Genomic DNA, 57,671 nt, shown 5'->3' with positions numbered 1-57,671 from the left:
GTTTGCTTGGACCGTTATTCGCAATGATGTTCATGTAATAGAAGAAAAGCGAGAGCGATTCTATAGCTCTCGCTTTTCTATAGGATTTATGCTACATTTAAAATAACTGAATCTTTGTAGGAGGTACGCCAAGTGCATACGTTATTATCAGTTTTACTTATTATTGTATCGATTTTAATGATTGTTATGGTACTTATGCAGTCTAGTAATAGCTCAGGCCTTTCAGGCGCTATTTCAGGTGGTGCAGAGCAATTGTTTGGTAAGCAAAAAGCACGTGGAATTGAAGCGGTATTAAACCGTGTTACAGTTGTCTTAGCTGTACTATTCTTCGTACTAACAATTGGTGTTACGTACTTAAATTTATAAAATTAAAAGAAGAAGCGTTAGCGGATTATGCTAATGGTTCTTCTTTTTTTGATTTGTTATTCAAAAAAAGTTTCTAATTAGATTATAGAATTATAAATATGGTACACTAAGAATAGAAAGAATACGACTAGATTACAGAAGAGAAAGAGGAGAAGTACATGATGAAATTAGCATCTCCGAAACCATTTACATTTGAAGGTGGAGACCGCGCTGTTTTATTATTACATGGATTCACAGGGAACTCAGCTGACGTACGCATGCTAGGGCGTTTCTTAGAGAAGAAAGGCTATACTTGTCATGCGCCAATTTATAAAGGACACGGTGTACCACCAGAAGAGCTTGTTCATACAGGCCCTGAAGACTGGTGGAAAGATGTAATGAATGCCTACCAGCATTTAAAAGATCAAGGTTACGAGAAAATAGCTGCGGTTGGATTATCATTAGGCGGAGTATTCTCATTAAAACTTGCTTATACATTACCGATTTTAGGTGTTGTACCAATGTGTGCACCGATGTACATTAAAAGTGAAGAAATTATGTACCAAGGTATATTGGCATATGCCCGCGAATATAAAAAGCGTGAGCAAAAATCACCAGAACGAATTGAGCAGGAAATGTTTGAATTTAAACAGACACCAATGAATACATTAAAAGCATTACAGGAGTTGATTCGTGACGTACGCAATAATGTTGATATGATTTATGCTCCAACATTCGTTGTACAAGCACGTCATGATGAGATGATTAATACAGATAGTGCTAACATTATTTATAACGGTGTGGAATCTACGTTAAAAGACATTAAATGGTATGAAGACTCTACGCATGTCATTACACTTGATAAAGAACGTGATGTGCTACATGAGGATGTATATAACTTCTTGGAGCAACTAGATTGGTAAGGTCTAGTTGCCTCTTTTTTTCATAAGGGAATTTTTATCCCGCTATTTGTGGGCTAATAATCAGTGGGAACGGACAAAAAACCACTGGTTAAAGTTACACTTTATGAAAGCTGTAAAAAATCATTGGGAGATGATTAAAGTTACACTTTATCCCGCATTAACGGGCGGTAAGCCCCCCACCTTAAAATTCAGCGAAAGCAAAGAAGTTAGGTGGGGGAACCAACTGCCCGTAAAAGCCCGATTGGTTCAACTAATAATCAGTGGGGATGAACAAAACCCCCACTGATGAAAGTTTCACTTTATACATCCCCCATCTTTCGGATACACTAAATAATATAAGGGTTTAAAGGAGGTATTTCTGCTTGGAAGAAATCATGCAAGAACATATTGATAAGTTGTTATTATTTATGAGGGAAGAAGCGTATAAACCGTTAACGATACAAGAATTAGAATCGGCATTTGGAATCGAAGGCTCTGAGGGCTTTAAAGATTTCGTAAAGGCACTTGTAATGATGGAAGAGAAGGGGCTTGTTATCCGCACACGTAGTAACCGCTACGGTCTTCCAGAAAAAATGAATTTAGTACGCGGTAAATTAATTGGGCACGCACGTGGTTTTGCGTTCGTCGTTCCAGAAGAGAAGAAAACAGGAGATGATGATCTTTTCATCCCGCCGACAGAATTAAATGGTGCACTTCATGGTGATACAGTATTAGCACGTGTTAGCGCACAATCAAGTGGATCACGCCAAGAAGGCGCGATTGTTCGTATTTTAGAGCGTGGAACGAAGGAACTAGTTGGTACATATACAGAGTCAAAGAACTTTGGATTTGTTATACCTGATAATAAACGCTGGACAAGTGACATTTTTATCTTGAAAAGTGCATCTATGGGCGCTGTAGAAGGCCATAAAGTAGTTGTGAAAATTACGAGCTACCCAGAGAACCGTTTAAGCGCAGAAGGTGAAGTTATTCAAATTCTAGGTCATAAAAATGACCCAGGAGTAGATATTTTATCTGTCATTCATAAACATCATTTACCTTTAGCATTCCCTGAAGAAGTGATGGAGCATGCAAACAGTGTACCAGAAACGATTTCAGAAGAAGATATAAAAGATCGTCGTGATTTACGTGATCAAATGATTGTTACAATTGATGGTGCGGATGCGAAAGACTTAGATGACGCTGTTACAGTAACGAAGCTTGAGAACGGTAACTATAAGCTTGGTGTTCATATTGCGGATGTAAGTCATTACGTTCAAGAAGGTTCTCCAATTGATGTTGAAGCAGCAGAGAGAGCAACGAGTGTATATCTTGTAGACCGTGTAATTCCGATGATTCCGCATCGTTTATCAAACGGTATTTGTTCATTAAATCCGAAAGTAGACCGTCTGACACTATCTTGTGAAATGGAAATCAACAATCTAGGTGATGTTGTAAAACACGAGATTTTCCAAAGTGTAATTAAAACGACAGAGCGTATGACGTATGCTGACGTAAGAAGCATTTTAGAAGATGAAGACGAAGCACTAATTGAGCGTTACGAGCCGCTAGTGCCAATGTTTAAAGAAATGGGGCAGTTAGCACAAATTTTACGTGAAAAACGTATGCGCCGTGGTGCGATTGACTTTGACTTTAAAGAAGCGAAAGTACTAGTAGATGAAGAAGGAAAACCGACTGATGTTGTAATGCGTGATCGTTCTGTATCAGAGAAGTTAATTGAAGAGTTTATGCTTGTTGCGAACGAAACAGTAGCGGAGCATTTCCACTGGATGAACGTACCGTTTATGTACCGTGTCCATGAAGATCCGAAAGAAGATAAGCTTGAGCGTTTCTTCGAGTTTGTAACAAACTTCGGATATGCAGTAAAGGGACGTGCGAATGAAATACACCCTCGTGCATTGCAGCAAATTCTTGAAATGGTTCAAGGTCAGCCGGAAGAAATAGTCATTTCAACAGTTATGCTTCGTTCTATGAAGCAAGCACGTTACGATTCGAACAGCTTAGGACATTTTGGTTTATCAACTGAGTTCTACACGCATTTCACATCGCCAATTCGTCGTTACCCAGATACGATTGTTCATAGATTGATTCGTGAATACATCATTAATGGTAAAGTAGACAACGAAACGCAAGCGAAATGGCGTGAAAACTTACCTGAGATTGCAGAGCACTCTTCTAATATGGAACGCCGTGCTGTTGAAGCAGAGCGTGAAACAGACGAAATGAAAAAAGCAGAGTATATGGTCGATAAGATCGGTGAAGAGTATGACGGTATGATTAGCTCTGTAACAAACTTCGGTTTATTCGTAGAGCTTCCAAATACAATTGAAGGTCTTGTACACGTTAGCTATTTAACAGATGATTACTACCGTTATGATGAAAAACATTTTGCTATGATTGGAGAACGTACAGGTAACGTATTCCGCATCGGTGACGAAATTACAATTCGTGTTATTAACGTAAATAAAGACGAGCGCGCAATCGACTTTGAAATCGTTGGCATGAAAGGCACACCTCGTCGTAAGTTCAAAGATCGTCCAGTTGTGATTGAACAGCCAAGAACAGGCAGAAAGAAACGCGGTGGACGTAGCGAACGTAGTAATGAGCGCGGTGGTGAACGCGGTACAGGAAGAAAGTTTGATCGTGGTGGACAAGGAAAAGCATCTGCATCCACATCCGCTAGTCAGCCAGGGAAAAAAGATGGTAATAGTAATAGTAATGGTAATGGTAAGAAGAAAAAAGGATTCTTTGAAAATGTACCAGGATTCAAGAAGAAAAAGAAAAAGCGCAAGTAAGAAAAGAGTGGCTTCGCCTTACATTCTCAGCGAGCCACTTTCGCTTTTTGTTGAATCTAGCTACAGTGGCTAGAATGTTTGGCGGCTTCGCTTCTTCCCAGGAGGCAAAGAGCGCCTCAAGGTCAGAGGCTCCATCCACCTCACATTCTGAGCGAGCCACTTTCGCTTTTTGTTGAATCTAGCTACAGTGGCTAGAATGTTTGGCGGCTTCGCTTCTTCCCAGGAGGCAAAGAGCGCCTCAAGGTCAGAGGCTCCATCCACCTCACATTCTGAGCGAGCCACTTTCGCTTTTTGTTGAATCTAGCTACAGTGGCTAGAATGTTTGGTGGCTTCGCTTCTTCCCAGGAGGCAAAGAGCGCCTCAAGGTCAGAGGCTCCATCCACCTCACATTCTGAGCGAGCCACTTTCGCTTTTTGTTGAATCTAGCTACAGTGGCTAGAATGTTTGGTGGCTTCGCTTCTTCCCAGGAGGCAAAGAGCGCCTCAAGGTCAGAGGCTCCATCCACCTCACATTCTGAGCGAGCCACTTTCGCTTTTTGTTGAATCTAGCTACAGTGGCTAGAATGTTTGGTGGCTTCGCTTCTTCCCAGGAGGCAAAGAGCGCCTCAAGGTCAGAGGCTCTATCCACCTCACATTCTGAGCGAGCCACTTTCGCTTTTTGTTTACATTTGTTACAATGGTAAAAATAGAGGAGGGACGTTATATGCCAAAGGGTACAGGTAAGGTTATTGCGCAAAATAAAAAAGCATTTCATGATTATTTCATCGAAGAAACATACGAAGTAGGGCTTGTCCTTCAAGGAACGGAAATTAAGTCGATTCGCGCTGGACGCGTGAACTTGAAAGATGCGTTTGCACGTATACATAACGGTGAAGTATGGGTTCATAATATGCATATTAATACATATGAACAAGGGAATCGTTTCAATCACGATCCGCTACGTACAAGGAAGTTACTTCTTCATAAAAAAGAAATTGATAAGCTAGCAGGTTACGCAAAAGAAACAGGATATGCATTAGTTCCAGTTAGAATCTATTTGAAAAATGGATTTGCGAAAATGGCACTTGGTTTAGCAAAAGGTAAGAAGCAATATGATAAGCGTCACGATTTAAAAGAGAAAGAAGCTAAACGTGAAATTGCACGCGTGTTCCGTGATCGTCAAAAGATGTAATACAGATATTTACATTTGTAAAACGGCGCGCGTATGATATAATAACTTATGTAAGATTGTTGCACATTGAAAAACAGCTCTTAGTAGCTATCACGATATTTCTTCGTATGCTCCATTTTTATCATGGGGACGTTACGGATTCGACAGGGATAGTTCGAGCTTAGGTCGCGAGTCGAGGGGATCGGCCTCGTTAAAACGTCAAAGCCTATAATTGGCAAACAAAACAATCTTTCTTTAGCTGCTTAATTGCACTAAAGGTTCCTCCCTCCATCGTCCATGTGGTAGGGTAAGGGACTCAAACTAAGTGGACTACGCCGGAGTTCGCCGTCTGAGGGCGAAGGAAGAGAACAATCAGACTAGCAACTTGGAAGCCTGTCGATAGGCCGAAGAGTTCGCGAAATACTAATATATCGACTACACTCGTAGAAGCTTAAGTGCCGATATTTTTGGACGTGGGTTCGACTCCCACCGTCTCCACCAATACATAACTGTTTGGTGGTTTTTTATTTTGTATGATATGAACCATAACTTTGCCAGAGTGGCGGGGGGATGGTTCTTTTTGTTTTGTGGTTTTATAAAATGCTTAAGTTGAGGACGGTACCCTTGAAACAGAAACTGAGGGAATCGTTATTGATAATAAGCAGCTAGATAATATAGTTGCTCTTAATGATTAAATAATATGTATTTAAATCTTCATATATTTTGTGTTTTTATCCATATCTATTGTAAGATTATATAGAGTTCTCCTAATAAGCTGTTATAATGGCTTTTTTTAGGGATTTAATATTTATAAATCCTAAATTATTTTTTTGGGATAACTTTTTATCCAACTAAGTTATATTGAAGTAGAGGTGAACCATCGGTGAAGCAGGTGTTAGTAATTAAGAATGAACGGTCTTTTGCAAAGAAAATCGTAAGCGGTCTAACGCAAGAGGGCTATTTCATTTTAAAACTTCACAATGAAAACCAAGGTTTAAATATAGTATATGAACAAGATTGGGATATTATCATATTGGATTGGGATTCATTAAGTATATCGGGGCCAGAAATTTGTAGACAAATACGACTTGTTAAAACAACACCGATAATTATTGTGACCGACAATATTTCTAGCAAGGATTGCATAGCGGGGCTACAAGCAGGGGCAGATGATTATATTAGAAAACCATTTGTGAAAGAAGAATTAGTAGCAAGGGTTCAAGCTATTTTAAGGAGAACTGACTGTATCCAGCAAAATGAGATAAATTTTTTTCAGTTTAAAGATCTCTTTGTTGATGCATCTAGCGATATTGTGAAAAAAGGTGGTAAAAATCTCTCGCTTACGAAGCGCGAGTACGATTTACTTGTATTTTTAATCAAGAATAAAAATACAATATTGAGCCGTGAAATGCTTTTGAATCAGGTTTGGGGATATAACGTAGTAGTAAATCCAAATGTAGTAGACTTATATATTGGGTATGTAAGAAAAAAGTTAAAGTGCGAGAAGAAAGACAGATATATTCAAACGATACATGGCAGAGGCTATTCAATGGTTGAATGATAAAAATAAGATAATAGGTAAAGTACAGTTTGTCATAATAGAAAAAACGAGTAAAACTATTTCATACAGTTTTACTCGTTTTTTCTATTAAACCTGATAATCAAATAGTTTCTGTGAAATATTAAAAGACGGAACCTATAAAAAGAAGATTGCTATCAGGCAATGGATTATGAAAAAATTAGCTATTAATGGGCATTTTTTTTGCAATAGAAATCATGGTTTATAAGGTACCCAATCTATTGATTAGTACGTGTGGGGGATGACTCTGGTGCGCATTAGATGAGACTGTATCTAATTTATGTTTAATTTTATTAACTCACACCATTCACAAGATTTTCACATAATTAATGACTATACTTATTAACAGGATATTCAAATGAAAATGATTATCAATAGCAATTTAGATGCAGAAAAGTTACTATCTAATTTAATCTATGGACGTTATCATTTTCGAACTAAATTACATTATAAGGAGTATACGTATGAAAAAAACTATGCTTTTAAAATTAGTAAGTATTCTAGCAATTTTCACTTTAATGTTAGTAGCTTGCTCAGATTCAAGTAAGGAAACTTCGAAAGCTAATAAAGGTGATAGTAGTGATAAGCCAAAAACGGTTGAAATCACTGATGCTCATGGAACTGTTAAAGTCCCTGTAAACCCAAAGAATGTAGTTGCTTTGGATAACAGAACTTTTGAAACTTTATCTGATTGGGGAATTAAATTAGCGGCTGCTCCAAAGGATGTAATGCCTGCAGATTCAGCATATGTAAAGGATGAAAAAGTTCAAAATATCGGAAATCACCGTGAACCAAATCTTGAAATTATTGCAGCTGCAAATCCTGAACTTGTAATCGTTGGTCAAAGATTTGCTGGTCATTACGAAGAAATCAAAAAATTAGTACCAAAGGCAGCTGTTATTGATCTTAATGTTGATGTTTCTGAGAAAGCTACTAAGCCTGGCGAAAACTTAGTAAAAGGACTTAAAGATTCTACAATTACTTTAGGAAAAATCTTCGATAAAGATAAAGAAGCTAAACAAGTAGTAGCTGATTTTGATAAATCTATTGAAAAAGCAAAATCTGCTTATAATGGAAAAGATAAAGTTATGAGTGTTATCGTTACTGGTGGAAATATTGGTTTTGCTGCTCCACATTCTGGTCGCGTTTGGGGACCGATGTATGAAATTTTCGGTTGGACTCCAGCACTAGAAGTTGCTAATTCTACTGCAGGTCATAAAGGTGATGATGTTTCTGTTGAAGCTATTGCACAAACAAATCCTGATTGGATTTTCGTATTAGATCGTGATGCTGCAACATCTGATGCAGCTACTTCAGCTCCAGCTAAGGATGTTATTTCTAAATCACCTGCTCTTCAAAACACAACTGCTGTTTCTAAAAACCAGGTTATTTATGCACCAGAAGATACTTACACAAATGAATCAATTCAAACTTATACAGAGTTATTTGGAAATATTGCAAAAACTTTAGCTAAGTAGTGTAAAGGAGTACGAAGCAGTGTCAAAAAATATAATTTCTAGGGTTGAGAATATTTCTCAACCCCAGTTTTATAATCACAATAAATTATGGACAAAACCTTTTATAATAGCGATTATAGTTGTTATAATTTTAGGGATTATATCACTGTTTACTGGAGTTTATGATATACGTGGACAAGAGGACGGAATGGAGATGTTTTTCATCACTCGTGTTCCGAGAACAGTTGCATTAATGCTTACTGGAGCTGCAATGGCGATGGCAGGGCTCGTAATGCAACTCATTACACAGAATCGCTTTGTTGAACCTACTACAACGGGGACTATTGAATGGTCAGGCTTAGGCCTGCTTTTTGTATATTTACTGTTTCCTGCCCCGACTTTACTTCAAAGAATGACTGGTGCAATCATTTTTTCTTTTATAGGAACTATGATTTTCTTTTTATTTTTAAGAAGAGTTAAACTTCGTTCGTCTTTAATTGTCCCGATTATTGGATTGATGCTTGGAGCAGTTATTTCTGCAGTGTCTACTTTTTTGGGACTCCTTTTTCAAAAGACGCAAAGTATTGAAACTTGGTTTGTAGGTTCATTTGCTAACGTTCAGGTGGGAAGATATGAATATTTATGGCTGATTGTTATCATTACTTTTCTTATTTTTATGTATGCTAATAGATTGACTTTAGCTGGACTAGGAGAAGATGTCGCAACAAGCCTTGGAGTTAATTACAATAGAATTGTTCTTTTTGGGACTGCTCTTATCTCTGTTGCAGTTGGAATTGTTGCAGCTGTTATTGGACACTTACCTTTCTTGGGATTAATTGTGCCAAATATCGTTTCAATGTTTAGAGGTGATGATCTTAGGAGTAATTTACCTTGGGTATGTGTGATTGGAATGGGGACAATAACTACCTGTGACATCATTTCTCGAACAATTATACAGCCTTTTGAAGTACCTGTTTCTTTAATACTTGCAACAGTGGGAGCAGTCGTGTTTATTACTATTTTATTGAGACAAAGAAAACCAAGGAGGCTACGATGATCACATTAGAATATAGAAAAAAAGAAAATGTCGAAATCGATTCTAGCCTTCATAATGAAAGTAGATCAGCTAGTGCTTTTCGGTCTAAGAAGGAAGCAAGACGTTATTGGATTTTACTCATAACATTGATTGCTTTAGGTCTCCTTTCTTCATATGGACTTTTAGTTTATAACAATCCAGTTCCGATAGATTCACCTTCTTTTATCCCAGTTGTTAAGAGAAGGATAGTAGCTATTGTTGCAATGATTATTGCTGCAGTTTGCCATAGCTTGTCGACAGTTGCTTTCCAATCTATTACGAATAATAAGATTATTACTCCTTCGCTTTTAGGTTTCGAATCACTTTATTCAGCAATTCAAACGAGTACAATATTCTTCTTTGGTGCTAGTGCATTAATAAATTTTAATGGAATTGGATCATTTTTATTCCAAGTTGTTGTTATGGTTTTCATGAGTTTGATACTTTATGGATGGTTACTTTCCGGTAAATACGGGAATTTACAACTTATGCTTTTAGTTGGAATTATTATTGGTACCGGGCTAAATTCTGTATCAACTTTTATGAGAAAACTACTTGCGCCTTCAGAATTTGATATTTTACAAGCAAGATTATTTGGTTCTGTTAATCATGCAGATCCTGCATATTTTCCTATTGTAATTCCTATGATCATAATTGTAGCAGTATTAATTTTTGCTCATTCTAAGAATTTGAATGTTTTGTCACTAGGAAAGGATGTTGCTACTTCTTTTGGAGTTAAATATCAACCTAGTGTAATTTATACGCTTGTATTAGTTGCAATTTTGATGTCCATCTCAACAGCTCTAATTGGACCACTTACGTTCTACGGCTTTTTAGTAGCAACTTTGAGTTATCAGGCGGCGTCAACTTATGATCATAGATACATTTTTCCGATGGCTTTTGCTATAGGATTTTTGATAATGACGAGCGCATACTTTTTAATGTATCATGTATTCCATGCTCAAGGTGTAGTTTCAGTTATTATTGAATTATTTGGTGGAATCATATTCTTAACTATAGTTTTAAGGAAGAGGGCTTTATGATAAAAATTGATAATGTTAAAAAGTTCTATACGGATAAGGTAAAAATAGGACCTTTGGATATTGAAATACCAAAAGCGGGCTTTACTTCTTTAATTGGACCAAATGGCGCTGGAAAATCCACGACACTTTTGATGATTGGAAGACTCTTAGATATGGATGAAGGTCAAATTCAGGTAGCAAATATGGATGTTTCTGAATCCAAATCAAAAGACTTAGCAAAAGTTTTGACTATATTGCGACAAGAAAATCATTTTGTAACTAGGCTTACTGTTAGACAATTAGTTGGATTTGGGCGCTTTCCTTATTCAAAGGGAAGATTAACTAAAGAGGATGAAGCTATCATTTCTAAATATATCGATTTTCTAGATTTAACTAATTTAGAGAATAGATATTTAGATGAGCTTTCTGGTGGTCAAAGACAAAGGGCATATGTAGCGATGGTATTGTGTCAAGAGACTGAATATGTACTTTTGGACGAGCCTCTAAATAACCTTGATGTTGCTCGTTCTGTTCAAATGATGGAGCATTTGAGACGTGCAGCTAATGAATTTGGAAGAACAATTTTGACTGTTATGCATGACATAAATTTTGCAGCCAAATATTCGGATAAAATTTGTGCTATGAAGGATGGACAAATTGCTGCTTTTGGAACAGTAGAAGAGGTTATGGACCCGGAAATTTTGACAGATATTTTTGAAACAAAAATAGAAATTATCAATGGTCCTTATGGGCCAATTGCTGTTTATTAGTTACAAAGTGTAAAAAATGAGTATGTCAAAAAATACTGTAGCTTGCGTAAATCATGCCAGCTACTCTAGTTGAAGTTGCTGTCTGTATTTTATAGGCAGCAGCTTTTTTTAATGCGGTTGCCCATGATAACTCTTAATATTTCTGGCTGCTCGTAACAGTCCTGCATGTATTTTATTACTTCTGGTCTTGCGATGCTTCCAACAATAAACTTGTAAATTACTCATGAAATGCAAAGGAATGCTTCGTGTTTTCAAGTATTTACCAAATGAAAAATTTATCTCTGTATAACTTTTTATAAGAATTCAGCTTGTTTTTTTTGTATGTAATATTGCATATAAGAGTGTATTGATAAAAGTGTAAGGGGTCACTATAATGAGGGCATAAAGATAAATCACATTTTCGTAGCAATAAAAAAGGAGGAAATAATATGGAAATCGCAATGGCAGTTTTGAAATTTGTAGGTGGCGTAATCCCGTTAATTCAAGAACTTTTGAAAGCATTTATGTAGGTTTATTAGTTAGCTATCATTTATCAATCATTATCATATCTTACTAAAAAAAGAACGGGGTTATTTTTCTGAATATTAAGAAAAACACTAAAAGAAGAAAGTTCCTTGCGTGTTTATTAGTTAGTCTATGCACTATTAATTATTCATCTATTTCCTTCGCAGAAACACAAGTAGGTAATGCAACTGATGTAACCAAAAATGCTAGTGGCATTGATACTGGTATAGCAAATCTTAAATATAATAATCAAGAGGTTTTAGCTGTAAATGGTGATAAGGTAGAGAGTTTTGTTCCGAAAGAAAGTATCAATTCAAATGGTAAATTTGTAGTAGTGGAACGCGAGAAAAAATCACTTACAACTTCACCAGTCGATATTTCGATTATTGATTCTGTGGTGAATCGTACGTATCCAGGAGCGGTACAACTTGCAAATAAAGCTTTTGCAGACAATCAACCGAGTTTATTAGTGGCTAAGAGAAAGCCTTTGAATATTAGTATAGACTTACCTGGCATGAGAAAAGAAAATACAATTACTGTCCAAAATCCGACATATGGTAATGTGGCTGGAGCAGTAGATGATTTAGTATCTACTTGGAATGAAAAGTATTCTAAAACACATACGTTACCTGCAAGAATGCAGTATACAGAATCTATGGTTTATAGTAAATCACAAATCGCAAGTGCCCTTAACGTTAACGCTAAATATCTTGATAACAGTCTAAACATTGATTTTAATGCGGTTGCAAATGGAGAGAAAAAAGTGATGGTAGCGGCATATAAGCAAATATTTTATACCGTAAGTGCTGAACTACCTAACAATCCATCCGATCTTTTTGATAATAGTGTTACTTTTGGTGAGTTAACTCGTAAAGGTGTAAGTAATTCGGCTCCACCTGTTATGGTCTCAAATGTAGCTTATGGTAGAACTGTTTATGTAAAATTAGAAACAACATCTAAGAGCAAAGATGTACAAGCTGCTTTTAAAGCCTTACTTAAGAATAACAGCGTCGAAACGAATGGACAGTACAAAGATATTTTTGAAGAAAGTACCTTTACTGCTGTAGTATTAGGCGGAGATGCGAAAGAGCATAACAAGGTTGTTACTAAAGATTTCAATGAAATCCGAAATATCATTAAAGATAATGCTGAATTAAGTCTTAAAAATCCAGCATACCCAATTTCATATACAAGTACTTTTTTAAAAGATAATGCAACTGCTGCTGTTCATAACAATACAGATTATATCGAGACGACAACTACAGAATATTCAAGTGCTAAAATGACACTGGATCATTACGGTGCTTACGTTGCGCAATTTGATGTATCTTGGGATGAATTCACATTTGATCAAAATGGTAAAGAAGTACTAACACATAAAACATGGGATGGTAGCGGCAAAGACAAAACGGCTCATTACTCTACAGTTATCCCTCTTCCACCAAATTCAAAAAATATAAAAATCGTAGCAAGAGAATGTACTGGTCTTGCATGGGAATGGTGGAGAACAATTATTAATGAACAAAATGTTCCATTAACAAATGAAATAAAAGTTTCAATTGGAGGAACAACATTATACCCAACTGCTAGTATTAGTCATTAGGTATAAAAAGGCGCCCTGTAAGCAGGGCGCTTTTTTACTTAGTCACAAATTTTACTCTTTCCAAAACTGTTCCAATAGAATGACAAGCATGGTACCCACAAGTAATCCATTACTTAAAACATATTGTAAGGAAGAAGGAATTCCGCTAAATGCACTTTCTGGAAGAAACATTATTCCCAAACTGATTAATAATGAAATGCCTAATATTGTTAATCGGCGTTGATTTAATTCTTCACGTAAAATGGATTGAAATGAAATGCCTATTACTTGGACAAATGTTGCTAAAAGTGCGGCATTAGCAATAGGACCTGGTAGTAAGGATATAAAGTTTACAATTGAAGGAATAAAAGAAATTCCTGCTAATATAAGACTTGCTATAAGGAACGACTTCACTTTTCTTTGTCCTGTTAGTTGAATAAATCCTGCTGATGCAGGTAATGGTACAATTCCAATTGTAGAAAACAACGACGAGATAATATGCGATATACCTCCGGCCCACACGCCGCGGTTCAGTATTTGCTTTTCATTTTCTTTAGATAACGGAGCCACTTGTTTTACAGCCGAAATAGCAGCGATTTTATTTGCAACTAAAAGAAATGTAAATAAAGTTGCAGTTAGAGCCATTCCAATATCGAACCTAGGCATGCCCCAAGCGAATATCTCTGGTAACTTAACTAACGGTGTGTGTGAAGGCAGATGAGATGATTTTCCTAATACAGCATACAAAAGCCAACCACATGAAATTCCAAGTAACACAGCGTAACTTTTCATCCATCCTTTCCCTTTAATTGATAAGAAAGTAATAAGCGCAAAAACAAAGAGCGCAATAGTAGCCGTTGTATAATCAGGATGAGTTACAGCTCCTTGTAATCCCATCATTCCTTTTAGTAACACACCACTAAGCTGAAGAGATAATATTAAAAGAAAAGTTCCTGTAACTAAAGGGGTAAATAAACGCAAGGTTCGATGTACAAGCCCTGTTATACCAAGCGTGAAGAGTAATATACCTGCAATAATTAATCCGCCTTCTAGAAGTTGTAATACATCCTTTGCACTTTGTCCCTGATGCATAGCGACTTGTCCCAATATGACAAATATACTTACCCATGAACCGGCTGGCCCATCCGCTATGGGATATCGATGCCCAAACCATGCTTGTATAAATGAACTTACTCCTACAACTAAAAAAGTTCGTTGCATTAATGTTGAGATATCTTCTATTGATAAATGGAAGATGCCACCAATAATGATAGGCAATGCAATTGCATTTGCTAATAAAAACACAAACCACTGTAGAATACTAAAGCTCGTATCGACGTATTTTTTATTCATATTATTCTCCCTTGTATAAAAAGAATCTTATAGTAAAAATCCATCCTTTCTATACAGCTAGATTAAAAAGGATGGATTTTATAAATCTATAAAATCACTTTAATTATATAGATAGATTTTTAATTAATTACCATGTACGGAACGGTAAGAATTTCCCGTTAAGTGTAATTACGATACGAGGGTCGCCACCTTTTGGATCTTCTTGTGTGTCCACACCTAGATTGAAGTTAATTGCACTCATTACACCTTCGCCAGCTTTTTCTAGGATTAATTCTCTAAGAGTCGGTGCGTATTGTAACATCATTTCATATAATCGATATAAGATTGGGTCAGTAGGAGGCATTTGCATTACTTGACCTCTAAGTGGAACTACTGTTAATGCTTGAACTACTTCTTCATCTAATTCTAATAGTTTACCGATTTTTTCTGCTTCTGGACGTGTCATTGTAGCTTGTCCTAATAACGCTGTTACAACCCAAGTCTCAGAGTTTTCACTTACTTTTGAAATTTCTTCCCATGTTAAACCTTTTGCAATTTTTGCTTCCATAATTTTTTGTGTAGCTTCTTGTCTATTCATATCTAATAACTTCCCTTCATTTAAGTAATAATTAATTTTTCATACCATTTAATGCTTTATATCCATCAACTATTAAGTCTAATTTACCTGTGTGAGGATCAATAACTAAACCATGTACAGGAACATCTTTTGGAATAAGTGGATGATTTCTTACTAAATCAACATTAGCCTGAGTTGAACCGTTGACATCATCGAATCCAAATAACCATTTTTCAAGGTCAACACCAGCATATTCAATCGCTGATAAAATTTCTGGTGAAGCTACTCCACGATCTAATATTTTTTGAAGTGTTCCTTTTGGATTAGTTTGGCTCGCACCACATCTTTGGTGTCCGATAAGGAAGATTTCATCTGCATTTAGATCATATACTGATGCGACAACACTTTGCATAACACTATCGAAAGCAGAAGCAATTTTACCACCTGCATTTCTGATAACTTTTGCATCACCATCGTGTATATCTAAAGCTTTTGGAAGTAGCTCAATTAAACGAGCGTCCATGCAAGAAACAACAACCATACGTTTTTTAGGCAGTTTTGTCGCTTCACGAGGAGCGTATTCTTTATTTTCTACAAATTGTTCATTGAACGATAAAATCTCTTGTAATAACATATTTGTAACCTCCTTTAAATCTAGATGTATTTTTTTGTTGCGTCCTCTGTGTTATAAGTAAATATAACTGATAAACAATGTGATGTAAGAGGATAAACTAAGTATAGTGAATTGTATCGACAAGCAGAATAAGTTGGCGAAACACTTTCTGGCTTTCTACTTTCACGATGAAAGGATTGGTTTATATCATTGATCAAACAGATTTCGAGATACTGAAATTATTAGGAGAAAACTCAAGAATACAATGGAAAGAACTTGGTCAAAAAATACATATGACGGGGCAGGCTGTAGGAAATCGAATTCGAAGATTAGAGGATTTAGGGATTATTGAACAATATACAATCGCAATAAACCGAATCAAATTAGGACAAGTAGTGACTGCATTTGTTACTTTATTCGTAACAACAGCTAATCATCAAGAGTTTATGAATTTCTTTCAAAAAGAAGAAGGGATTTCTGAAGTAGACCGTATAAGTGGTGAGGGATGTTATTTATTAAAAACACATTTTGCTTCTAATGAAGAATTGGATAACTTTCTGGGGCGACTATTAAAGTATGGGAATTATCGTGTTAACTTATCAATAGGAAAGTTAAAATAAGATTTTTTTTTTTGAGGTTATAGTAACATTATTTGCTAAACCTTATTTGTATAGAGATAATAAAATTTTCATCTTAAATAGTCGGAGCCTTACTACAATTTATGTGTAGTAAGGCTTTTTAAAGCTGTTAAAAAAATGAGAGATATTATATTCAACAATCGTGCTGAATTGTTGAGGGGGATATAAGACAATTTTTTTCAAGGGAATCATAAATGATTTTTCTTTAAAAAAATCCTGCAGCTCAGTACAGGATTTGTAATCAAACGTTTTTAAAAGCTAAATTGTGGTTTTATATCACCTTTATAAGGCTCATGTTCAACGAATATAGTTATGTCTTTACCCGCTTGGTCTTTACCAGTTCTTTTATACGTAAATTTCTTATTATTCAGTTCAGTAAGTTCAAGAGCTGCACCATATTTATTATTTCCAATTGAAACATGAGCTCTTATTTTATTTTCATGTACAACATCGAAGTAGCCATAATCACCGCGGCTTTGACCTGTTTCGCTATTGAAGAACTCGTATTTATTAGACTTGTCATCAAATTTTGCTAGACTTATAAAATTCGAATTAAACTGCGTTACATCATTACCGGCTTCATCTAATACCTTTGTTCCATGCCAAAGGGTTCCGCCTAAAATTTTATCTCCATCCACGTTTTTAACGATATCACCTGTAGTAGAGTTTAGCTGCTTATCCGGATCCGTGAAAGAAAGCTCTTTTTCTTTATATGGAACATGTTCAACGAAAACTTCTACATCTTTACCGTTAGCATCTTTCCCCATTCTTTTATAGGTAAATACATTTTTATTTAGCTTTGTCATGTCAACAACAGCTTGATACTTCATTGATTCTGAAATTAATATTCTTTTCTTCCCATCATTTGTGACAAAGAAAGTTCCTTTATCGCCACGGCTTGCACCAGTCTTAGCATCAAAAAATTCATATCTTCCTGACTTCGCATCATATTTTGCAAGACCAATGAAGTTTGCATTTTCTTTCGTTAAGTCATTTTTATCTTTGTCATACACTCTTGTACCTTGCCAATTTGTCTCGCTAAGAATATTAGCCATTTTTTTCCCTTTAGTTAACTTATTTTCCTTTTTAGTATCTTTCGCAGCTTGTTCTTGTTTTTGTTTACTATGATTTTCTTCAGCTTTCGTGCCAGCGCAACCTGTTAATGCTAATGTGAATCCTAGCAGTATGGATGATAGTACTTTTGTTTTTTTATTCATTTTTATCGTCTCCTTATTGTATGATTTTAGTTAGTACGGTTTGCGATTATAGTAGCAGTTCGTCCTTTTAAATTTTTGTTATATGAAAAGATTCAGGTGGGAGCAACGAACTTAGTTACTACGTTTATCATGTTAATCCCCGAGTATAAACTCCCTCTAAATAAATCATTAAAAAAAGATAAACTAATTCCTAAAAAATTTTCATATTTATAAAAAACAATCGCTGGCTTACTGGATGGCCCTTTCGAACGCTTATCAATTTTTTTCTGATACCTACGAGTAATCGAAAAATACATAGTAAAGGAAGAAGGAAAGCTGTTAACAGTAATGTAATTCTTAATAGAGTTAATCGAGTGTATTGTAAAAGTTTTTAAGATGAATTGTAGGGGAAATGATGATCTTATAGAAGGTGATTCCTATAGGAAGGGGATGTCCATGTTTGATTCAACAGATTTTAAAATTATAAAGTTACTACAAGAAAACGCTAGAATGAACTGGAAGGAAATTGGAGAGATAGTACATTTGACTGGCCAGGCTGTTGGGAAACGAATTAATAAATTAGAAGAGGCGGGTGTCATTCAAAAATATACGATAGATATCGACAGGGCTAAGTTAGAAGGGTCTATTATGACGTTTGTTACACTATTTCTGCATGCACCACATTATCATAATCAAATTCAAACTTTTTTTGAAAAAACGGACTTAATTACTGAAATGTATCGTATAAGTGGCGATGGGTGTTATATCATGATTCTTCACACATCTTCGCACCAGCAATTAGAAGAGACTCTTGCAGATGTTTTACATTATGGTGATTATCGTATAAATACTGTCATTAAGACAATCGAAAAAAAGAAAGAATAAGAGATTTATTCTTTCTTTTTTTATATGGAACTGTAATTCTTTATTTGCTCTTGTTTATAAAACAGTTTGCCGACATGATTTTCGCATAAATATCACCAAACTCTAACGAACTCATGAACGATTGATGAGCGTGTACTGCGGGGATCAGATTTCCTTGAAATTCTAAATCTCTTGTTGTACAAGCATCTTCAATTACAACACATTGAAATCCTAAATCACTGGCAGCACGTACTGTTGCATCAATACATACATGAGTCATCATACCGCAAATGACTAGTTGATCTATTTTTTCTTTCTTTAATGTTTCAAATAAATTGGTTCTTAAAAAACTGTTAGGGTGATGTTTTTGTATGACTCTTTCGTTAGCAATTGGCTGTACATCATCATGAATTTGAGCACCTACTGTTTCAGGTAAGAAGAAAGTAGCTCCTTCATTGTTCGCAATATGTTGTACGTGAATAACTGTTTTATGTTTTTCACGAAATACTTTCAAGACTTCTTTCGCTTTTTGTGCGGCTTTTTCAGGTTGATGTAATTCCATATTGCCGCCTTCAAAGTAATCATTTTGTATGTCGACTAATAGTAACGCTTCGTTCATCATTAATCCCCCCACAATTATTTATCCCGCATTAACGGGCAGTAAGACCACCACTTCAAAATTCAGCGAAAGCAAAGAAGTTAGATGGGGGATCAACTGCCCGTAAAAGCCCGATTGGTTCAACTAATAATCAGTGGGTGATGAAGAAAACCACTACTGATTAAAGTTTCACTTTATACAGCAAGTTATTTGTACTGTACCGTTATTATATAAATTGCAACTATGTGGAAGTAATAACGTCATGAAAAGGTTTTGACGTATATGGTTTCATTGTGAAAAAGCTAAAGGATGCAAAGAAAAGATGGGGACAATTTGTTTGTGGTTTTTTGATTTAGAAACAGAAAGTGGATGGGGAAGTAGATATTAACTTAATGATGCATCTAAGCAAACGTACTATTAGATGAATCATTAAGTAACAAAGGAGCTGGGTATTTTCATGCGTTGTTATCTGTGTTTAGTGATAGCTTTTGTTGCTCTTTTAATTTTTCAGGAGTCACGTCATTTCCTAAAGGATCTAATATTTTTAATCCTGTAACAGTGGTGTTGATTTGACCGCGAATAATTTGAAGATACTCCTCGCGTAATTCTGTGCGCTCATTTAATTCTGTTTTTGTTAAACTTTCTTCTTTTTGTTTTTTAGCTAATTCATTAATTCGATTTAAAACTTCAAGCATTGTTTTCTCCGCCTTTCTTTTTTGTATTATTCGATTAGATTGTAGTTTTGCATTATGATTATGGTTGCTACCATCATAGTTTCGTTAATAGTGTTTATCGTACTTTTATTCCTAAAGTACGATAAACACTGTGATTAAAACTCGCCATTCCAAGACGTTACTTCATCTACAGTTAATCGAACTGATGGGAATCCTGGCTCTTTTGCTTTGCCTAATGCAATCATTAAGACGTCAGTTAAGTTTTCTGGAACGTTAAATGCTTTGCGGAATTCTTCAACGTTATAGCCAAGCATTGGGACTGTATCGTATCCTCTCGCTTTTGCAGCAAGCATAAATATCCGAATGGTGAAGTAATCGTGAAAGAGGACGATCATATATGATTTAACAGTTCTGTAAGTATAATTTTGCTATAATGAATAAGTACTTACACGAAGGGGAGCTAAAAGAGAAAATGAAGTCATTTAATATCGATCATTATATAGCTAGCGTTTTACAGTGGATATTAAATATAGCATTAATCATATTATCCATTGTTTTATCGATTTTTTTAATTAACGAAACAATTACTTTTATTCAATACATATTTTCTGCGAAGAAGTATACATCTTATAAATTAGTTGAGAGTATCATCGTCTATTTCCTATACTTCGAGTTCATCGCATTAATTATTAAGTATTTTAAGTCGAATTATCATTTTCCGTTACGTTATTTTATTTATATCGGAATTACGGCGTTAATTCGTTTAATTATTGTGTCTCATGAGGAACCAATGGAGACGTTATTATATGCGGGATCCATTCTTGTTTTAGTTATTGCTTTATACATATCGAATATGAGAGATTTGAGAAAAGAGTAGTGCAGACATAAGTTTGCACTACTTTTTGTACCTTGACCTTCAAGTTACTTGAAGGTTTACAATGTAATTAGGGCGTTTGAAATCGAAAAAAATTGAGAAATTAAGTGAAGAGGTTATTTTACTTGGAGGTCATAGAAATGAGTCAGGAATTGAAATTACGTCCTTTAGAACGGGAAGACTTAAAGTTTGTACACGAACTTAATAATAACGCGCATATTATGTCGTATTGGTTTGAAGAGCCTTATGAAGCATTTGTGGAGCTGCAGGATTTATACGATAAACATATACATGATCAAAGTGAGCGCCGATTTATCGTTGAGAAAGATAATGAGATGGTGGGATTAGTCGAATTAGTAGAAATCGATTATATTCACCGTAGAACTGAATTCCAAATTATTATTGATCCGAGTTACCAAGGTTACGGTTATGCAGCTGATGCAACGCGTTTAGCGATGGATTACGCTTTTTCCGTATTAAATATGCATAAAATATATTTAGTTGTCGATAAAGAGAATGAAAAAGCTGTACACGTTTATAAAAAGGTCGGATTTATAGTAGAAGGTGAGTTGCAAGATGAGTTTTTCGTTGATGGCAACTACCATAATGCGATAAGAATGTGTATGTTCCAAAAAGAATATTTTAGAGTGAAGAGGCTATAGACAATGATTGTCTATAGTTTTTTTATTATTCAAGTCAACAATTATTTATCGTAAAACGATAAATAATTGTTGACTTGAAATTCGTCGGGACTTATTATGAGGTTAGCAAAAGTAATTGTGAAATTAAAGGAGAATATATTATGAAAAATAAATTTTTATTAGCTATCGTACTAATATCGTTAGGAGTTACCTGTTTATTAATGCACGGTACAACTAGTAAAGTGGCGGATAATGGGCTTCTTGTAGAACCTTTCTTTTTCCTAGTACCAGTAAGCTACCTATTGTTCTTTAGTGGTATTGGTGTGTTGCTAGTTGGATTTATCACTTCAAAGTTGAAAAAACAGCAATAGATAAATGCTGTTAGTTTAGGAGTGGATTTTTGTGAAACAAAACGAATTGTCATTATGGTTAAAGTTAATTATCATTCTTTGCGGATGTTTTGGTTTATTGTTCTGCATATATATTGGGCCAGAAACGGGAAGAGCGGTATTGTTAGTTTCAGAAAATTTGAAGGGACTATATAAGCCTTTAGTACTGTTCATTTGGATCACAGGAATTCCATTTTTTAGCGCTTTATTTTTGCACTGGAAGACAAGTAGGAGCAGCGATTACAGTGGCCGGGGCACAGATGACAATTCAGGCAGTGCATCAGGCCATTCAAATGCAACAACAAGCACAAGTAGCACAAATGATGCAGAGCCAGTATATGTCGTATTCACAGCTTCCTGTGCAAAGTATACATTATGATGTATATCCAGCTGGTTTATCCCGCTATTTGCCGGGCAGTAAAACTCCCACCTCAAAATTCGGCAGGAGCAAAGAAGTTAGGTGGGAGATCAACTGCCCGTAAACGCCCGATTGGTGAAGGCTAATAATCAGTGGGTAAGAACAAAACCCCCACTGATTAAAGTTTCACTTTATTTTCCATTCCATATGGCGGGACATACTTTTTATGAAAGAAAGCGACTCTTATCAGTCGCTTTCTTTTTTATATTCCGCCTATCTTCATTCCAAGGAATGCAAAGGCGATACCGATTATATAAGTGGTACTTATATATATAAATAGTACGCCAAAGTTTTTACGGTTGAAGAGCTGAACGGATTCTAGTTTAAATGTTGAAAATGTAGTGAATGCACCCATGAAACCAGTACCTAATAATAATTGCCATCCTGTAGAGACTCCGTTGCCAATTATATACCCGAGTAAAAATGCTCCTGTTATATTAATAAGGAATGTAGCAATTGGAAAGGGTGTTTTATTTCTTTTTTTAAACCAATTGCTAATTGCAAATCGTGTAATCGCACCGAAAAACCCTCCAGTTGCCACTAATAAAGCTTCCATCATAAGTGATCACCTTCCGTAAGTGATTTCTTAATTAAGAAATCACCTAGTGTATAGCCAAGTCCAGACATAATGAGACCGCCAAGTATGCTACATGATACATATAAGAAAGCCGTGCTCCATTCAGAATGATTGATTAATTGCACAGTTTCTACACTAAATGTTGAAAACGTCGTAAAGGAACCGATGAATCCAGTCCCGATGCCTGTGATAACCTCTGAAGGTAAGATGTTTAGCCGGGCGATATACGTAGTTAGCCATGCTAATAAGAAGCAGCCGGCTAAGTTAATGAGTAATGTAGCTAATGGAAAAGAATGATGCCAAAATGTATGAATAGTAAGACCTAAATAATAACGAGAAAGGGCTCCTAATATACCGGCTATACCGACGATAATATAAATCAAATTCCTCACCTCTTTAAATAGCTTGCTCAAAAAAATAGACTCCTACCAGTAGTTATACTGGTAGGAGTCATTAGCTAAGCAGCGGTTATGGCGAACTCCATCGCCTATGATTATTACATATAGTGTACTAAACATTGCGTTTAATTTCCAGTGGAGAAGTTGGTGCATTTTGTATTTCTATAATAGTTTAAGATAGGGAATCATTACTTATAAACTAAATATAGTGATATAAGGTTTTCAGTGTGATAAAATATTTCGTGTGTCTGTCATTTTTTTATTTAACTGAAAATAAAGAAAAGTAAAATCGTATGTTTTAGAAAAGGGGTCGTTTGTTTGAAAAAGTTATTAAAAATAGTACTTATATGTATTTTAGTAGGTGTGGGAGTTGTAGGTGGGTTTTTAGCTTATATGACACTTACAAAAGAACAGCCGGCTGATGTTATAAGCTTGAAGGTGGAAAACAATAAGGAGCGCGTAATTGCGCATGGAAATGAATTTAAAGTTACAACATTTAATATTGGATATGCTGGACTAGATAAGGATCAAGACTTCTTTATGGATGGGGGAAAAGGGTCTGGTTCAAGTAGTAAAGAACAAACGGAAACTAACTTAAAGAATATGCTTTCGTTTTTACAGAATGAGAATAGTGATTTTGCGCTATTACAAGAAATAGATATAAAATCAATGCGATCATTTGATGTAAATGGACATGAATTTTTGAAAAAAGGACTACCTGATTATGCTTCTTCGTTCGGAAAGAACTATGATACAAAATGGGTTCCTGTACCAATCACAAGTCCAATGGGATATGCTGAAGCTGGATTAAGTACATTTTCTAAATATACGGTTCAAACAGCGAAGAGATTTCAGCTTCCTGGAATGGAGCCGTGGCCAAAGCGTTTATTTGATTTAGACCGAGCGATTGTTGAACATAAAATACCTGTTAATAATGAGAAATTTGTTAGACTCGTAAATCTACATTTATCTGCTTATGATGAAGGCGGGAAAATTAGAAAACAGCAAGTAGAATATTTAAAAAAATATATGAACAAGCATTATAAAAATGGTGATTATGTAATAATGGGCGGAGACTGGAATCAATTAATTTCTAACGCTCAGTTAAGTGATCCGAAGTTCGTGAAAGAGCGTCCTGAGTGGTTAGTAGAGTTACCAAAGGACTTTACTGATGGTGGCTTTAAGTGGGCTGTAGATCCGTCTGTTATGACTGTGAGAGATGATGTGAAGAAATATGTGGAAGGTGAAAATTTCGTCACGATTATTGATGGCTTTATCGCTTCACCGAATGTTGAAATTGTAAATGTACAAGGGAAAGATTTGAAGTTTGAAAATAGCGATCATAACCCAGTGAGTGCGGTATTCAAGCTGAAGTAATCGATACGTATGAGTAGAAGGTGGGGCTTCATATATGGAGTGGTTAAAGAGAACTTGTTTTTCTAACCTTGAGAAAGAATCGCAGAAAAATCATTTATTGTTGTTTATCACGATTTGTAGTTTCTTCCTTGGGATAATCGCGATTGGGTATTACGGATATATTTTTACAGAGAGAGCAATAGCATTTTGGATGTGTGGTATTTCTATCGTAGTATTTGGAACGCTGCTTACTTTTATAGAAAGTATGGAAGCAATGTATAAATACATCATGACATGTATGCTACTTATTATGTCCTTCATTATGGTACAAGCATTTAATGAAAGCCCAGCTGTATTTCAAATGGTCTATTTTACATTAGCGGTTTCACTTATTTATTTGAGTGAACGTCTTATTTTAATTCTTGGCGGGGTAGCAGTTGTTGTTACATTTATACTTTGTAGTTATTGGCCAAATCAATTTTTTGCGTATACAGCGTCATCTGAAGCTGCAAATTTCGCAAGCTTGTTAGCGATTGTAACGATCGCAATGTGGGGTGTCACAAAGATTGGTTCTAATCTATTGGCTCGTTTAAGGGATGAGAAGCAAGCGGTGATGAAGAAAGCTCAGGAGTTAGAAGAAACGCAAAGGCTTATTGAGGAAACTGTTGTGAAGTTAGATAGTAATTTCAATCATTTAAGACAAAATATGAATACATCGATGGAGTCAATGAGTGAAATTAACTTTGCTTTTGAAGAAGTAGCAGTGGGAACTCAATCGCAATCAGAGATGATGTCACGTTCAGTAGAAGTATTGAATGATATGGAGGGAAATATTGACCAAATCATCTCTCAAGTAAGAAATGCGTCGATGCGTGTTGATAAAAGTTTGGAAATCTCAAAGGGTAGTGTAAATACTTTAAGAAATTTTGAAGCTAACATGAGAAGTTTAAATGATGTTGTTTCACAATCAGGAACGATATTTAGAGAATTAATGACACAATCGAAACAAATTAATGAAATTGTAGATGTAATAACGAATATTTCAAGTCAGACGAGTTTGCTAGCTTTAAATGCAAATATTGAAGCTGCAAGGGCAGGCGAGCATGGAAAAGGTTTTGCTATTGTAGCGAATGAAGTATTAAAGCTTGCTGAAGAATCGAATCGTTCTGCGGGGAGAATTCAAGGGATTTTGAAGGAGTTTAGTAATCAAGCAAGTAAAGTAGAAGTGCAGGTAGAGAAGTCAGAAAGAGTACAAGAAGAATGTAACGAAATGTTAGCAAGTGTTTTGACGAATGTAACGGATTTAGGGAAGTTTATTGATGCGATTAATGATGTAATGAGGGAGATTGTTGGTCATCAAGAAAGTTTCCAAGCTAAAACGACGAATATCGTAAAGGACGTTACACATGCTTCTAACGTAATTCAACAAACTTCTGCAGCTACGGAAGAAGTGTTAGCGAGTGTTGAAGAAGAAAAGCATCGAAATGATACATCGGTGAAGACGTTACATACTGTTAGCGAGCAAGTGAAGTTGCTAGAAGATATTTTAGAAAAGTAATATCTCTTAAAAAGGGTACACCATGTGTGCTCTTTTTTCATTTAAATGAATACTTGATAGTAATTTAATTGCTTTTCTGCGCGTTTTCTGCCAAGCTTAAGGAGATAAACTGAGACTTTAATTAGTGGGGCTATACGCTACTGATTATTAGTTGAACCCCGCAAATAGCGGAATAAAATACTTCAAAGAAAGAATTATATAGGTGACGCATATGATCGAAGTTAAGACTTCTGAACTTAGTGATGGAGAATTTAATAGAGGGGTATTTGCAACTCGTGATATTAAAAAGGGTGAGTTGATTCACTCAGCACCAGTTATCTCTTATCCGAATGAACAGCATGAACACATTGAGAAAACGTTACTTGCTGACTACGCATTTGAGTATGGGGTAAATCATACGGCATTCCTGTTAGGATACGGCATGTTATTTAATCATGCATATAATCCGAATGCAACGTATGATATTGTCTTCGAGAATCATACGTTTAACTTCTTTGCTTACAAAGATATAAAAGCGGGAGAAGAGATTCTAATCAATTATAATGGTGAAGTTGATGACGATGAGCTATTATGGTTTGATAAGGAAAAAGAAGAGAACGAAAAATAAGTTAAAAAGTATAGAAAGGGCACATTCTGTGGGATGTGCTCTTTTTTATTGATGAAAATAAAGTAAAGATTACAAAAAAATACCACTTTTCTTTCGTATGGTATAGTAAGATATTGAAGGGTATTACTTTGAAAAACCTATATATTTTACAAATTGTTGTCTATATGGTTACATGTCAAGTTTAGTAGCCCATTTGGGTTGCTTTATTATGCGATATATATTTTAATATGAGTGGAACCTCTTATAATTTAAGAGGTTTATAGGTGTGCTTTATGTACACTGTATTCACCACGTTAGCTGTTGTTTTGTAATGCATTTTTATGTGGGGATATTATGGACCCGTATATAGCGGGATAAAAAGATTATAGAAATAGAGGAATCGTAAAATGAATATGCACGAGGTTTATAAATATTTAAGTACAGTATTGCCTGAAGGTCATGTGAAGCAAGATGAAATGTTAAAGAATCATACGCATATTAAAGTGGGCGGGAAAGCGGATGTGTTCGTTTCTCCTACGAATTATGATGAAATTCAAGAAGTTATAAAGTATGCGAATCAATACAATATTCCAGTTACGTTTTTAGGAAACGGCTCTAATGTTATTATTAAAGACGGTGGTCTGCGCGGGATTACAGTAAGTTTAATTCATATTACAAATGTTACTGTAACAGGGACAGCGATTGTTGCGGGGTGTGGTGCAGCAATTATTGATGTGTCACGAATTGCATTAGATCACTGTTTAACAGGACTTGAGTTTGCTTGTGGTATACCAGGTTCAGTTGGCGGAGCGTTATATATGAATGCTGGTGCATATGGCGGTGAGGTTGCATATGTGCTAACAGAAGCTGTCGTAATGACAGGTGATGGAGAGCTACGTACTTTAACGAAAGATGCATTTGAATTTGGATATCGTAAGAGTGTATTTGCGAACAATCATTACATTATTCTTGAAGCGAGGTTTGAACTTGAAGAAGGTGTGCGTGAAGAGATTAAGGAAAAGATGGATGATTTAACGTATAAGCGTGAATCAAAACAACCTTTAGAGTATCCTTCATGTGGCAGTGTATTTAAGCGTCCACCAAATAATTTTGCGGGTAAGCTTATTCAAGAATCAGGACTGCAAGGTAAGCGAATTGGCGGAGTTGAAGTTTCTTTAAAACACGCTGGATTTATGGTGAATGTTGATAACGGAACTGCACAAGATTATATCGATTTAATTCATTTCGTACAAACAACTGTTGAAGAAAAATTCGGTGTGAAATTAGAGAGAGAAGTAAGGATTATTGGAGAAGATCTACAGTAATCTTTGAATAAAAAACGTATAAAAGTATGAATTATTTCGAAATAACATTTGGGTATTGTTGACAATTTGATTTGGATTCAATATAATGGCTAATAATTTAACAAATAAAATATACGTTGAAAGAGCCCAGTAGCAGTTTGTCACTGTTATCAAAGAGAGCTAGGGATTGCTGGAACCTAGCACAAACAAACTTGTGAATTACACTCTGGAGTATCTTAGGTAACGCTAAGCGGACTAGCAATCGATATTATTGCTAAGAGTGGTATGAATAGCTATGCTATTTATGCAAACTGGGTGGTAACACGGTGAATAATCGTCCCTATGTCTATTGTAGACATAGGGGCTTTTTTGTTTTCAAAAAAATAAAGGGGATGACAAAAGATGAATATTATTGATGAATTAGAATGGCGCGGTGCTGTGAATCAGCAGACAGATGAAGAAGGTTTACGTAAGTTAGTAGAAGAGAAAAAGATTTCACTATACTGCGGAGTTGATCCGACTGGTGATAGTATGCATATCGGACATTTGATTCCTTTTATGATGATGAAGAGATTCCAATTAGCTGGTCATCATCCGGTTATTTTAATTGGCGGGGCAACAGGAACAATTGGTGATCCAAGTGGACGTCAATCAGAGCGTCAACTGCAAACTTTAGAAGTGGTGCAGCATAATGTAGATGCGTTAACAGCGCAAATGAAAAAGCTATTTGACTTTGGCGGGAATAGCGAAGTGAAGATGGTAAATAACTATGACTGGACACATAAAATAAACATTATCGAGTTTTTACGTGATTACGGAAAAAACTTTAGCATAAATAGCATGTTAGCGAAAGATATTGTCGCAAGTCGTTTAGATACAGGGATTTCTTTCACAGAATTCACGTACCAAATCTTGCAAGCGATGGATTTTCATCATTTATACACAAAAGAAGATGTTCAATTGCAAATTGGTGGTAGTGATCAATGGGGAAATATTACGAGTGGTTTAGATTTAATTCGTAAGTTAGAAGGTCATGAAGCGAAAGTATTCGGATTAACGATTCCATTATTATTAAAATCAGATGGTACGAAGTTTGGTAAATCAGCAGGTGGTGCTATTTGGCTTGATCCGGAAAAGACAACACCGTTTGAATTTTACCAGTTCTGGGTGAATACAGATGACCGTGATGTAATTAAATACTTGAAATACTTTACGTTCTTAACGAAAGAGCGAATTGATGAATTAGCAGCGAAGGTAGAAACAGAGCCTCATAAACGTGAAGCACAAAAAGTATTAGCGGAAGAAATGACGAAATTCGTTCATGGAGAAGAAGCATTTTTACAGGCAGTGAAAATTACAGCAGCGTTATTTAGCGGAGATATTAAGTCGTTAACAGCTGATGAAATTGAACAAGGTTTTAAAGAGATGCCGACATTCCAATCTTCAAAAGAGACGAAAAATATCGTAGAGTGGCTAGTTGATTTAGGAATTGAACCTTCTAGACGTCAAGCGCGTGAAGATATTAATAATGGGGCTATATCTATGAATGGTGAAAAAGTAACGGATGTCAGTAGGGATGTTACTGTAGAAAATTCATTTGATGGACGATTCATCATTATTCGTAAAGGGAAGAAGAACTACAGCTTAGTGGAATTAGGAGAATAGTTCTTGTGAAAGAGCGGAAGTAGGGAAGATATCTACTTCCGCTCTTTTCATATACACAATTTCGACATAAAAAAGTCAGTATATTTTGATAATTAAAGAGGTTATATTATTCTTTTGTCGAATAAATAAGTTAGAGAAAATTACGGATAAAGTGAAACTTTAATCAGTGGGGGGTTTTGTACATCCCCACTGATTATCAGCCCGCAAATAGCGGGATAAAAATAGCCCGAACCATGCAGGGCATGATTCGGGCTTATATTCAGATTAGTATGCTAAGCTGAATAGACCTTTAATGTGTGATAAGTAACGAACGTTACTTGCTTCTTTCATTAATGATGCTGGTAAACCTTTAAGCGGAGTATTGCTTGCTCCGATTGTAGCAACAGCATCTTTACGTCCTAGACTAGCAAGTGTTCCAGAGTTGATAGGTGCGAACTCTTCGAATGCTTTGCCTTCTAGTGCTGCGTATAAGTTGTATCCAATTAACTCACCCATTTGCCAAGCGATTTGTGCAGTTGGTGGGTATGGACGACCGTCTGGAGAGAAGACAACAGCGCTGTCTCCAGCAACGAATACGTCTTTGTGAGAAGTAGATTGTAGATGTGCATCAACAGTTGCACGACCGCGGTTTACTTCAAGACCTGATTCACCAATTAATGGGTTACCTTGTACGCCGCCTGTCCAAACGAATGTGTTAGCAACGATTTTTTGACCGTCTTTTAAGTCGATTTCATTACCAGCAACGTTTGTTACAGGAAGACCTGTTAAGAATGTAACACCGCGTGCTTCTAAGCTAGCAGTTGCACGTTCGATTAAGTGGTCTGGTAATACTGGAAGGATTTTTGGACCTGCTTCAACAAGAAGAAGTTTAACTTCTTTTGGATTTACGCCGTGGCTTTTTGCAAGTTTAGGCATAATGTCAGCAAGCTCACCAACTAGCTCAACGCCAGTTAATCCGCCACCACCGATTACGATTGTAGCATCAGCTTCGTTTTTCGTTTTAGCGTATTCACGAATACGGTCTTCAACGTGTTTGTAGATTTTGTTTGCATCAGCAGCAGATTTTAATACCATGCTGTTTTCTTCTAGTCCTGGAATACCGAAGTAAGCAGTTTTACTTCCTAAAGCAACTACAAGTGCATCGTAAGATAGCGTAGTGCCACCAGCTAGTTTGATTTCTTTGCTATCAACTGAGAATGACTCAACTGTTGCAATTTTAAGATCGATGTCTTTACCTTTGAAAAGCTTTGTAAGTGGCATTGCAATTGCTTGCTCAGCAACGTTACCAGCTGCAAGGCGGTGTAGTTCAGTGATGATTTGGTGCGTTGGGTATTGGTTAATCACTGTAACTTGTGCTTCTGATTTGCTGTAGTATTTACGTACGTTTAAAGCGGCAAGAAGACCGCCATAACCAGCGCCTAAGATGACAATTTGTTTTGACATAGTATGTTATCCCCCGTCTTTACTAATTGTTGTTATAAGTTAAATTATTTATTATTACGTTGTGCACTAATTTGAAGGTATGCGTTCACAAAACGGAACATTTTTTGTGCTTGTGGGTCTTTTAGTAATTTTAATAGACCGAACAGGCCGATAACTTCGTTGCTTTCATCAGCACGATCTTTCGCTTCGATAGCAGTTGCAGCCATGCTTTTCACTGTATCCTTTACAGGTTCTACAAGCTCTGTGATTGCACTAACAGTGTCGCTTTTTAATACTTCATCAGTAGCAACAGTTTGAGCGAAGTCATAAGACTTAGTTAAAATGTTAACAAGCTCAGTTAATTTTGGAAGCTGTTCTACTAGTGTTGTTAATGATTCTTGTACCTCAGGTTTTAACAACTGATCAAGTACATCAAGTTGTCCTTGGCTAGCAGAAATTTGTACAGTTTCTTGTTCTGGCTTTGTTTGAGTCATAGTTTCTGGCATCTCCAATTCTCCTTTACGATAGCAATACTCTTATTTTTGATAGATAAGATAGTAAACACTTGCGAAACTTTATACAAAGTTTCACAAAGCACAATAAAATGCCTTTAAATTTATGACAGCAAGTAAGCTGAAATCATAAATCCAAAACCATAATGTCCTACCTATTATTTATGAACTGTCCGATACATGGCTTGTCCGCATAATGGAAAGTTCCCTTATCGGAAAGTGTATATAATATATATCCTATATTATATACTATATACACGTATGTTAACATAAAAATGATTCCTAATTATTTGATATTGATTCTGTAACCTAGTACTGACAAGGCATGAAAGCGCATAAATTATTTTATCTATCTTAAAAATGTACATATATATAAAGAAAAAAAGGAGGAAATGGACAAATTTATGTTCATTTTTTCCTTTTTTTATTGTTCACCTTCTGTAATTAGAATTGATGTGTTACCGCTTTTTTCAAGGTGGCATTCGCCCCAAGTACAAAGAGAATCAAGAATGGATTCTAAAGACCAACCGTAGTCTGTAAGAGAATATTCTACTTTCGGTGGTACTTGATTGTATACCTTTCTTTGAATAACTCCGTCTTCTTCTAATTCGCGTAATTGCTGTGTTAACATCTTTTGTGTAATACCAGGCATGAGACGTTTTAATTCACTCGTTCTCTTTGTACCTTTCGTTAAGTGGCAAAGAATAACGACTTTCCATTTTCCGCCGATAACCTCTAAAGTCGCTTCAACGGGAATATTATATTTCTTCATATAAAAATCTCCTTTGATGAATGTAGATTTCAGTTCTCCAACAAAAGAAGCCAAATAATTTAAATGTTACTAAAAAGTACCTATAGCACTTTAAAGTACGTACTTTTTATTATGTTGAATATGTTCCATAATAGCATACGTAAGAGGGAAATGAGTAGTACGGTACTAAAAAGTGCCTATGTTACTTTTTGGTACCTATCGTACTTTAAAGTGCGTTCTTCAAAAAAAGAGTGAAGCCATTCATAATAGCATATATCAGCAGTAACATTATTTTTGTAGAAGATAAAAAGGCCTTTTTATCACACTATTATGATTGGATTTCTCGCATTAAGGAGGAGTTCAATTGAATTCATATACAGTATCTTCTTCAGCGGTACAGACGAATCGAAGAAGTATGTTTGCTTTATTAGCACTAGCAATTAGTGCATTTGGAATTGGTACAACCGAATTTATTAGTGTCGGTTTATTACCATCTATTTCAGAGGATTTACATGTTTCTGTTACAACAGCGGGTTTAACCGTTTCTTTATATGCATTAGGGGTAGCGTTTGGTGCCCCAGTATTAACGTCATTAACAGCTAGTATGTCGCGAAAGACATTATTAATGTGGATTATGATTATTTTCATTATTGGTAATGGAATTGCGGCAGTGGCAACAAGTTTTACTGTGTTGCTTATGGCGAGGGTTGTATCTGCGTTTGCACACGGCGTTTTTATGTCGATAGGATCCACAATTGCGGCTGCGCTTGTACCAGAGAATAAACGTGCAAGTGCAATTGCATTTATGTTTACTGGTTTAACTGTTGCGACGATTACAGGTGTACCAATTGGAACGTTTATTGGTCAACAATTTGGCTGGAGAGCATCTTTTATGGTGATTGTGGTCATTGGAATTGTTGCCTTAGTCGCAAACAGCATGTTAATTCCGTCTAACTTAAAAAAGGGTACACGAGTATCATTTCGTGATCAATTCAAACTTATCACGAACGGAAGACTCTTACTTGTTTTCGTCATTACTGCATTAGGATATGGAGGAACATTCGTAACATTTACGTATTTATCTCCGCTATTACAAGAAGTAACAGGATTTAAATCGAGTACCGTTACAATCATTTTGTTAGTGTACGGGATTGCAATTGCGATTGGGAATATGGTCGGCGGAAAATTATCGAATCATAATCCAATTCGTGCACTATTTTACATGTTCTTTATTCAAGCAATTGTATTATTCGTACTAACATTTACAGCGCCGTTTCAAGTGGCGGGGCTTATCACAATTATTTTTATGGGGCTATTCGCGTTTATGAATGTTCCAGGACTACAAGTGTATGTCGTTATATTGGCTGAGCGTTTCGTGCCGAGTGCCGTTGATATCGCATCAGCAATGAATATTGCAGCATTTAACGCAGGAATTGCTCTTGGGGCTTATTTGGGCGGTATTGTAACGAACTCGTTAGGATTAATTCATACAGCTTGGGTAGGCGGCATTATGGTAGTAGGCGCTGTTATTTTAACAGCTTGGAGTATGAACTTAGAAAAAAGAGATCAAGCAAAATAAAGGAGAGAAAAATATAATGAAAAATTTACAAAGTAAAACAACATTGCATAACGGTGTGGAAATGCCTTGGTTCGGTTTAGGTGTATTTAAAGTAGAAGATGGACCGGAACTTGTAGAGGCTGTGAAAGTAGCCATTAAAGAAGGATACCGTAGCATTGATACAGCTGCGATTTATGGAAATGAAAAAGCAGTTGGAGAAGGCATTCGCGCTGGTATAAAAGAAGCAGGAATTTCTCGAGAAGATTTATTCATTACTTCAAAAGTGTGGAACGCAGATCAAGGATATGAAACGACACTTGCTGCATACGAAGAGAGCTTAAAAAAATTAGAACTAGATTATTTAGATTTATATCTTGTCCATTGGCCTGTTGAAGGGAAATATAAAGATTCGTGGAGAGCGTTAGAAACACTTTATAAAGAAGAACGCGTGCGTGCAATTGGCGTAAGTAACTTCCAAATCCATCATCTGAAAGACGTACTGGAAGGTGCGGAAATTAAGCCGATGATTAACTAAGTAGAGTATCACCCGCGTTTGACGCAGAAAGAACTACAGGCTTTCTGTAAAGAACAAGGAATCCAAATGGAAGCATGGTCACCACTTATGCAAGGGCAATTATTAGATAATGAAACTTTACAAGAAGTTGCTGATAAGTACGGTAAAACAACAGCGCAAATCATTTTACGTTGGGATCTTCAAAATGAAGTTGTAACGATTCCGAAATCAACGAAAGAACAGCGTATTATTGCGAATGCTAATATATTCGACTTTGAATTAACAAAAGAAGATATGGAAAAGATTGATGCTTTAAATCAGAACCACCGCGTTGGTCCAGATCCTGATAACTTTGATTTCTAAACTTATAGTGGAAGAAAGAGTGCAAATAGTTTGCACTCTTTTTTGTTTTACTTATGCATAAAAAACGTTTCTAACTAAATAATAAACAGTAGTAAATTTGTTATTTTATAAGGGGTTGTAGACATGAATATAAAACGATCGTTCAAGATAATGGCCGCTTTTTTGAGTGTTTTATTTGTATTTGCGAACTTATTATTCCCGCTTCAAAAAGCATTCGCAGAAGTTATGGATCATACGAAGTATGAAATGGATTGGAGTTATAGTAGGTCAAAGAAGAAACCAATTCGAACAGAGCTTATTAAAACGGCAGATGGAAAAATTGCATTTTGCTTAAATGTAGATTTGAAATCTCCGAGCGGTCAAGACTTACCTGAAATGGGTAAAGTAGATATTAACGTATACCGTGTACTATTAAACGGGTATCCGCAGAAGAGTCCACAAGAATTAGGCGTTTCCGATTGGAGAGAGGCACATTACGCAACGCAGCTCGCGGTGTGGAATGCGTTAAAACAAATTGATATTAACGATTTAGATTTCCGTAATAAAAATGTAGAAAAAGTAACGAAAGATATCGTTGCGAAAGCAAACGCTAGTGAAGAACTACAAGAAATTACGATGAGTGTAGTACCATCAGAAGAACAAGAGGCAGTATTAAAAAATGAGTTTTTTGAAACAGGTTTATACACAGTGCAAACAAATGCAAAAAGTGGAACGTATAAAGTGCAAGCAACAGGTGCACCAGAAGGCGCGAAGTTCGTAAATGAAAAAGGCGAGGGAAAAACAGAATTTAATGTAGGAGAAAAGTTCCGCATTTTAATTCCGAAACAAACACCATCGGGTGGATTTAGCTTTAAAGTATCAGGGAATTTAACGAAACTACAAGGAATTGCACATAAAGGTACACCGACTATTCAAAATGCGGTTGTGTTACTTGAGCGTAGTGAAGAAAAAACAAGTCCAGAGTTGGCGGTAAGTTGGAAGAAAGCAAATGGTCATGATAATAAACCAAATAAACCCTATACACCAAATGAACCACATAAGCCGAATCAAATTAAAAGATAGTAGAAAAAGCATTGGCATTTGCCGATGCTTTTTTCTTATCTGAGTAGAAGTTAAATTATATGTTAAAAATAATAAGCGGGTATAGATAACATGAAAACAATATTGGGACAGTTTAAACTATATTTTAGAATAATATAAAATATGTTGAAATCCGAACGTTAAGATTAATGGATTATATTCACGAAATTGTAACATTATTCTGATTGAAAAGGCTATCAAACAAAATAGAAAGCGTGTAAAATTCAGTTGGAAAAACTACCTATAGATGGTCATATATGAAGAAAATGTAAGGTTCTATTGTTTTTCACATTTTTAGATGTATAGATGACAAGACTGAAGTACATCTTTTAGTATTCTCTTCCCACATAAAAATTTTATAATGTAGGAAATTGAATACATTGAGAGGAATGCGGTAGTAATGGATACAGGTGCGCGAGGTGTTAGTCTATTCATTAAATGGTTTTATAAAAATAATAGGATTTTCAATTAAATGAATGTATAGGGTAGTTTGTCTAAAAAAAGGAATAGGGGACACAGATTATGTCAAAGAAGAAAAAGAGTAGGGTATTAGTAGCTGGAGTTTTTTTAGCTACGTTATTAACTCCGTTATTAACTCCGTATGGTCTTGAAGTGCCTAAGGTATATGCAGAGATGACGATTGAAGATAAGGAGAAACAGCAAGAAGAGCGAGTGTATCAATTGCTGCCAAAAGGTGATGTAGAAGAGATACGTGAGTTGCATCAGCGTCGAATGAGCTTTTCTCCCTATGAACCAACTGGTATTTATGTAAAGCCAGGTGAAGAAGTAGTTATTCAAGTAGATGGGAATCAAAAGATTAAAGCTTATATTGGCACATATTCTTATGAAAAAGAAGAACCTAAACAATTTAATTTAAATCCTGGTGAAAATAAAATTTCTTCTCCGAATGGAGGGCTATTATACTTTTATAATTATCACAACACAGGAGAAGTAGTTGCTAAAGTAAAAAAAGGTGGTATACCAAATCCTTTATTTATTTTAGGTAAACATACGACAGAAGATTGGAAACGTATGTTGAAGGAATCACCGAATTCATATGCAATCGAGATGAAAGGGGAAAATAGTTTACTAACTATGCATCCTGAGACTGTGGCGGAACATTTGAAGCAAGAAGATCCAGCTGCGTTATTAAAGAAACATGATGAAATAATTAATATAGAACATAAGATATCTGGTTTATCAAAAGATGGTGTGGGTGTTGCGAATCAAGGCAAACATTCCATTCATTATGTTGAAGACTGGTATACGGACAATTATATGTATGCGACTTATTATCGAACAGCTTATAGTAAAGGGAATTTAGAGTCAGTACTAAATCTAGAAGAGTTAACTGCGGATGGATGGGGACCTTGGCATGAAGTGGGGCATCAACATCAACAGGACACTTGGTTATGGGAGGGGCTTGGAGAAGTAACCGTTAACATTTATTCTTTAGCAGTTCAAACTGCATTTGGACATAAAACAAGGTTAGAGCAAGAAAATCGTTATGAAGCCGCATTTGCTTATCTAGGTAAACCGAATGCGCAAGAGAAGATGAATGAATTCGAAAAATTAGTTATGTTTTGGCAGTTGCATTTAGCTTATGGAGACCAGTTCTATCCGAAATTACATCAAATGTATCGTGTGTTACATGATACAGAAATGCCTAAATCTGATGAAGAGAAAAAGCAGATGTTTATTTACATGACGTCAAAAGTAGCTGGGCAAAATTTAATTCCTTTCTTTGATAAATGGGGAATAATTCCAAATGATGATACTAGAGAGAAGATTGAAAAATTAAATTTACCAAAATTAGAAAAGGAAGTTTGGTTATCTACAGATAGCAATCCAATTCGTGAAAAACAAACTGAGTTATATGAAATTCCATATGGCGAGCCAAATAATGAAAAAATACAAAATGTAGTAATTGGTACTACATATGATGAGAAAAAAGCAAAAGAACTTGTACAGAATTTAGGAGAAGGTGTAAAAACAACAGGTGTGATTATGCAAGATAAGCCTGAAGTTGGAGAAAAAACTGTAAAAGTAGAAATTATAGATGAAAAAGGGAATAAAAATTTAATTCCTGTTGTAGTAAATGTTGGTTATGGTGATAGCTTAGTATTCAAAGGGCTCAATTATAGTACTGATATTAAATCGATTGTAACACTGCAACACGATCAGAAAAAGTTTAGTGCGACAGCTGATTCTAATCAAGTGCATTATTATTTTAAAGAAGATGCGTATTTTGAATTCACATTACTAGATCCAAATGGAAATGAGAAAAAGAAAGCAACTGTAAAAGGTGTTGAAAATGCGGAAGAATTCGCAAAATCGATTAATGGGTTAGAGTTCGAGTATGGTGACGTTGTAAAAGTGTATCACGCAGAATCAAATCGCTTTAATTGGTATCAAAATAATAACTTTATCGGCCAAGGTAGGGCGAATGTAGAGGAAGAATTATTATTTAAAGTAACAGAAAAGGGCTTTGAGAGAATGGAAGCTCAACAAGAAGTAACAGTAGTACCGCAAAAAGTAGTAATCGGAACAGATGCTGAAAGATTAGAAGCAAAAGATTTTGTTCAAGTGAAAGATGGAGAAGTAATCGGATTTGTAGAAAAACCGAATACAACAAAAATCGGTGAACAAAAAGTAAAAGTAGAAACGAAAGATCGTTTTGGAAATAAGAAAGTGACGGAAGTGCCATTGGAAGTAATGTATGGCGATAGTTTAGTCTTCCAAGGTGATGGTAATAAAACGCGTTCTGTCGTAACTGCGGATCATAATACGAAAAAGCTACAGGCAACATTTACGGATTCTAAAGTTCATTATCGTTTTGAGAATGAAAAATATATGGGAATCACGCTATATGATCAAAATGGAAATGAAAAGAAAGTTATTTCGGTAGAAGGGCAAGAGACTTCTGAAAGTTTTGCAGAACAGTTGAATGGTGTAGACTTCGCATATGGTGATGTTATTAAGGTATATCATGCAGAATCAAATCGATTAAAGTGGTATCAAAAGAATGAGTTTGTAGGTAACGGTAAAGGGAACGTGGAACAAGAGTTGTACTTTAAAATAACGGAAAAAGGTTTTGAAAAACTGGAAAGCTTACAAGAAGTAACAGCAGTACCACAAAAAGTGACAATCGGAACAGACGCTGAAAAATTAGATGCAAAAAACTTTGTTCAAGTAAAAGGTGGAGAAGTAGTTGGTTTTGTGGAAAAACCTAGTACAACAAAAATCGGTGAACAAAAAGTAAAAGTAGAAACGAAAGATCGTTTCGGAAATAAGAAAGTGACAGAAGTTCCTGTAGAAGTAACATATGGGGATAGCATAGTGTATCAAGGTGTGTCCAATGTAACACGTTCAATCGTTACGTTAAATCATGATGAAAAGAAATTACATGCAACATTTACGAATGATGTGATTCATTATCGTTTTGTGAACGAACAGTATTTAGGTTTTACGATTTATGATCAAAATGGAAATGAGAAAAAGCATATATCAGCAGACGGTCAAGAAACCTCAAAGAATTTTGCAGAACAAGTAAATGGTACTCCATTTGAGTATGGGGATGTTGTAAAAGTGTATCATGCAGAACCAAGTCGTCTGAAATGGTATAAAAAGAATGAGTTAGCAGAACAAGTAGCTTCAGCAGAAGTTGTATTTAAAATCACTCAAAGTGGATTAGAACTAGTAAAGGGAACAGTGTAATAAAAAATGCGCGTAGATATTGGATCTACGCGCATTTTTTTCTATTACTCAGCTTCAGAAACAACTGTGAAGCGTTCGTTTACATGTTTTGGATTTTCGATTTCATCAAGTGCTGCTACTGCGAAGTCTTCGTAACTTACGTAGCTATCGCCTTTTGAGTTAACAAGAAGATTGTCTTTGCCAGCTGTATAAGAACCAGTACGTTTTCCTAATGCGAATAGTGCAGAAGGGCTGATGAATGTCCAAGTGATATCATTTGTTTGTTGTAGGATTTCTAAGTTTTTACCTTGGTTTTGGGCTGTTGCAAGGTATTCGTTAGGGAAACCTGGTGTATCAAATACACGTGTTGTTTTTTCTTCGTCTACAAATAAGCTTCCAGCTCCACCAACAACAAGTAATTTTGTATTAGGTGCACCTTTCACAGCTTCAATAAGTACGTTTCCAGCATCTACATGAAGATGTTCTTGTCCTGCTGGAGCACCGAATGCATTTACCACTACATCAAATGCTTGTAGGTCGTTAGATGTAAGAGAGAATACATCTTTTTCTAAAAATTTTACGTTTTGGTCTGTAATTTTTGCAGCATCTCTTACGATTGCAGTTACTTCATGTCCGCGATCTAATGCTTCTTTTAAAATACGACTTCCTGCTTTACCACTTGCTCCGATAATTCCGATTTTCATAATGAATCCCTCCAAAGTGTTTTGTTAAAGTGTATATGTGAAAATGAATGAATTTGGTGTAATTAGGTTTGTTACAACCCGATGTAATCATTATAGTTACAGGTTTGCTTTTTTGTCAATGGATTATTTATTGTTTTAGTATGTGCATTTTATAAATACAAAGTCATAAAACATAACAAATAACATGATCATGTTATAAAAACTAACATATGGAAGCAATATCCTGTCGAAAAATGTTGATTTTTGAATATTTTTTAAATATAATTCAATTTATGAAGAAAAAAGGGAGGGGACTAATTGTATGAATATTTTAGAACAATTCGTTTCATCAACGAATACGATTCTTTGGTCATATATTCTTATCGCAATGTTAATTGGTTTAGGGCTTTATTTTTCTATTAAATTGAAATTCGTACAAATTACTCATTTAGGGGAAATGGTTCGACTAATGGGTGATGGCTTAACTGGAAAGACACGTAAAAAGGGAAGTGTATCGTCATTCCAAGCATTTTGTATGAGTTCAGCAGCTCGTATTGGTATCGGTAACTTAGCTGGTGTAGCGCTAGCTATCTCTATGGGAGGACCTGGAGCTGTATTTTGGATGTGGGTTATTGCGATTATTGGAGCATCTTCAAGTTTCGTAGAAAGTACGCTTGCACAAATTTATAAAATAAAAGATGGCAGTGGCTTCCGTGGTGGTCCTGCTTATTATATGGAAAAAGGTTTAAATAAACGTTGGATGGGGATTTGGTTCTCTATTCTGATCACAATTAGTTACGGTTTAATTTTCAACTCAGTACAAGCAAATACAGTGACATTAGCATTTAAAAATGCATTTGGTATTGAGCGTTATGTTGTAGGGATTGTACTTGCGGTATTGGTTGCGGTTATTATTTTTGGTGGTGTGAAAAGTATTGCGCGTATGTCAGAAATGATTGTTCCGCCGATGGCAATTATTTATATTGCAGTAGCTGTGTTCGTTGTTATTAAAAATTATTATTTAATACCGGATATGTTTACAGAAATCTTTAAAGGTGCATTCGGTTTAGATTCAGCTGTAGGTGGTGGTATTGGTGCTGCAATGAAGTTTGGTATTCAGCGCGGATTATTTGCGAATGAAGCAGGTATGGGTAGTGCGCCAAACGCGGCTGCAACAGCTGATGTAACACATCCAGCGAAACAAGGATTTATTCAAACAATTGGAGTATTAGTAGATACATTCTTAGTATGTACATCAACAGCGTTTATCGTACTATGTTCTGGTGCATATAAGGCAACAAATTTAGAAGGTATTGAATTAACGCAAGTCGCGCTAAGTTCACAAATCGGTTCGTGGGCAAGTAGCTTCTTAGCGATTATCATTTTCTTATTTGCTTTCAGCTCATTACTAGGAAACTATTATTATGGTGAAACGAATATTGAATTTATTAAACGAAGTAAAACTTGGTTAACGATTTATCGTATTGCGGTTGTAGGAATGGTACTATTCGGCTCTGTTGCGACGCTTCAAGTTGTATGGAATATGGCAGACTTATTTATGGGTCTAATGGTAATCACAAACTTAATTGCGATTACACTTCTTGGCCGATTTGCGTATGCTGCGTTGGCGGACTATGTGAAACAAAAGAAACAAGGAAAAGATCCAGTCTTCAGTGCAGATTCTATCCCTGGTTTAACGAACACAGAGTGCTGGGACAAGCCAGCAGTAGCAGATAAAGAAAAAGCTGTATAATAAAAAAGGAACGAGCATCAGTGAAATTTGATGCTCGTTTTTTTGTGTAGTAATAAACTAGGGGAGAGAGGTAAAAGACGAACATTAATGAGAGTTTTATAATAAAATGTATTTTTTTTTGAGAAAAATGCAGATGTGAGTTGTAATTTGTGTTAGAATGATTAATGGCTTTGGAATAAGAGATTAGACGGATTTTTATATTCATTTTTATATTTTTAGTGATAAAGGGAAAGTTCGGATTATTTCTCATTTCTAATGGTCAGACGTTCAACATTAAAGAAGAGTTAAATGGAGGATTTTATTAATGAAGTTTGTTATGTTTCTGGTAGGATTACTCGTTGTATTCGTACTCGGTTTTCTTATAAGTGCCGATCGAAAGAAGATTAAGTATAAACCAATTATGGTTATGCTTGTTATTCAGTTGGTATTATCATATTTCTTATTAAATACGCAAGTTGGTTATATTTTAGTAAAAGGAATTTCTGATGGATTTGGAGCGCTTCTTGGATATGCGGAAGCTGGAATCGTTTTCGTATTTGGAGGCCTTGTTAATAAAGGAGAGGTTTCATTCTTCTTAACAGCTTTATTACCAATCGTATTCTTTGCGGTGTTAATCGGAATTCTGCAACACTTTAAAATTTTACCGATATTTATTCGTGCTATTGGTACTATGCTAAGTAAAGTAAATGGTTTAGGAAAATTAGAATCATATAATGCAGTAGCAGCTGCAATTGTTGGGCAGGCAGAAGTATTTATTACAGTAAAAGATCAATTAAGTAAAATTCCAAAACATCGTTTATATACACTATGTGCATCTTCAATGTCGACAGTATCGATGTCAATCGTTGGTTCTTATATGAAAATGATTGAGCCAAAATATGTAGTAACAGTACTTGTATTAAATTTATTTAGTGGTTTCATTATTATTCATCTTATTAACCCGTATGATATTACGGAAGAAGAAGATACATTGCAGTTAGAAAATAAGAAAAAGCAGTCATTCTTTGAAATGTTAAGCGAATATATTATGCTTGGTTTCACGATTGCGATTACAGTAGCAGCGATGTTACTTGGTTTCGTAGCATTAATTACAGCAATCAATAGCTTGTTTGATTCAGTGTTCGGTATTACATTCCAAGCTATTTTAGGATATATCTTCTCACCATTAGCATTCGTAATGGGTATCCCGCAATCAGAGATGGTAACAGCGGGACAAATTATGGCAACGAAATTAGTATCGAACGAATTTGTTGCGATGCTTGATCTAGGAAAAGTAGCTGGTGAGTTATCAGCTCGTACAGTCGGTATTCTTTCTGTATTCCTTGTATCATTTGCGAACTTCTCATCTATCGGAATTATCGCAGGTGCAACGAAAGGAATCGATGAAAACCAATCAAACGTTGTTTCATCATTCGGATTACGACTTGTATACGGTGCGACATTAGTAAGTCTTTTATCGGCGATTATCGTTGGTGTTATGTTATAAAGTGAAACTTTAATCAGTGGGGGCTTTATCCCCCGCTGATTATTAGCCTTCACCAATCGGGCTTTAACGGGCAGTTAATCACCCACCTAACTTCTTTGTTTTCGCTGAATTTTGAGGTGGGGGTCTTACTGCCCGTTAAAGCGGGGTAAAAAAGATGGTCCTAGCTCATAGCTAGGGCTATTTTTTTATGGTAAATTTACATGAAAAAACCAAATATTTAGGAATATATTAACATATAAAAATATTTTAAAATTTATATTGCATTTCAATTAGTTAACGCTTACAATTTGATTTGTAGGTGGTATCAATTTCAGACTTTCAAGTATGGTAGGAGAGAAGAGGCTACCTTTTATAAATTGCAATTTATGTAAACGCTTACTGATTTTAGATAACAGTTGAATAATATTTAGGGGTTTTAAATTTTTTTAACATCAATGGTCAGACGTCATTCGTTATACGTTATACGACCAATAACTCGTGAGAGAAGTGGAGGATTCACATATGAAAATAGTAATGTTTCTAGTCGGTTTACTTGTAGTGTTTGTACTAGGTTTCCTTATAAGTTCAGATCGTAAGAAAATTAAATATAAGCCAATTGCACTTATGCTTGTCATTCAATTGGTACTTGCGTATTTCTTACTAAATACAAAGATCGGATTTGTGTTAGTAAAAGGGATTGCAGATGGATTTGGCGCTATTTTAAAATTTGCGGAAGCAGGGGTTAATTTCGTATTTGGTGGTCTAGCAAATGATGGACAAGCACCATTCTTCTTAACAGTATTATTACCAATTATTTTCTTAGCAGTATTAATCGGGATCTTACAACATATTAAAGTTTTACCGATTATCATTCGTGCAGTCGGTTTCGTATTAAGTAAAATTAACGGTTTAGGAAAACTAGAATCATATAATGCGGTAGCAGCTGCAATTGTTGGTCAAGGTGAAGTATTTATTACAGTAAAAGATCAACTAAGCAAATTACCGAAAAATCGTTTATACACACTTTGTGCATCATCAATGTCAACAGTATCAATGTCAATCGTCGGTTCTTATATGAAAATGATTGATCCGAAATATGTAGTAACAGCACTTGTACTAAACTTATTTAGTGGATTCATTATCGTTCATATCATTAATCCATATGACGTAAAAGAAGAAGACGATATTTTAGAATTACAAGAAGATAAGAAACAAACATTCTTTGAAATGTTAGGCGAATATATTATGCTTGGTTTTTCTATCGCTGTAACAGTAGCGGCGATGTTAATCGGTTTCGTAGCATTAATTACAGCAATTAACGGTGTATTCGATTCAATTTTCGGAATCACATTCCAAAGCATTTTAGGATATATCTTCTCACCATTAGCATTTGTAATGGGTATTCCAACATCAGAGATGCTAGCAGCGGGACAAATTATGGCAACGAAATTAGTAACGAACGAATTTGTTGCGATGCTTGATCTAGGAAAAGTAGCTGGTGAGTTATCAGCCCGTACAGTAGGTATTTTATCAATCTTCCTTGTATCATTTGCGAACTTCTCATCTATCGGAATTATCGCAGGTGCAACGAAGAGTATCGATGGCAAACAAGCAAATGTTGTATCATCATTCGGACTAAAACTTGTATATGGTGCAACGTTAGTAAGTATATTATCAGCGATTATCGTTGGGGTTATGCTTTAATAAATAACAAAGAAGTCGTTTATCTCTCACTTCGGGAGGATAAACGACTTTTTGTTTAACTTGCTTTATCCAAGTCTTTTTTAAACCGTGGTCTCTCTAAATAAGTTCCCAGTCTCCACACATATTCCACAGGACCCATGCGGTATTTCTGTAGCCAATAGGTACTAACGAATAATTGAATCGTATAAATTCCAATGGTTAAAAGAATACCGAAGAAATAGCCAATTTTACCGTATAAGCCAAATCCATATGAGTAAAAAATAGTTGTTGTGATAATAGATTGCGCTAAGTAATTACTAACCGACATTTTTCCCATGTTCGCCATGTATGTTAGTAAGCGCGATGCTTTTTTGTAATGGAACAATAAAGTAATTGTGCTTCCGTAAAGGAAGGTCATGGTTACGGGTGTAAGGCCATCTTGTAACATAATTAAAATCGGATGTTTTACGAACATGGTTAAAATTTTGATTGTAAAAGAAAAAATACCAGTAATAAGCCAGATCTTTTTGACAGCAGGTATATGTTTATCAATCCTAAATAGCCATCCCTTTTTTCCTACGTACATGCCGAGTAAGAAGGGTGGAGACATAAAAATTAATGCGAAAATTGACAGGATAACTAATCCGAAGACACCGTTAATTCCCATGTAATCAAAAGGATTTTCAGTTAATCTAAAGTTGATATGATCCATATAGTTTCCAGTTTCATGAACTTTATGCTCCTTTTCAATATAAGGTGCGACATCATTGAATGTGTTTGATGTTGGTTCAGATTGATAAGATGCGAGCATAATGAGTGCTAGTAAAATAGATGCCCAAATGAGCAACGTTTTCGGTTTTCGATTGATGAACATCATTAAGAAAATCCCGATAACCCCGTAGGCAAATAAAATATCTCCCTCCCAAACAAAGGTGCCGTGAATGTAGCCTAGTAGTAAAAGAATGATAATACGTCTTATGTATGTGGGGAAGAAATTTTTTCCTTTCGCAATAATACTTTTTTGCAACAAAATAATGCTAAGACCAAATAAAAAAGAGAATAGGGACATGAAATTGTGGGTGCCGAAAAATTGAATAAACCAATTAGCACCTTCATCAAGTTTTCCAAATATGTAAGTTGGTTTTTCATTGGCGAAGAATCCAAATTGAATTAAGGTCATATTGACAAGTAAAATACCAAACAAAGCGAAACCACGGATTGCATCAACTGCTTCTACACGCTGATTCATTTTTTCTCTCCTCGTATATTATTTTATCCCGCATTAACGAGCAGTAAGACTCCCACCTCAAAATTCGGCTGGAGCAAAGAAGTTAGGTGGGAGATCAACTGCCCGTAAACGCCCGATTGGTGAAGGCTAATAATCAGTGGGGGATGAACAAAACCCCACTGATTAAAGTTTTACTTTATATTGAAAATAATACCATTTATTTACTGTTGTTATGTCAAATACGAGGAAATTTAAGGTGATTTTAAGCTAGAGAGAAAATAAAAAAATCACCTTAATACATTCATTAAGGTGATTAAAATATTATTCAGCCGGAGGCGTAAATGTACGTTTTTCTAGTTCAGCATCTAGCATAAATAATGCGTTTGAATCGCTTGTAATACGTTTTAATTTTTGAATGATGCTATCAAATGAAGCTTCTTCTTCTACTTGCTCGTCAACGAACCATTTTAAGAAGGTAATTGTTGCGTGTTCACGCTCATCCCAAGCGATATCAGATAAGTGATAAATGCGTTTCGTTACTTCACGCTCGTGCTCAAGTGCAACTTCAAAAGCGTTTAATACAGATTCGTATTCGTTGTTAGGATTATCAAATCCAGTAATAATAGCGCGCTCGCCGCGGTCATTAATATAGTTGTAGAGCTTCATTGCGTGGAAACGTTCTTCTTCAGCTTGTACAAGGAAAAAGTTAGCGAATCCATCATAGCTCTCAGCTGTACAGTAAGCAGCCATTGCCATATAAGCGTGGGCAGAGTAAAATTCAAAGTTCATTTGTTCATTTAATGCGTCGTGCAATTTTTTAGATAACATAAAATCCCCCTTATTATTGTGACAATAATATTATATCATAATTGATAACATTCTCATTTAGATGTTTCAAACCTTTTCGAAAGCTTTGTGACGTGTGCTTCCATAATGTCCTGCAAATCTAAATCATATTTTTGCGAAAGAATAATAAGATTAGATAGTACATCACCAAGTTCTTCTTTTAGTTCTTGTTTTAGCTCTTCTTCTGTTTTCGCATCTTCATCAGGACGATCGCGGCCGATTTCAATAGCGCGAACAACTCGTGAAACTTCCCCAACTTCTTCGGTTAAGAAATTTAAGCGAATAAAGGCATTATACTGTGACCAGCTTCGTTTTTCGTAAAATTCCTCAACCCATCTTTGAAATGCAATGATATCCATTTCTTCCTCATCCCTTCAATATGTTGTACAATGTCAATTGTATCATAACAATATATAGTTTCGGGGTGTAGGAATGAGAAAGATTTGTGTGTTTGCAGGTTCCAATTTAGGGGAGAGACCAGAATTTAAAGAGCAGGCAATGGAATTAGGCAAAATGTTTGTTGAGAACGACTATGAGCTTGTATACGGTGGTTCATGCGTTGGATTAATGGGAGAAGTAGCAAACGAAGTTCTTCGTTTAGGTGGACGTGTAACAGGTGTTATGCCGCGCGGTCTATTTCGAGGAGAAATCGTACATACAGGATTAACAGAATTAATTGAAGTAGAAACAATGCATGAGCGCAAGGCGAAAATGGCAGAGCTTGCGGATGCTTTCATTGCATTACCAGGTGGATACGGAACGTTTGAGGAATTATTTGAAGTTGTATGTTGGTCACAAATTGGTATACATGATAAGCCAGTTGGTTTATTAAACATTAAAGACTTCTACGGACCAATTCTGCAAATGGTTGATCGCGCAGCGGAAGAAGGCTTTATGAACCCATCGAATAAAGAGTTAATCGTTTCAGCTGAGACGGCTGCTAAATTAATTCATGAAATACAAAATTATGAGCGTCCTGTTTTGGGGACGAAGTGGAAGCAGTTATCATAGTACATTTTTATAGCGATTTATAGAAATACATGTCTTTTTTATCGTAAAAAGGCATGTGTTTTTAAGTTAGTTAAATATGTTGATATTTATATATAACGTTTTTAAAAAGGGGAAATAGATGGAGGAGTTTGTGTATTTACGTCCTGTTTTTAAAAGTATTTTAGCAGCATCTATTCTTGTTATGCTAATTGTTTTAAGACAGAGGAAAGAGCTGATTAACGAGTTTTCGCTTTGGTTTATTTCGGTTATATGTATTGGTGTTTCTTCGATAACACTTGTTATGTTAGGATTTATTGCCGATGAATATAGTTTAGGCGGCGATGTGCAGTCTTCTAATATGTTTATTGGGATTGTTTTGATCAGTGGTCTGAATTTCGTTATTTACTATAGACGGAAATAAAAAGGAAGGCATTCCATATTACTTTGGAATGCCTTTATCATTTTGATTACTTTGTTTTTTATATAGATTTTTGGGAACACATGTCAATTTATTTTAAAAAGGCATGTGTTTTTAAATTGGTTAAATATATTGATAGTGAGATGTGAAATCCTTCGAAGAGGGGAAGTAGATGGAGGGATATTTTGATGACTAAAAAAAGAACATCTGAATAAAAGGTGAGTAAGGAATTATTGAGTGACATAGAACTGTTCCGTTAAAGGGGAAGATTGTGGAAGATAGGGAATGTTTTTTATGAAGTTAATAGAGGTTTTTTTAATCGAAATCAGAATAAATTTTATAGATGTAATCCTTATGAATTTTTAATCAGCTATGTATCATAATCTAATCATTAAAATGAAAATTGGAGGAGAAATGAGCATGGGGCGTTCTGTATTAAAAATGTATAGCTACCACTTATGGGCAAATGAAGTTATTTTAAATCGCTTAAAAGAACTACCGCAAGACATTTTCCATAAGGAAGTTAATAGTGGTTTTTCTTCGGTGGCAAAAGTAATGTCTCACATATACCTCACAGATTTAGCCTGGCTTGAGATTATTTCTGGTAAAAGCATGAGTGATGCAATGGTACACACAGACCAATTGAAAGAACAGCTAGAAACAAAAAATATTGAGGAAATGGAAACTAGTTTTTATGAATTATCTAAACGATATAAAGAACTTTTAAGTAGTCAAAAAGATTATGAAAAAGTGTTTGAGGTTGATAATCCATATGCTGGGCACCTGGATACGACGGTTTCTGAAACAATACTACACGTCGTCACCCACGGAGCATATCATCGTGGGAATATAGCCACAATGTTGCGGCAAATGGGGCATACCTCTGTTATGCAAGATTTTGGACTATTTCTATATTCAAAATGAATTCTTTTTATTTACTATAGAATATGGGTTGTATGATGTTTTTGGGGACTGCTTTTATTAGTGGTTTAAGCTTAATTATGTATTAGAGAAAAAAGGCATTCCATATTATTTCGGAATGCCTTTATCATTTTGATTACTTTGTTTTTTATACAGGTACCAGCCACCCCAACCGCCACCAATAGCTACAACAACGAGGAAAGCATAGTCTTTAACCTCGACACGTATATTGAAAATATTAGCTATAAGTAAGAGAATCCCAACTGTTATTAACGCAAAAAATGCTCTAATTAAGTAGTCTTTCAACTGAACCACTCCCGTCATTTAATTAGTAAATGATGAACTTGGACAAGCTTTTTGGATCTAATTACTAAAGGGTGTTACCTATATTTTAACATAAAAGAGATTGTAATATATTGATAAAAGTAGTGGAGGGGAGTGCTATTATTGTCGTGATTTGTTGGTAAAGCGATATTCTTTGTCGAAACGCCGATAAAATGAAAAAATCGCCTATATATTATGAGTTATGATCGATATATTTAAAAAATCGTTGATATAATTTTATGTACGACCAAGTGCGATTACTACATAAAAGAAGCGACTCTGAGTGAGCCGCTTCTGCTTTAAGTGGTATCCAGCTCCAGCGGCTAGAATCTCCGGTCATTTCGCTCTCTCGCTCGAAGCAAAAAGCGCCTTCTATGTGAAAGAACCTTAGCCAGTCAGAGCTGAACGAGCCACCTCCGCTTTTAAATATATTATTGATTCAAGAATGCACGTAGCATCCAAGCGTGTTTTTCTAGTTCTGTGTAGATGCCTAGTAGTAGGTCAGATGTCATTTCGTCGTCAGATTCTTGAGCGATTACCATGCCTTTTTTCAGTTCAGTTAGCATCATTTCGTAGTCTTTCATGATTGTTTCGACCATCCCTTCTGCAGTTTCTCCGTAAGCTGCTTCTTGAATAGAAGATAGTTCTAAGTATTCTTTCATTGTTGCTACTGGTTTGCCGCCAATTGCTAAAATACGTTCTGCGATTTCATCGATGTGAGTAGCTGATTCTGTGTAAAGCTCTTCAAATTTTTCATGTAGTGTGAAGAATTGAGGTCCTTTTACGTACCAATGGAAGTTGTGTAGTTTTGTAAATAAAACGCTCCAGTTTGCTACTTGTTTGTTTAATGCTTCGATTACTTGTGTATTCATTATGATCAATCTCCTCTTGAGTTATTATTTTATATGAATTACTAATTTATAATTATTATAATCTAGTAATTTGTATAAATCAACCCTTTTGCTGGAATTAATTTGAACAAATTATGAACGGTTGTAAATAAAAAATCCCTATTACTATGAAGTAATAGGGATTTTTTATTATATAGCTCCAGCGGCTAGAATATTCGGTGGCTTCGCTTTTTCCTGCGAGCCTCTTCCGCTTTTAGTTGTTATCCAACTTGTTTCTTCTCTTCTAAATCTTGCCCATCCCAACACTCTGTATTCTTTAAGCCAGGGATAGAACTTGCAATGAAAACAGGATCTTTTCCTTGTTTCTTTTGTTTTATATAGTCTACTAATGCCGCATAGGCGAACTTGCTAAGGAATGAGATGGCAATTAAGTTTGTAAATACCATTAGTCCCATAAAGAAATCTGCTAAGCTCCAAACCGTTTGAAGGGCAGCGATAGATCCGAAGAACACCATTCCGACAACTGCAACACGATAAATCAGTAACCATGTTTTGCTTTCTTTAATGAATGCGATATTTGTTTCACCATAATAGTAGTTTCCTAGTAAAGAACTGAAAGCGAACAGGAAAATAATAATCGCTAAGAAAGTACTTGCCCACGGTCCAATTTGTGAACTTAAGGCTTGTTGTGTTAATTCAATACCTTCTAAATTCGATCCTTTGTAAAGTCCAGAACATAATACGATAAACGCTGTTGATGTACATACTAAGAATGTATCTACGAAAACACCTAATGCTTGAACAAGTCCTTGTTTTACAGGATGAGATACATCTGATGTTGCTGCTGCATTAGGAGAGCTACCCATACCTGCTTCTGTCGCGAATAAACCGCGCTGAATTCCGAATTTGATTGCTGCTCCAATACCACCAGCTATAGCTTGGTCTAAACCAAATGCGCTGTTAAATATTTCTGTAAAAATGCTTGGTAACATATTGAAGTTGTTAATAACGACAAAAATAGCCACACCAATATAAACAATCGCCATTGGAGGAACAATCATTTCTGTAATACGTGAAATGCTCTTGATACCACCAAAAATAATAACTGCAACTAATAAAGCTAATAGAGCTCCTACGATCGTTCGCTCTAGTCCAAAAGCATTTTCAAATGCTATTGTTACCGTGTTTGCTTGTACAGAATTGAAAATTAATCCGTACGCAACTGTAATAAGAAGTGAAAACCAAACACCCATCCAGCGTTTGTTTAACCCTTTTTCCATGTAATACGCTGGTCCACCACGGAATCTGCTTCCATCTTTTACTTTATAAATTTGCGCGAGCGTACATTCTACAAAACTAGTAGCTGCTCCAAGGATAGCGATAAACCACATCCAAAATATTGCGCCAGGTCCACCCATTGAAATGGCTAATGCTACACCAGCTAAGTTCCCGATACCAATACGTGCTGCTGCACTTAAGCAAAATGCTTGGAATGGAGAGATGCTATCTTTCTTTTTTTCTTTTCGATTAAATCCTTTACTAATTAAACTGACCATCTCACGGAAATGAGTAATTTGGACAAATTTTAATTTGAAAGAGAAATAAAGACCGAAGCCGATTAACATTGCAATAAGAATATATGACCATAAAATATTATTCGTTACCTCAAGGAATCTGCTAAAGATATCAACCATATAATACACTTCCTTTTTTTCGTAATAAGAAAATTATATGCAAAAAATATACCAGAATCAAATTTTCTAAAAAAACATGTTACTTAATTGTGCTTTATGTTATGATTAAGTTACATCGTAATATTTTTAGAATTATTTACATTTTAAAAAACTAAATTTAAAGCGAAAAAGAGGGGATAATTTGAAAGAAGAATCTTTATTGAAAGTAAGTCTTAAGAGTTTAAAAATGAGAAGTAATTTATTTTTTATCATTACATCTTTAAGTATCTTTTTAGGAGCCACTTATTATTACAATAAAAGATTTCCAAATCACAGGTATCCTGAATGGTTAGAATTTCTAAAATTGATTTGATGAATAAAAGACGGAAAAACAGAAAATTCAAATAAAAATCGTTGTGGAGGAGCTAAATATGAATATTAGAGAAAGTGAACTTCCGGGTATTGGTTACAAATTTCAAATCGTTACGAAAGGTAACGAAAAGATGGTGATTGTCATTCATGATGATGGGCGTAGAGAAATGTATCATTTTGATTCAGACCATGAAGAAAGCATCTCAAGTATTTCATTACGTGACTCAGAGGCAAGACAAATTGCAGCAATATTAGGCGGGATGGTATATAAGCCTAGGGCACTAGAAAATGTTGAGATGGTCTTTGAAGGTTTAGCAATTGAGTGGTTTAAAGTGGAGAATGCAGCTCCGGCAATCGGAAAAACAATTGGCGACCTTGAAATAAGAAAAACATATAGCGTAACGATAATTGCAGTTATGAAAAAGAATATGAAAAAGCTATTTAATCCAGGTCCAGACACTGTGATTGAAGAAGGAGATATGCTTGTAGTTTCTGGTGAGAGAGAAGAAATTAAAAAGATTATTAATGAATTACTTTCGAATAGGGGGACTGACTAGATGGATACTTTAATTTTTGAAGTTGGTACAGCTTTAGTTTTAGTAGCAATTGCGGCAGTAATCGCTGGAAAGTTTAAATTCTCAGTAATACCTTTTCTAATTGTTCTTGGCATGTTAGTAGGACCGCATGCGCCGACAATAGGTGTTATCGATCTCAAATTTATTGAAAGTGCAAGTGTAATTTCCTTCCTTGGAAGGATTGGAGTTCTGTTCCTTCTGTTCTATCTAGGGCTAGAGTTTTCGATGAAAAAACTAATTAAATCTGGACGTTCTATTGCGATTGGCGGAACGATTTATATTTTAATTAACTTTTCACTTGGATTATTATATGGATTTATAATGGGCTTCCCTTTACTTGAAATCTTAATTATTGCGGGTATTATTACGATTTCTTCTAGTGCCATCGTTGCTAAAGTGTTAGTGGATTTAAGAAGAACTGGTAATAATGAGACCGAATTAATATTAGGAATTATTATGTTTGAAGATATATTCCTTGCTGTATATTTATCAGTTGTTTCTGGTTTAGTCCTAGGGGATCATGCTTCCTTCTTAGGTGCTCTTACTTCGATTGGAATTGCTTTAGGATACATGCTTCTATTCTTTATTGTGGCTAGAAAGGCTACGCCGTTATTAAATAGATTGCTCAATATTAGTTCAGATGAAATTTTCATTATTGTAGTATTTGCTTCGTTATTCTTTATTGCAGGTTTCTCGGAAACAATTCACGTTGCCGAAGCAATTGGAGCACTTCTTTTAGGATTAGTTTTCTCTGAGACAGAGCATAGTGACAGAATTGAACATCTCGTTGTTCCATTTAGAGACTTTTTCGGAGCTATTTTCTTCTTCAGTTTCGGATTAAGTATCGATCCGTTTTCATTAGGCGGGGCGATATGGTTAACGTTAGGTGCTGTACTTCTGACGATAATCGGAAATTTTGTAGCAGGGATGATTGCAGGACGACAAGCTGGATTATCGCATAAGGCGTCCACAAATATTGGATTAACAATTGTTTCAAGGGGAGAATTCTCCATTATTATGGCTAATATCGGTATCGCCGGTGGTTTAATGTCAGTATTGAAACCATTCTCAGCACTATACGTGCTTATACTATCGATTTTAGGTCCACTTCTTACGAAAGAGTCGAAAAATGTATATAAATTATTAAATAAAATATTTAAGTGGGATACGAAGACTAGATAAATTTTAAAAAAATAAAAGTACAAGATATTTACTGCTTGTACTTTATTTTTTGCAATGAAAACAGTAAAGAGAGGTAAATGATGTTAGGAGAGTTGATTCATTCAGTTTTAGTTTTTCTAGAAGGACTTGGTTATTGGGGAATTATGCTGGGATTAATGATAGAGGTTATCCCAAGTGAAATCGTATTATCTTATGCAGGTTATTTAGTATCAACAGGAAGCATTACATTTTGGGGGGCTGTCGCGTTCGGTACAATTGGTGGTGTAATCGCACAACTATTCATTTATTGGATCGGTCGATACGGAGGAAGACCTGTTCTTGAGCGATATGGAAAATATATTTTGATTCAGAAGAAACATATTGATTATGCTGAAGCGTGGTTTAATCGTTACGGAACTGGTGTTATTTTTACAGCGCGTTTTATTCCTGTTGTGCGTCATGCTATTTCGATACCAGCAGGTATTGCGAAAATGTCACATGCTAAGTTTATTACGCTAACTACATTAGCTGTTATTCCATGGTCAATTGTATTTGTCTATTTAGGCTTTAAATTAGGATCAGAGTGGGAAAGTATTAATAAAGTAGCTGGGCCATATGTGAAATATTTTGCGCTTGCTGCTATTGTTTGTGCAATTGGTTATTTTATATTTAAAAAAATGATGAAAAAAAAGTGATTACGGAAAAAGAATCTATGCTGACATAGATTCTTTTTTATTGTCATTTTTTAAAGGGTGAAAGAGTATGTTTAATATTTACCATAGTGTGGCATACATATAGGAAAAGGGAGTTTGGAAAGGGGATTATTGAGAAATGGAACTCCAGTTTCAAAATGTATATCAACAAGTTGAGAATTGGTATGTGTTGGATTCGGAGCTTCCTTGGGATGTCAAAAAGTTAAGAAATGATTTGTTTTCTCTTATTGAAGTAAGTGCAACGCCAGTTATTTTTTGTGATACGTGTGATGCGAATCATGTACTTTTATCATTAGGAGAAGAAGAAGAGGAGTTTTTATTCCCAGTAGGTGGTTTTTATCATAAAGAAAAACAATTAATTTTCGTTTGTATGTGGGAAGAGTATGAGCAAGTACTCAAAACGCTATTGCATGAATTCAGGCATGCGATGCAGCATAAGGACGATGTACTATATGTTGGAAATGAACTATACGAAGAAAGATGGATCGAGAAAGATGCGAGGCATTTCGCGGAGAGGAAGCTAGATGAATATAAAAATAGAAATTTAATCTGAAGCATAGTGGAGGAAAATCACTGTGCTTTTATTTGTTGCTAATTAAAAATAAGTAGTTGACCTTTGATAAGTTTAGTTCTAAACTAATAGTATCAAATGAGCGAGGTGATGTAATGAAAGCAGAGGAAAGACTTGGATTAATATTATGGTTTCGTTTATCACGCTTTTATAATAGAAGTATTCGTGAGACGAATCAGCATTTGAAAAAGTGGAATGTATCTGCCGCTCAGTTTGATGTATTAGTTCAAATTGGAGGAAACGATCGTTTAACGCAGCAAGAACTTGGAAATAAGTTGTTTGTTACGAAAGGAAATGTTACTCAACTTTTAAATAAGATGGAGCAACTAGATTGGATTCAGCGTGAACAAGAAGGTACTACGAAATATATTTCATTAACAGAAAAGGGAAAGGTTCTATATGAAGAAATAGTCCCGCCGCAAGAAACATTTCAAGCAGAGCAATTTGATAAGTTAAATAGAGAAGAACAAAAACAATTATTAGAATTACTGAAGAAGTTGCAGTGATAAAATTAAAAATAAATATCTCGATTTCGAGATAATATGAGGTGAAGGATATGTTTAGAAAAGTTGATCATAAAAATATGGGAAGAGCAAATCACGGTTGGTTAAATACACATTTTCATTTTTCCTTTGCAAATTATTATAATCCAAACAACATGGATTTTGGAGCAGTACGTGTTATGAATGATGATTTAATAGCGCCACAAACTGGTTTTGATATGCATCCGCACCGTGATATGGAGATTATCTCTTACGTTATAGATGGTGAATTAACACATGAAGATAGTATGGGGAACCGCGGGACAATTGAGCGTGGGCATGTTCAATATATGAGTGCAGGTACTGGTGTATTTCACAGTGAGCATAACTTAGGAAGTGAAACATTACGTTTATTGCAAATTTGGATTTTACCAGACCGCGACGGTCATAAACCAAACTATGGTGAGTTTAAATTTGATTGGAGTAAACGTGAAAATGAGTGGTTCCATATGGTATCTCCTTCTGATGGAGATGCACCAATTCATATTCACCAAGATGCAAATTTATATTCTTTATCATTAGAAGCTGGTAAAGAAATTCATTTTCCTGTTAAAGAAGGACGTCAATTGTACATTGTACAAATTGAAGGTAGCAGCGTTGTAAACGGTGAAACACTTGTAATGCGTGACGCAGCGGAGGCTGTAGAAGAATATATTCGTATTCAAGCGAAAGAGAAGTCTCACTATTTAGCAATTGAAATGAAAATGCAATAAAGTGAGGCTTTAATCAGTGGTGGCTTTCCAGCATATAAATAGCGGAATGAAAAGTTATAGGAAAGAGGACATCGTTTTTCGATGTCCTCTTTTTGGTGAGTTTAATTATCAGAAAAAACTTTCTCAATTTTTGAGAGCAGGTATTAGAGAGATTATTCAGAATATTTATAAAGGTGTTAAAAACTTTTAGGGAAATGGGGAGTGTTAGATTGAAAAAGCAAGTAATTTCATCAGCATTAGCATTAACTGTTATCGCAAGTGGGTTTGGGGCATTTGGAGCAACTACGACGAAAGCAGAAGAGCAAAAAATCCAGTATCACCAAGAGTTTAAAACACCAGCTTACATAGGTGAAGAATGGAAAGCGCCGGAAGGACTAGATAAAAAAGAGACGGTCTTTCAATATTTAGAGAGTAAAAAAGATATGTTTAAACTAGCAGGAAATATTGACAAACATTTCAATATCGTTGGTGAAGAAAAAGATGCTGAGTCTGGTACAACACATGTGAAGTTAGTTGAGAAGCATAATAACATTCCTGTGTATGGTTCAGATCAAACAGTTACGCTTGATAAAGAGAACAATGTAAAAGCATTTTTCGGACAAGTTATTCCGAATTTAGATAATAAAAATATTCCTGCATCTGCAAGTATTAGTGCGGAACAAGCCGAAACGATTGCAAAAGCTAATATTGAGAAAGAAATTGGTAAAGTAAAGAATTATGATGGTGTGAAAAAAGATTTATATGTGTATGAAAAAGATGGTCAATACTATCTTGCATATCTTGTAAAAGCGTCGGTTTCGAAACCAGCTCCAGGATATTGGCATTACTTTGTTG

Annotated in this window: 56 protein-coding genes, 1 other RNA gene, 2 pseudogenes, 1 riboswitch and 1 other annotated feature (2 of these 61 running past the window's edge); of the genes and pseudogenes, 40 read left to right on the top strand and 19 right to left on the bottom strand. The window is 35.4% G+C overall.

Translation table 11 applies throughout. The annotated features are described in order from the left end of the window. The 12 genes from MHH66_RS25510 to alo all read left to right on the top strand — a co-directional run. Positions 1-38 carry the 3' end of an LrgB family protein gene (locus tag MHH66_RS25510; RefSeq protein WP_063218052.1) on the top strand. It extends 655 nt beyond the left edge of the window, so 38 of the gene's 693 nt are visible here — the last part of the coding sequence; the start codon falls outside the window, past its left edge; the stop codon is at positions 36-38. A 94-nt stretch (positions 39-132) separates the two neighbouring features. Continuing rightward, positions 133-366 (top strand): preprotein translocase subunit SecG, encoded by a 234-nt coding sequence (gene secG, locus MHH66_RS25505; protein ID WP_002016062.1) that lies wholly within the window; start codon positions 133-135, stop codon positions 364-366. A gap of 161 nt (positions 367-527) precedes the next feature. Then, positions 528-1,268: an alpha/beta hydrolase gene (locus tag MHH66_RS25500; protein WP_162836430.1), complete on the top strand. Its 741-nt coding sequence runs from the start codon at positions 528-530 to the stop codon at positions 1,266-1,268. A gap of 374 nt (positions 1,269-1,642) precedes the next feature. Continuing rightward, entirely contained in the window at positions 1,643-4,063 is a 2,421-nt protein-coding gene (rnr, locus tag MHH66_RS25495; protein WP_407060704.1) for a ribonuclease R, read from the top strand. A gap of 702 nt (positions 4,064-4,765) precedes the next feature. Beyond that, positions 4,766-5,233 carry an SsrA-binding protein gene (smpB, locus tag MHH66_RS25490; protein ID WP_002034685.1) on the top strand — a complete coding sequence of 156 codons (468 nt, stop codon included), beginning with the start codon at positions 4,766-4,768 and terminating at the stop codon, positions 5,231-5,233. 125 nt (positions 5,234-5,358) lie between these two features. Continuing rightward, positions 5,359-5,713: a transfer-messenger RNA gene (ssrA, locus tag MHH66_RS25485) on the top strand. Between the two features lie 382 nt (positions 5,714-6,095). Beyond that, positions 6,096-6,773 (top strand): response regulator transcription factor, encoded by a 678-nt coding sequence (locus tag MHH66_RS25480; protein WP_078184808.1) that lies wholly within the window; start codon positions 6,096-6,098, stop codon positions 6,771-6,773. Between the two features lie 482 nt (positions 6,774-7,255). Continuing rightward, positions 7,256-8,269, top strand: coding sequence for a siderophore ABC transporter substrate-binding protein (locus MHH66_RS25475; protein ID WP_063218055.1), 1,014 nt, complete (start codon positions 7,256-7,258; stop codon positions 8,267-8,269). 19 nt (positions 8,270-8,288) lie between these two features. Continuing rightward, positions 8,289-9,305 (top strand): ABC transporter permease, encoded by a 1,017-nt coding sequence (locus tag MHH66_RS25470; protein ID WP_063218056.1) that lies wholly within the window; start codon positions 8,289-8,291, stop codon positions 9,303-9,305. Next, positions 9,302-10,366 carry an iron chelate uptake ABC transporter family permease subunit gene (locus MHH66_RS25465; RefSeq protein ID WP_000631242.1) on the top strand — a complete coding sequence of 355 codons (1,065 nt, stop codon included), beginning with the start codon at positions 9,302-9,304 and terminating at the stop codon, positions 10,364-10,366. The genes MHH66_RS25470 and MHH66_RS25465 overlap by 4 nt, the downstream gene beginning before the upstream one ends. Continuing rightward, a complete protein-coding gene (locus MHH66_RS25460; RefSeq protein WP_002139178.1) occupies positions 10,363-11,115 on the top strand; it encodes an iron ABC transporter ATP-binding protein in 753 nt (250 codons plus the stop codon). The genes MHH66_RS25465 and MHH66_RS25460 overlap by 4 nt, the downstream gene beginning before the upstream one ends. 577 nt (positions 11,116-11,692) lie before the next feature. Beyond that, positions 11,693-13,222, top strand: a complete 1,530-nt coding sequence (alo, locus tag MHH66_RS25455) for an anthrolysin O/cereolysin O family cholesterol-dependent cytolysin Alo (RefSeq protein ID WP_078184807.1) — start codon at positions 11,693-11,695, stop codon at positions 13,220-13,222. Positions 13,223-13,273: 51 nt separating this feature from the next. On the opposite strand, the gene MHH66_RS25450 is transcribed toward alo, so the two are convergent. The 3 genes from MHH66_RS25450 to MHH66_RS25440 all read right to left on the bottom strand — a co-directional run bounded on the left by MHH66_RS25450 (position 13,274) and on the right by MHH66_RS25440 (position 15,744). Further along, positions 13,274-14,554 (bottom strand): purine/pyrimidine permease, encoded by a 1,281-nt coding sequence (locus tag MHH66_RS25450; protein ID WP_078184806.1) that lies wholly within the window; start codon positions 14,552-14,554, stop codon positions 13,274-13,276. Between the two features lie 127 nt (positions 14,555-14,681). After that, positions 14,682-15,131, bottom strand: coding sequence for a cyanase (cynS, locus tag MHH66_RS25445; protein WP_001081567.1), 450 nt, complete (start codon positions 15,129-15,131; stop codon positions 14,682-14,684). Between the two features lie 31 nt (positions 15,132-15,162). Then, positions 15,163-15,744, bottom strand: a complete 582-nt coding sequence (locus MHH66_RS25440; RefSeq protein WP_002129867.1) for a beta-class carbonic anhydrase — start codon at positions 15,742-15,744, stop codon at positions 15,163-15,165. Positions 15,745-15,911: 167 nt separating this feature from the next. Between MHH66_RS25440 and MHH66_RS25435 the strand changes: the two genes are divergently transcribed. After that, entirely contained in the window at positions 15,912-16,343 is a 432-nt protein-coding gene (locus MHH66_RS25435; RefSeq protein WP_002016035.1) for an Lrp/AsnC family transcriptional regulator, read from the top strand. 269 nt (positions 16,344-16,612) lie between these two features. On the opposite strand, the gene MHH66_RS25430 is transcribed toward MHH66_RS25435, so the two are convergent. Further along, on the bottom strand, positions 16,613-17,578 hold the full coding sequence (locus MHH66_RS25430) for a DUF4822 domain-containing protein (protein WP_050001471.1): 966 nt from the start codon (positions 17,576-17,578) through the stop codon (positions 16,613-16,615). 429 nt (positions 17,579-18,007) lie between these two features. Between MHH66_RS25430 and MHH66_RS25425 the strand changes: the two genes are divergently transcribed. Continuing rightward, positions 18,008-18,442, top strand: coding sequence for an Lrp/AsnC family transcriptional regulator (locus tag MHH66_RS25425; protein ID WP_002099310.1), 435 nt, complete (start codon positions 18,008-18,010; stop codon positions 18,440-18,442). 40 nt (positions 18,443-18,482) lie between these two features. Here MHH66_RS25425 and MHH66_RS25420 read toward each other — a convergent pair whose 3' ends face one another. From MHH66_RS25420 to MHH66_RS25410, 3 genes and pseudogenes are all read right to left on the bottom strand, one after another. Continuing rightward, on the bottom strand, positions 18,483-19,040 hold the full coding sequence (locus MHH66_RS25420; protein ID WP_033713130.1) for a cysteine hydrolase family protein: 558 nt from the start codon (positions 19,038-19,040) through the stop codon (positions 18,483-18,485). A gap of 434 nt (positions 19,041-19,474) precedes the next feature. Then, complete coding sequence (locus MHH66_RS25415; protein ID WP_033729536.1) at positions 19,475-19,714, bottom strand: DUF896 domain-containing protein; 240 nt, start codon at positions 19,712-19,714, stop codon at positions 19,475-19,477. 134 nt (positions 19,715-19,848) lie between these two features. Next, positions 19,849-20,049 (bottom strand): annotated as a pseudogene (locus tag MHH66_RS25410) (nitroreductase family protein); the annotation flags it as partial. 116 nt (positions 20,050-20,165) lie between these two features. On the opposite strand from MHH66_RS25410, the gene psiE reads away from it, so the two are divergent. The 4 genes from psiE (at position 20,166) to MHH66_RS25390 (ending at position 22,079) form a co-directional block, all read left to right on the top strand. Continuing rightward, positions 20,166-20,570, top strand: coding sequence for a phosphate-starvation-inducible protein PsiE (gene psiE / locus MHH66_RS25405; protein ID WP_002129862.1), 405 nt, complete (start codon positions 20,166-20,168; stop codon positions 20,568-20,570). A 137-nt stretch (positions 20,571-20,707) separates the two neighbouring features. Beyond that, positions 20,708-21,229 carry a spermidine N1-acetyltransferase gene (gene speG / locus MHH66_RS25400; protein WP_002112781.1) on the top strand — a complete coding sequence of 174 codons (522 nt, stop codon included), beginning with the start codon at positions 20,708-20,710 and terminating at the stop codon, positions 21,227-21,229. A gap of 140 nt (positions 21,230-21,369) precedes the next feature. After that, on the top strand, positions 21,370-21,579 hold the full coding sequence (locus tag MHH66_RS25395) for a DUF3955 domain-containing protein (protein WP_002129860.1): 210 nt from the start codon (positions 21,370-21,372) through the stop codon (positions 21,577-21,579). 257 nt (positions 21,580-21,836) lie between these two features. Beyond that, positions 21,837-22,079 carry a DUF3947 family protein gene (locus MHH66_RS25390; RefSeq protein WP_100248584.1) on the top strand — a complete coding sequence of 81 codons (243 nt, stop codon included), beginning with the start codon at positions 21,837-21,839 and terminating at the stop codon, positions 22,077-22,079. Between the two features lie 138 nt (positions 22,080-22,217). Here the strand turns inward: MHH66_RS25390 and crcB (MHH66_RS25385) are convergent, their stop codons facing one another. Further along, positions 22,218-22,574: a fluoride efflux transporter CrcB gene (gene crcB / locus MHH66_RS25385; protein ID WP_078184804.1), complete on the bottom strand. Its 357-nt coding sequence runs from the start codon at positions 22,572-22,574 to the stop codon at positions 22,218-22,220. After that, positions 22,571-22,975 (bottom strand): fluoride efflux transporter CrcB, encoded by a 405-nt coding sequence (gene crcB / locus MHH66_RS25380; RefSeq protein WP_002143706.1) that lies wholly within the window; start codon positions 22,973-22,975, stop codon positions 22,571-22,573. The genes crcB (MHH66_RS25385) and crcB (MHH66_RS25380) overlap by 4 nt, the downstream gene beginning before the upstream one ends. A 54-nt stretch (positions 22,976-23,029) precedes the next feature. Continuing rightward, a riboswitch (Fluoride riboswitch) is annotated at positions 23,030-23,089 on the bottom strand. Positions 23,090-23,308: 219 nt separating this feature from the next. Here crcB (MHH66_RS25380) and MHH66_RS25375 point away from each other — a divergent pair. The 5 genes from MHH66_RS25375 (at position 23,309) to tyrS (ending at position 29,459) form a co-directional block, all read left to right on the top strand. Then, positions 23,309-24,367 carry an endonuclease/exonuclease/phosphatase family protein gene (locus MHH66_RS25375; protein WP_078184803.1) on the top strand — a complete coding sequence of 353 codons (1,059 nt, stop codon included), beginning with the start codon at positions 23,309-23,311 and terminating at the stop codon, positions 24,365-24,367. 34 nt (positions 24,368-24,401) lie between these two features. Further along, a complete protein-coding gene (locus MHH66_RS25370; protein WP_078184802.1) occupies positions 24,402-25,904 on the top strand; it encodes a DUF4077 domain-containing protein in 1,503 nt (500 codons plus the stop codon). A gap of 211 nt (positions 25,905-26,115) precedes the next feature. Further along, the gene (locus MHH66_RS25365) at positions 26,116-26,511 is read left to right on the top strand and encodes an SET domain-containing protein (RefSeq protein WP_000573650.1); all 396 of its coding nucleotides are present in this window, start codon (positions 26,116-26,118) and stop codon (positions 26,509-26,511) included. A 386-nt stretch (positions 26,512-26,897) separates the two neighbouring features. Then, the gene (gene murB / locus MHH66_RS25360) at positions 26,898-27,815 is read left to right on the top strand and encodes a UDP-N-acetylmuramate dehydrogenase (RefSeq protein WP_002016019.1); all 918 of its coding nucleotides are present in this window, start codon (positions 26,898-26,900) and stop codon (positions 27,813-27,815) included. Between the two features lie 107 nt (positions 27,816-27,922). After that, positions 27,923-28,139 (top strand) — a binding site (T-box leader). Positions 28,140-28,196: 57 nt separating this feature from the next. Beyond that, positions 28,197-29,459 carry a tyrosine--tRNA ligase gene (tyrS, locus tag MHH66_RS25355; RefSeq protein WP_012261963.1) on the top strand — a complete coding sequence of 421 codons (1,263 nt, stop codon included), beginning with the start codon at positions 28,197-28,199 and terminating at the stop codon, positions 29,457-29,459. Between the two features lie 264 nt (positions 29,460-29,723). Here the strand turns inward: tyrS and MHH66_RS25350 are convergent, their stop codons facing one another. The 3 genes from MHH66_RS25350 to MHH66_RS25340 all read right to left on the bottom strand — a co-directional run bounded on the left by MHH66_RS25350 (position 29,724) and on the right by MHH66_RS25340 (position 32,165). Further along, positions 29,724-30,902 (bottom strand): NAD(P)/FAD-dependent oxidoreductase, encoded by a 1,179-nt coding sequence (locus MHH66_RS25350; RefSeq protein WP_002016002.1) that lies wholly within the window; start codon positions 30,900-30,902, stop codon positions 29,724-29,726. A 44-nt stretch (positions 30,903-30,946) separates the two neighbouring features. Then, positions 30,947-31,387, bottom strand: a complete 441-nt coding sequence (locus tag MHH66_RS25345) for a DUF1641 domain-containing protein (protein WP_078184801.1) — start codon at positions 31,385-31,387, stop codon at positions 30,947-30,949. A 430-nt stretch (positions 31,388-31,817) separates the two neighbouring features. Continuing rightward, positions 31,818-32,165 (bottom strand): winged helix-turn-helix transcriptional regulator, encoded by a 348-nt coding sequence (locus MHH66_RS25340; RefSeq protein ID WP_063218066.1) that lies wholly within the window; start codon positions 32,163-32,165, stop codon positions 31,818-31,820. A gap of 394 nt (positions 32,166-32,559) precedes the next feature. Between MHH66_RS25340 and MHH66_RS25335 the strand changes: the two genes are divergently transcribed. From MHH66_RS25335 to MHH66_RS25320, 4 genes and pseudogenes are all read left to right on the top strand, one after another. Next, a complete protein-coding gene (locus tag MHH66_RS25335; RefSeq protein WP_161939635.1) occupies positions 32,560-33,723 on the top strand; it encodes an MFS transporter in 1,164 nt (387 codons plus the stop codon). Between the two features lie 16 nt (positions 33,724-33,739). Beyond that, positions 33,740-34,579 (top strand): annotated as a pseudogene (locus tag MHH66_RS25330) (aldo/keto reductase). Positions 34,580-34,702: 123 nt separating this feature from the next. After that, a complete protein-coding gene (locus MHH66_RS25325) occupies positions 34,703-35,641 on the top strand; it encodes a thioester domain-containing protein (RefSeq protein ID WP_078185084.1) in 939 nt (312 codons plus the stop codon). 540 nt (positions 35,642-36,181) lie between these two features. Continuing rightward, positions 36,182-39,376 carry a putative mucin/carbohydrate-binding domain-containing protein gene (locus MHH66_RS25320; protein WP_078185085.1) on the top strand — a complete coding sequence of 1,065 codons (3,195 nt, stop codon included), beginning with the start codon at positions 36,182-36,184 and terminating at the stop codon, positions 39,374-39,376. 44 nt (positions 39,377-39,420) lie between these two features. On the opposite strand, the gene MHH66_RS25315 is transcribed toward MHH66_RS25320, so the two are convergent. Beyond that, positions 39,421-40,059: an NAD(P)-dependent oxidoreductase gene (locus tag MHH66_RS25315; protein ID WP_033707279.1), complete on the bottom strand. Its 639-nt coding sequence runs from the start codon at positions 40,057-40,059 to the stop codon at positions 39,421-39,423. A 301-nt stretch (positions 40,060-40,360) separates the two neighbouring features. On the opposite strand from MHH66_RS25315, the gene MHH66_RS25310 reads away from it, so the two are divergent. The 3 genes from MHH66_RS25310 to MHH66_RS25300 all read left to right on the top strand — a co-directional run bounded on the left by MHH66_RS25310 (position 40,361) and on the right by MHH66_RS25300 (position 44,960). Further along, positions 40,361-41,791 (top strand): alanine/glycine:cation symporter family protein, encoded by a 1,431-nt coding sequence (locus MHH66_RS25310; RefSeq protein WP_002068141.1) that lies wholly within the window; start codon positions 40,361-40,363, stop codon positions 41,789-41,791. Positions 41,792-42,095: 304 nt separating this feature from the next. Continuing rightward, positions 42,096-43,277 carry a NupC/NupG family nucleoside CNT transporter gene (locus MHH66_RS25305; protein ID WP_078185086.1) on the top strand — a complete coding sequence of 394 codons (1,182 nt, stop codon included), beginning with the start codon at positions 42,096-42,098 and terminating at the stop codon, positions 43,275-43,277. 501 nt (positions 43,278-43,778) lie between these two features. Continuing rightward, positions 43,779-44,960: a NupC/NupG family nucleoside CNT transporter gene (locus tag MHH66_RS25300; RefSeq protein ID WP_002191127.1), complete on the top strand. Its 1,182-nt coding sequence runs from the start codon at positions 43,779-43,781 to the stop codon at positions 44,958-44,960. Between the two features lie 55 nt (positions 44,961-45,015). Here the strand turns inward: MHH66_RS25300 and MHH66_RS25295 are convergent, their stop codons facing one another. The 3 genes from MHH66_RS25295 to MHH66_RS25285 all read right to left on the bottom strand — a co-directional run bounded on the left by MHH66_RS25295 (position 45,016) and on the right by MHH66_RS25285 (position 47,372). Further along, the gene (locus tag MHH66_RS25295; protein WP_078185087.1) at positions 45,016-46,188 is read right to left on the bottom strand and encodes a DUF418 domain-containing protein; all 1,173 of its coding nucleotides are present in this window, start codon (positions 46,186-46,188) and stop codon (positions 45,016-45,018) included. A gap of 300 nt (positions 46,189-46,488) precedes the next feature. Further along, entirely contained in the window at positions 46,489-46,995 is a 507-nt protein-coding gene (locus MHH66_RS25290; RefSeq protein WP_000949400.1) for a ferritin, read from the bottom strand. 53 nt (positions 46,996-47,048) lie between these two features. Beyond that, positions 47,049-47,372: a MazG nucleotide pyrophosphohydrolase domain-containing protein gene (locus MHH66_RS25285; protein ID WP_078185088.1), complete on the bottom strand. Its 324-nt coding sequence runs from the start codon at positions 47,370-47,372 to the stop codon at positions 47,049-47,051. 73 nt (positions 47,373-47,445) lie between these two features. Here MHH66_RS25285 and MHH66_RS25280 point away from each other — a divergent pair, with 73 nt between their 5' ends. The 3 genes from MHH66_RS25280 to MHH66_RS25270 all read left to right on the top strand — a co-directional run bounded on the left by MHH66_RS25280 (position 47,446) and on the right by MHH66_RS25270 (position 49,345). Next, on the top strand, positions 47,446-48,024 hold the full coding sequence (locus tag MHH66_RS25280; RefSeq protein ID WP_033707281.1) for an LOG family protein: 579 nt from the start codon (positions 47,446-47,448) through the stop codon (positions 48,022-48,024). Between the two features lie 118 nt (positions 48,025-48,142). Continuing rightward, on the top strand, positions 48,143-48,424 hold the full coding sequence (locus tag MHH66_RS25275) for a hypothetical protein (protein ID WP_078185089.1): 282 nt from the start codon (positions 48,143-48,145) through the stop codon (positions 48,422-48,424). Between the two features lie 417 nt (positions 48,425-48,841). Beyond that, positions 48,842-49,345, top strand: a complete 504-nt coding sequence (locus MHH66_RS25270) for a DinB family protein (RefSeq protein WP_078185090.1) — start codon at positions 48,842-48,844, stop codon at positions 49,343-49,345. 105 nt (positions 49,346-49,450) lie between these two features. Here the strand turns inward: MHH66_RS25270 and MHH66_RS25265 are convergent, their stop codons facing one another. From MHH66_RS25265 to MHH66_RS25255, 3 genes are all read right to left on the bottom strand, one after another. Then, positions 49,451-49,648, bottom strand: a complete 198-nt coding sequence (locus MHH66_RS25265; RefSeq protein ID WP_000656312.1) for a hypothetical protein — start codon at positions 49,646-49,648, stop codon at positions 49,451-49,453. A gap of 449 nt (positions 49,649-50,097) precedes the next feature. Further along, positions 50,098-50,538 carry a Dps family protein gene (locus tag MHH66_RS25260; RefSeq protein WP_078185091.1) on the bottom strand — a complete coding sequence of 147 codons (441 nt, stop codon included), beginning with the start codon at positions 50,536-50,538 and terminating at the stop codon, positions 50,098-50,100. Between the two features lie 239 nt (positions 50,539-50,777). Continuing rightward, positions 50,778-52,211, bottom strand: coding sequence for an alanine/glycine:cation symporter family protein (locus MHH66_RS25255; protein WP_063218075.1), 1,434 nt, complete (start codon positions 52,209-52,211; stop codon positions 50,778-50,780). 410 nt (positions 52,212-52,621) lie between these two features. Here MHH66_RS25255 and MHH66_RS25250 point away from each other — a divergent pair, with 410 nt between their 5' ends. From MHH66_RS25250 to MHH66_RS25220, 7 genes are all read left to right on the top strand, one after another. Continuing rightward, positions 52,622-53,119 (top strand): cation:proton antiporter regulatory subunit, encoded by a 498-nt coding sequence (locus MHH66_RS25250; protein ID WP_001026068.1) that lies wholly within the window; start codon positions 52,622-52,624, stop codon positions 53,117-53,119. Then, entirely contained in the window at positions 53,120-54,319 is a 1,200-nt protein-coding gene (locus MHH66_RS25245; RefSeq protein ID WP_002191123.1) for a cation:proton antiporter, read from the top strand. Positions 54,320-54,399: 80 nt separating this feature from the next. Continuing rightward, the gene (locus MHH66_RS25240; RefSeq protein WP_078185092.1) at positions 54,400-54,993 is read left to right on the top strand and encodes a DedA family protein; all 594 of its coding nucleotides are present in this window, start codon (positions 54,400-54,402) and stop codon (positions 54,991-54,993) included. 136 nt (positions 54,994-55,129) lie between these two features. Continuing rightward, positions 55,130-55,564: a DUF3920 family protein gene (locus MHH66_RS25235; RefSeq protein WP_002015986.1), complete on the top strand. Its 435-nt coding sequence runs from the start codon at positions 55,130-55,132 to the stop codon at positions 55,562-55,564. Between the two features lie 113 nt (positions 55,565-55,677). Beyond that, positions 55,678-56,088: a MarR family winged helix-turn-helix transcriptional regulator gene (locus tag MHH66_RS25230; RefSeq protein WP_002089461.1), complete on the top strand. Its 411-nt coding sequence runs from the start codon at positions 55,678-55,680 to the stop codon at positions 56,086-56,088. Between the two features lie 50 nt (positions 56,089-56,138). After that, positions 56,139-56,837 (top strand): pirin family protein, encoded by a 699-nt coding sequence (locus MHH66_RS25225; RefSeq protein ID WP_078185093.1) that lies wholly within the window; start codon positions 56,139-56,141, stop codon positions 56,835-56,837. Between the two features lie 209 nt (positions 56,838-57,046). Next, positions 57,047-57,671: the 5' end (the start) of a M4 family metallopeptidase gene (locus MHH66_RS25220; protein ID WP_131828952.1), read on the top strand. It continues 1,025 nt past the right edge of the window; the window shows 625 of its 1,650 coding nt (coding positions 1-625); it begins with the start codon at positions 57,047-57,049; the stop codon falls past the right edge of the window.

Source organism: Bacillus sp. FSL H8-0492 (assembly GCF_038006145.1).
In the GTDB taxonomy this organism is placed as follows: Bacteria; Bacillota; Bacilli; order Bacillales; family Bacillaceae_G; genus Bacillus_A; species Bacillus_A mycoides.
The sequence above is the reverse complement of the archived record's forward strand: the minus strand, read 5'-3'. Positions and strand labels throughout refer to the sequence as shown.

Coding starts and splice junctions, on each gene's coding strand:
- murB (WP_002016019.1), top strand. CDS start 26,898: ATGAATATGCACGAGGTTTATAAATATTTAAGTACAGTATTGCCTGAA.
- MHH66_RS25295 (WP_078185087.1), bottom strand. CDS start 46,188: ATGAATCAGCGTGTAGAAGCAGTTGATGCAATCCGTGGTTTCGCTTTG.
- MHH66_RS25435 (WP_002016035.1), top strand. CDS start 15,912: ATGAAAGGATTGGTTTATATCATTGATCAAACAGATTTCGAGATACTG.
- crcB (WP_078184804.1), bottom strand. CDS start 22,574: ATGATGGAAGCTTTATTAGTGGCAACTGGAGGGTTTTTCGGTGCGATT.
- MHH66_RS25500 (WP_162836430.1), top strand. CDS start 528: ATGAAATTAGCATCTCCGAAACCATTTACATTTGAAGGTGGAGACCGC.
- MHH66_RS25270 (WP_078185090.1), top strand. CDS start 48,842: ATGGGGCGTTCTGTATTAAAAATGTATAGCTACCACTTATGGGCAAAT.
- MHH66_RS25240 (WP_078185092.1), top strand. CDS start 54,400: ATGTTAGGAGAGTTGATTCATTCAGTTTTAGTTTTTCTAGAAGGACTT.
- speG (WP_002112781.1), top strand. CDS start 20,708: ATGAGTCAGGAATTGAAATTACGTCCTTTAGAACGGGAAGACTTAAAG.
- MHH66_RS25350 (WP_002016002.1), bottom strand. CDS start 30,902: ATGTCAAAACAAATTGTCATCTTAGGCGCTGGTTATGGCGGTCTTCTT.
- MHH66_RS25450 (WP_078184806.1), bottom strand. CDS start 14,554: ATGAATAAAAAATACGTCGATACGAGCTTTAGTATTCTACAGTGGTTT.
- MHH66_RS25315 (WP_033707279.1), bottom strand. CDS start 40,059: ATGAAAATCGGAATTATCGGAGCAAGTGGTAAAGCAGGAAGTCGTATT.
- MHH66_RS25340 (WP_063218066.1), bottom strand. CDS start 32,165: ATGAAGAAATATAATATTCCCGTTGAAGCGACTTTAGAGGTTATCGGC.
- cynS (WP_001081567.1), bottom strand. CDS start 15,131: ATGAATAGACAAGAAGCTACACAAAAAATTATGGAAGCAAAAATTGCA.
- MHH66_RS25310 (WP_002068141.1), top strand. CDS start 40,361: ATGAATATTTTAGAACAATTCGTTTCATCAACGAATACGATTCTTTGG.
- MHH66_RS25425 (WP_002099310.1), top strand. CDS start 18,008: ATGTCCATGTTTGATTCAACAGATTTTAAAATTATAAAGTTACTACAA.
- MHH66_RS25305 (WP_078185086.1), top strand. CDS start 42,096: ATGAAGTTTGTTATGTTTCTGGTAGGATTACTCGTTGTATTCGTACTC.
- MHH66_RS25430 (WP_050001471.1), bottom strand. CDS start 17,578: ATGAATAAAAAAACAAAAGTACTATCATCCATACTGCTAGGATTCACA.
- MHH66_RS25320 (WP_078185085.1), top strand. CDS start 36,182: ATGTCAAAGAAGAAAAAGAGTAGGGTATTAGTAGCTGGAGTTTTTTTA.
- MHH66_RS25290 (WP_000949400.1), bottom strand. CDS start 46,995: ATGTTATCTAAAAAATTGCACGACGCATTAAATGAACAAATGAACTTT.
- MHH66_RS25475 (WP_063218055.1), top strand. CDS start 7,256: ATGAAAAAAACTATGCTTTTAAAATTAGTAAGTATTCTAGCAATTTTC.
- MHH66_RS25230 (WP_002089461.1), top strand. CDS start 55,678: ATGAAAGCAGAGGAAAGACTTGGATTAATATTATGGTTTCGTTTATCA.
- MHH66_RS25395 (WP_002129860.1), top strand. CDS start 21,370: ATGAAAAATAAATTTTTATTAGCTATCGTACTAATATCGTTAGGAGTT.
- MHH66_RS25365 (WP_000573650.1), top strand. CDS start 26,116: ATGATCGAAGTTAAGACTTCTGAACTTAGTGATGGAGAATTTAATAGA.
- MHH66_RS25335 (WP_161939635.1), top strand. CDS start 32,560: ATGTTTGCTTTATTAGCACTAGCAATTAGTGCATTTGGAATTGGTACA.
- MHH66_RS25300 (WP_002191127.1), top strand. CDS start 43,779: ATGAAAATAGTAATGTTTCTAGTCGGTTTACTTGTAGTGTTTGTACTA.
- MHH66_RS25370 (WP_078184802.1), top strand. CDS start 24,402: ATGGAGTGGTTAAAGAGAACTTGTTTTTCTAACCTTGAGAAAGAATCG.
- MHH66_RS25250 (WP_001026068.1), top strand. CDS start 52,622: ATGAATATTAGAGAAAGTGAACTTCCGGGTATTGGTTACAAATTTCAA.
- MHH66_RS25440 (WP_002129867.1), bottom strand. CDS start 15,744: ATGTTATTACAAGAGATTTTATCGTTCAATGAACAATTTGTAGAAAAT.
- MHH66_RS25345 (WP_078184801.1), bottom strand. CDS start 31,387: ATGCCAGAAACTATGACTCAAACAAAGCCAGAACAAGAAACTGTACAA.
- tyrS (WP_012261963.1), top strand. CDS start 28,197: ATGAATATTATTGATGAATTAGAATGGCGCGGTGCTGTGAATCAGCAG.
- MHH66_RS25325 (WP_078185084.1), top strand. CDS start 34,703: ATGAATATAAAACGATCGTTCAAGATAATGGCCGCTTTTTTGAGTGTT.
- MHH66_RS25465 (WP_000631242.1), top strand. CDS start 9,302: ATGATCACATTAGAATATAGAAAAAAAGAAAATGTCGAAATCGATTCT.
- smpB (WP_002034685.1), top strand. CDS start 4,766: ATGCCAAAGGGTACAGGTAAGGTTATTGCGCAAAATAAAAAAGCATTT.
- MHH66_RS25280 (WP_033707281.1), top strand. CDS start 47,446: ATGAGAAAGATTTGTGTGTTTGCAGGTTCCAATTTAGGGGAGAGACCA.
- MHH66_RS25460 (WP_002139178.1), top strand. CDS start 10,363: ATGATAAAAATTGATAATGTTAAAAAGTTCTATACGGATAAGGTAAAA.
- rnr (WP_407060704.1), top strand. CDS start 1,643: ATGCAAGAACATATTGATAAGTTGTTATTATTTATGAGGGAAGAAGCG.
- psiE (WP_002129862.1), top strand. CDS start 20,166: ATGAAGTCATTTAATATCGATCATTATATAGCTAGCGTTTTACAGTGG.
- MHH66_RS25245 (WP_002191123.1), top strand. CDS start 53,120: ATGGATACTTTAATTTTTGAAGTTGGTACAGCTTTAGTTTTAGTAGCA.
- MHH66_RS25285 (WP_078185088.1), bottom strand. CDS start 47,372: ATGGATATCATTGCATTTCAAAGATGGGTTGAGGAATTTTACGAAAAA.
- MHH66_RS25415 (WP_033729536.1), bottom strand. CDS start 19,714: ATGCTTGAAGTTTTAAATCGAATTAATGAATTAGCTAAAAAACAAAAA.
- MHH66_RS25255 (WP_063218075.1), bottom strand. CDS start 52,211: ATGGTTGATATCTTTAGCAGATTCCTTGAGGTAACGAATAATATTTTA.
- MHH66_RS25260 (WP_078185091.1), bottom strand. CDS start 50,538: ATGAATACACAAGTAATCGAAGCATTAAACAAACAAGTAGCAAACTGG.
- MHH66_RS25275 (WP_078185089.1), top strand. CDS start 48,143: ATGGAGGAGTTTGTGTATTTACGTCCTGTTTTTAAAAGTATTTTAGCA.
- MHH66_RS25235 (WP_002015986.1), top strand. CDS start 55,130: ATGGAACTCCAGTTTCAAAATGTATATCAACAAGTTGAGAATTGGTAT.
- MHH66_RS25225 (WP_078185093.1), top strand. CDS start 56,139: ATGTTTAGAAAAGTTGATCATAAAAATATGGGAAGAGCAAATCACGGT.
- MHH66_RS25420 (WP_033713130.1), bottom strand. CDS start 19,040: ATGAACGAAGCGTTACTATTAGTCGACATACAAAATGATTACTTTGAA.